Below are 57,671 nucleotides of genomic sequence, written 5' to 3'. Positions count from 1 at the left end.
GGGAAGGCAGCTGATAAACATGCGACCAGCCGCTGAGATTATTGTCGTTGATAAATTTTTTCCAGGCATCTTTTCCTCCATCAACCATTACGCCGTATACGGCAACGCCTTCATTCTTCCATTTGGCTTTAAAAATTGAATCAACCTTGGGAACAGTTTCTTTACAATGGCTGCAGGTAGGGTCCCAGAAACAGATCACGGTAAATTCACTGTTTATATTATACAGGGGCGTGGGCTTGTCGAGTGTATCAACCAGCTCCAGATTGGCTGCCGGTTGTCCTATAAGGTTAGCCATCATGCTGTAGGCCCGCTTGAACATAAAATCTTTATACTGCTTGGTAAAAAAATCTGCCTGCCCGGTATTTATATATTTCTCAAACAGGTGAACAAATACAGCATCCTGGCCCATGTATTCGGGGTTAACGTATTTCTGCACAAAATGAACCAGCAGGAATTTAAACATTTCAGTATTGCTTCTTGAATACAGCAACATATGATCTACTTCCAGCTTTATTGAATCGGGGTTGGGAACAACCAGCTCTTTATAATATTTTTCCAGTTTTGCTTCAAAGAAAGGCGTTCGTACCAGCCTGCCGTCGCTGAATGAAATGCCATCCCAGTAATGCGATTTAAAATACTGGTAGGCATACAGCGAATCGTACTTGCCACCCGGGTGTTTTGAACCTGGTGGTACCACCGGTTCCTTCATCGCCTGGAACAATACCGTTAAAAATGAGTTGGGATTTTTAGCGATCAAACTATCGCGGTATACCTGCATGCGATCGGTAAGCTGCTTTAACCGGTTCCGCAACCTTGCTGAATCCTTTGCATTTTTTGCATCCTTGAATTCAGTAGTTGTTTTGTTGATATCGTTGCCTATGTTGTTGGTGAACCTGGTATATAGCTGGAACAGGGAATTTTCGGTTGAACCCGTAAACTGTACATTATTGGGTAAAGTTGCCGAATCGGCTGCGATAGAGAATTGCTGTTGTTTATCGATCAGCACCTCGAACAGGATCTCCTTGCGGGGCGAAACTACAAAGTAAATGCCGCCCGGCAACGGTTCCTTCCCTGAAAATACGCCTTTACCATTGGCATCGAGTAATGCCGAATCGGCCAGGGCTTTTACCTTGGTTCCATAATAGTAACCCAGATAGATATAAGTATTCTTATAAGGTTTTAGCGTAATAGGAATATTATAGCCAGATTGCGCCTCAGTTAACATACAGCTTATCAACAGTATAGCCAGCGATAAAAATCTTTTCATAGTGTTGCAATAACAGAAAAATCCCTGAATTATTGAAAATAAAAACGGTTAAGTTGTTAATTCCTTGTAAAAGTAACGCTATATACATGTTAACATGGTTGAAAAGTTACATGTAAAAAGCCAGATAAGGCAACATTAGCGGGCAGCCGTTAAAAGATTATAGAGTTTATTAATTTTACAGCGCATTGCAAGCCATCCTAGCTCAGCTGGCAGAGCAGTTGATTCGTAATTAACAGGTCGGGGGTTCGACTCCCCTGGATGGCTCAGTTGCCCAATGGGTGAGCCTGTCAAAAATGCCCATCGCCATTGATTATACCTCCTTTTTGTTTACGATAATTTAATTTTGTATCAGGGGAATAGCGGCTCGCCCGGTGAGGCGGGTTCGGCCATAAAAAACACCTAATATTTACAGATGAAACTTAGCCATCTTGCAGAAACATTGATTGGATCGGAAATAGTAAAACTGGGCGGTGAAATACGCGATAAGATCCGGGCGGGAGAAAAGATCTACAACTTTACGGTGGGCGATTTTGACCCGGCCATTTTTCCTATTCCCAAAGGCCTGGAAGAAGAGATCATAACGGCATACCGGAACCATTTTACCAATTACCCCGCCGCAGAGGGTAACCTTGACCTGCGGGAGGCCATTGCGTATTTTTTAAAAGAGCGGGAACAGTTGAACTATACCCCCGCTGAGATATTGGTATCCTGCGGCGGCCGGCCATTGATCTATTCGTTATACCGCGCCATTTGCGATAAAGAAGACAAAGTGATCTATGCAGTTCCTTCGTGGAACAATAACCATTATACGCATTTTGTAGGGGCCGAACATATAGTGGTAGAAGCACGGGCCGAAAATAACTTTATGCCCATTGCAAAAGATATTAAACCGCATTTAAAAGGCGCTACCCTGCTGGCACTGTGCTCGCCACAAAACCCTACCGGTACCACGTTCACCAAACACGATCTGGAAGCCATTTGCGATATGGTGCTGGAAGAAAACAACCGCCGCGGCGACCATGAGAAGAAATTATACGTGATGTATGATCAAATGTACTGGCAGCTTACATTTGGTGATATAGAACATTACAACCCGGTTTCATTGCGCCCTGCCATGAAACCATTTACCATTTTCATTGACGCCATCAGTAAAGCATTTGCTGCTACCGGCGTGCGGGTGGGCTGGGCATTTGGTCCGCAGTTGATCCTCGATAAAATGAAAGCGATCATGAGCCATGTTGGGTCCTGGGCGCCTATGGCCGAACAAAAAGCCGTTGCCCGTTTCCTGTATAACAAAGAAGCGATAGATAGTTACCTGCAACAATTCAGAGGCGAGGTAGAAGTTCGGCTACGTGATATATACAATGGCTTGCAGCAATTGAAGAGCGAAGGTTTTTCAGTAGATGCCATTGCGCCGCAGGCCGCTATTTATTTGACCATAAAAATTGACCTGGTTGGTAAAAAAACAGCCGGTGGCAACCAGTTATTGCAACAAAGCGATGTAACTGCATATTTGCTGAATGAGGCCAAACTGGCGGTGGTTCCTTTTTATGCGTTTGGGGCCGACAAGTCCTCACCCTGGTACCGCTTAAGTGTTGGCACCTGTAAAAAAGAAGAGATCAGCGCCATGATCGATCAACTCAGGAATGCGTTAAAGCAATTAAGCTAAAACGGTCATAAATGAAAAAAGAGATAAAGGGAGTATTCTCTTTATCTCTTTTTTTATGCTTAAGACAGACAGGTTAATTCTTGTTGCAAATAAAAACAAAAGGCTTTAAAGTTTCCTTTTCAATGATCTTCTGTAATTGTGATTTCTTTTTCAGTACCCGGTACTTTTGAATATCGAATACTTCATGCGCTATGCAAAAACTATCCAGTGTTTCGAAGTTTACGAGTAACAGGTTCAACTGTTGAAGCTCAAATTGCATAGCTTCCTTATTTGTATAGGCATCCTTCACGAGGACAAGCAGATCACGATTAGAGTTTTTCATTGTCTGGTTCGGCTTTAATAACCTACAAATCCCCTGTTTAAACCACAGCCGCATTTTTTGGATGAACCGCCACCACTGATGCGATTACCTGAACTGCAACTGGCAATAACCAGGCTGATAATTAACAAAACGATCACGGAATAACTTACTTTCTTCATATACTTGGTTCTTACTAAATTAAACTATTTTACGAACAAATTAGTATTTCATATTGGCCGAAAGCAACAAATTTAACAACACACCGGAAAAACCCGTCGTATTGCTATCGCCGTTGGATTGGGGATTGGGGCATACTACGCGTTGTATTCCCATCATCCTCGAATTACTACATCAGGGTTGCAACGTTATTATAGCCTGTAATTCAACGCAAAAAGCTTTATTGATCAAGGAGTTTCCTGAGCTTGTTTACGTGCATTTAGCAGGGTATAATTTGAAATACGGTAAAAACAGGTGGGGTACAATTGTGCGGCTCATCCTCCAGACGCCAAAAATATTGATCAAAATCAATAACGAAAATACCTGGTTAAATATTTTCCTGAAGTCGAAACAAGTCCATTGCATTATTTCCGACAACCGGTTCGGCCTTTATGCACCCGGCGTTCATTCGGTTTTTATAACCCACCAGCTATATATTAAAACCGGGTTGGGCCGCCTTACCAACCGCCTGGTGCAATGGTTCAATTATCGCCGCATTCAACGGTTTTCAACCTGTTGGGTACCCGATCAAAAAGGCTCCCCAACACTGGCTGGTGAACTGTCTAATCCATCGAAATTACCGGCGATACCTGTTCAGTATATCGGCGCCCTAAGCCGGTTCACCCCCTGTAAAGCAGAAAAATGCGCTATAAATTTATTGATCATTCTTTCGGGGCCCGAACCGCAACGTACTATTTTTGAAAACCTGTTACTGCCATTCCTGAAACAACAGCCGGGTAAAACCGTATTGGTAAGGGCATTGCCGGCAGAAAACTCCGGTGCCAGGGTGGAAGGTAACCTTACCATATACAATCATGCGCCAGCCAGCCTGTTGAATCAATTGATATGTGATTCGGAATTCGTGATTAGCCGGTCGGGCTATACCACGGTTATGGACCTGTTGAAGCTTGGCAAAAAAAGCATTCTGGTAGCCACGCCCGGGCAGGCAGAACAGGAATATTTAGCCACGCATCTGTTTACACAACAGCTGGCCTATACTGTTCCACAGAACCAATTTGCCCTGTCAAAAGCACTGGAAGCCGTAAAGACGTTTCCTTACAGGCAATCAGCATTTGATATGGAAGTATATAAAAAGGTTATTGGTGACCTGGTTGACCAGATCAAAAAATAAATGCATTAAACCGCAGGCACCTGCCAGGTGATCTCATCGCTCCCAATCATCCCAGCGCTACTTCGCTTTTGGATAATCAAAAAACCAGTATTGTTTTTCCGCGTCTTTAAACGCTGACCAATCCTGAATATCGGCTTTAACGGCAAAAATGGCGCAGGTAGGCATATCATCAATGCGCACTTCGGTAAGTTCATTGGCAAAGTCAGTAATGCCGGGGTTGTGGCTAAAGAGCGCAATGGTATTGGCTTTGGCAGGCGCATTGGCAATGGCATTATAAAATGCTTCAGGGCCTGCCAGGTATAACTCAGGTACTAAAATAATTTCCTCTTTTTCGCCGCCGAATTCTTTTATGAACAGGGCTGCAGTTTTGCGGGCCCGTTTAGCTGAGCTTGAAATAAAAGCATCGATTGTTACATTTCGTTCTTGCAGTCTTTTAGCCATTTTGGGCGCATCTTCTTTACCGCGATCATTCAGGGGGCGATCAAAGTCATCAACTCCCATGTTATCCCAACTGCTTTTCGCGTGCCTTATGATTATTACTGATTTCATAAGACAATATTAATTGTTTTTTGGTCAGATGCCCTGCCTGGCAAGCCGGCACCGGAAGGGAAGGAATGTTTTTTAAAAAAATAATAGGGGGATAAATCCCCCTATAAATAATGAGTTCGATCAAAGGAATCAGAAATTTAACAGGCCTGTTATTAAAATTGGTTCCCCATAGGAAGCTAAACGGTCGGCAAGTGCATTTGCCGCAAATACTTTGCCAAACGCACTTATTCCCCGGGAAAAATACGTATAATTTAAGTGTATTATGAACAGTAAAAAGAGGAGAATTACAGTCCGCTCGAGTTGATATAATTGATCAGCGAAGCTGTATTTTTTACTTTTAGTTTCTTTAGAATATTATGGCGGTGTACTTCCACTGTTTTGATTGATATGGCTAACTTATCGGCTATTTCTTTCGACGACAGCCCATTCCGTATAAGATTAATCACTTCAATTTCACGTTCAGAAAGCTGATTCAACCCATCACCACCTTCTTCTTCATTCATCATTTGTTCCGACAGAATGTTCTTCACCTCCTGGCATATGTAAACATTGCCGGCGCACACCTGGTGAATGGCATCCAGCATTTCTTTACGGGGCGAATTTTTGGTTACGTAACCTCTTGCACCCAGCCGCAGCATCTTCTTGGCATAGGCCGGCTGCGAGTGCATTGACACGGCAATAACTTTTGACCCGGGTGATAGCTTACGGATCATTTTCAATATGTCGAATCCATTCAATGGTGACATGTTGATGTCGAGCAATACGATGTTAGGGCGTTTATCCCGTGCAATTTCAATGGCGCGTTGACCATCCCCTAGTTCTGCAATAACTTCCAGATCTTCATTCCTTCCCAACAAATATGACCAGGTTTCGCGGATCAAGGTGTGATCATCAACAATCATGATGGTAATTTTACTCATACGAAATTTTTTTTCAGTAGTGTGTGAATGAGCTTATTATCTGCACAACGGCACGCAAAACAGCATAAGGCTGTCTTAGACCTTTTGTACAACTACTAATGGATGAGTCTTATACCGTTGTTTTCTGTGGGGTATCGAAGTGGTTACATATAATCCCGTACTTGATATTAAGCATTTTTTCTGATATATGCAAACTTCATTTTAAAAATGCATTAATAACCGTATAATTTTCAATATGATAGGCTTATTAATTAATAACCCCTCACATTTTTACCTTCCATATAGTTAATAAACGCTTTATTTACCACCCGGTTGCCTCCGGGGGTCGGGTAATTTCCGGTAAAATACCAGTCGCCTGTATTGGTTGGACACGCTTTATGAAGGGATTCAATTGTCTGAAATATTACCTGTACCGGCAAGTTAAGCCCTTTGGGGGTAATCAATTCAGCAATTTTATCTGAGATCTGTTCGGTTGTGAATGGTTTATAAACGTGTTTAACCACGTTTTCCGTATGTAGCTGGCCTAAACGTTGCAATTCTTTACACCTTTCGTACAGCTCCTTCAGGCAATCTTCCTTGCCATGCTCTTTCATTAACTCAGTGGCCGCTCTGAATGCAATAAAATCGCCCAGTTTGCTCATGTCAATTCCATAGCAATCGGGATAGCGGATCTGCGGCGCTGAGGAAACAATTATGATCTTTTTCGGTTCAAGCCGGGCCAGCATTCGCACAATGCTTTCTTTAAGGGTAGTACCCCTAACGATAGAATCATCGATCACCACCAAAGAATCAACGCCCTTTTCTACCGTACCATATGTTACATCATATACGTGCTGCACCATTTCGTTACGGCTTATATCTTCCGTAATAAAGGTGCGCATTTTAACGTCTTTGATCGCGACCTTTTCAATCCGTATTTTACGGTTGATCATTTCGGCCAGCATCTCTTCTGTGAAATCCTTGCCCCACGATAAAATACGTTGAATTTTTACCTGTTTCAGGTAATCATCCAATCCTTTCCATAACCCGTAAAAAGCCACTTCGGCCGTATTGGGTATAAAGGAAAAGATAGTATGCTTAAGATCATTATCAACTGCATTCAGGATCTGCGGGCTCAGGTTGTAACCCAGGGCAATACGTTCGCGATAGATCTTTTCATCACTGCCCCGTGAAAAATAAATGCGCTCAAAGCTGCAGGCTTTGCGTTCTTTTGGTTCAGTTATTTTGTCGATGGTGATATCGCCACTGGCCTTTACGATCAACCCCATACCTGGCATCAGTTCCTTCACTTCATTTTCGCCAACATTGAAAACCGTGCGTATGGCCGACCGCTCAGAAGCAGCAACAACCACATCTTCATCAATATAATAATAAGCAGGGCGAATGCCATGGGCATCCCTGAACACAAATGAATCGCCATTACCCAGCAAACCGCCAACAGTAAAACCGCCATCGAAAAGGGGTACTGCCTTGCGTAAGACTTGCAGCACATCCGTATCAATGGGCGATTGCTCATCACCCTTCACCAGAAAATGGTGAATTACTTCCATCATGGCCGCCAGGTCGCTTTGTTTCTGGAACTCACCGGGTTCAATATTGATGAGGTCGAACAGCTCGTCGGTATTAACGAGGTTAAAATTGCCTGCCAGCGCCATATTACGGGCCGGAATGGTATGACGCTTTATAAATGGATGACAGAATTCTGCATTATTCTTTCCCTGGGTGCCATAGCGCAAATGTCCCAACAGCAATTCGCCCAGGTATGAAATATGCCCCTTCATTAAACCGGGGTGTTTCATTACATCGGGCTGGTATTTTTCCAGCTCTTTTACTTCCTGACTTATTTTACTGAAAATATCCGCTATGGGTTGATTGGCACTGCTGCGGATACGCTGCAAAAAGGGATAACCAGGTTCCACGTTCAGTTTCACGGCAGCCAAACCGGCGCCATCCTGGCCACGATTGTGTTGCTTTTCCATGAGCAGGTACAGCTTGTTCAGGCCCCACATTACTGTACCGTATTGTTGCAAATAATAGGAGAACGGCTTTCTTAAACGGATGAATGCTAAACCGCATTCATGTTTTATTGCATCACTCATGAATTACTCCCGGTTGAAAAAAGAAAGCGCAAAGTTACAAGGAATAAATGAAAGGAAGAAACAATGGAAAGTTAAGGTGGGGACCAAAAAATAAAAAAAACCCCCAGTCTTCATAGGTATGGGGGTTGTTTCTCGTTAGGACATTGGATCAATATCTGCGCCGGTTTGTTTTTAATTTAAACGGGCATTGGACGGTTCGGTTTTCGTTAGGATCTGGATTACGGACGTTGGATTTTTACTTCGTTTTCTATAGATATTGGTAGTGCTAAATTCATACATTTTCCGAAAGAAATCATAAATTATTCAATGTCTTTTAAACACTTAATGAATTTTTTCAGCCGGATATAAAGGTTTACCCCTAGGTGCGTGTTACTGATCCCCCAAATTGGTTATTAAATGTCCCCTACATTTCTAATAATTAAATATTAGATGTATCCTATATAAGTAATTGTGTACATCACAGCCAGTACCCATTACATACTGGTAGCTACATTATTTATGAAATTCACCAGCGAGGCTGAATTTTTAAGCTTTAATTTTTTCAGAATATTATGGCGATGCACCTCCACTGTTTTTAACGAAATATTCAGGCTCATGGCAATCTCTTTCGATGATTGTCCCTCTTTTATGAGGTTAATGATCTGAATTTCCCGTTCGGTCAATGCATTTACATTGGGCACATCCCTGTTTTCCTCGAGCACCAGCTCCGAAATATTATTCTTTATTTCATCGCAGATGTATTTGTTTCCGCTATGCACTTCCATAATGGCATTTATCATTTCTTCCTTGGAAGAATTTTTGGTTACATAGCCGCGTGCGCCTATCTGCAACATTTTTTTGGCATAAGCTGGCTGCGAGTGCATGGAAATGCCAATAATGCGGGAAGCCGGCGATACCTTTCTGATCTTTTCGGTGGCCTCAAAACCTGAAATAGGCAGCATATTGATATCCATGAGCACGATCTGGGGCTTTTTGCTCTTGGCCATTTCCACCGCCTGTTCTGAATCGCCGCATTCGGCTACCACATTGAAACGGGGATCGTTGTTCAGGATAAAACTCCAGGTTTCCCGTATCAACTTGTGGTCATCTGCAATTAAGACACTAATTTTTTCCATAATCAATAAGGGGGTTTAGATATTTGAAATAGGGACATTTATTTTTAGTTTACATCCTTCGCCTAAACCTGTTACTATATGCACACTGCCATTGAATAACTGAGCGCGGCTGGCGATATTCGATAGCCCCACGCCTTTTTTCGATCGCACTTTATCCAACTCAAATCCTTTACCGTCATCACTGATCGTTAGGTCAACGGCATGGCCTTCACTGTCGGCAATAAGTTCGATCACCAGGTTTTTGGCCGAAGCATGTTTCAATACATTGTTCACCTGTTCCTGAATGATGCGGAACAGCATCAGCTTCCTTTTTTCATCCAGTATATTATCCAGGGTTCCTGAATAGTAAAACTCTACGTGTAATTTTCTGGTGGCTTTTATGTTTTCAACAAGGTCCTGTACCGAATCAATAAGGCCCAGGTCGCCAATACTTGGGGGAACCAGGGAGCGCGAAATGGTTCGGATCTCATTAATGGCATCAGAAATATTTTTGGTGCTGCGATTGATGAGCTCGAGCCGGCTATTGTCGTCTGTTTGTGCCAGTTCAAGATATAATTTGGCAGTTGACAATATCTGGTTCACATTATCATGTAACTCCTTACCAATTTCAGCCCTTTCTTTTTCCTGGGCATTTACCACCGCCTGGGCAATGAGTTTTTGTTTATCGAGTTCCTGTTTTAATAATTTCTTTTCCAGTTCTTTTTTATCGGTGATATCCTGCATTGACCCAACCATGCGGGCAATTTTACCTGAATGATCGAAGATCAAAAAGCCACGGTCAAACACCAGCGCGTATTCTCCATCGGGTTTTATAAAGCGGTATTCATCTTCCCAGATCTTTGAGGTGCCGTCTTTCAGGAACCCGTTCAACCCATTCACCACACGGTCGCGATCATCGGGGTGAATACAGTTTTCCCAGAAATTGTCTGAATTATCAATATAACCAGGCTTAAAACCAAACAGGGTGTAAATGCCTTCGCCCCAATACAGCGTGTTGGTATTTACATCCCAATCCCAAATGGCATCGTTGGTGGCTTTTGTCACCAGCAAATACCGTTCATTGCTCAACCTGATCTTTAATTCGGCATTCTTATTTTCAATAATGATCCGCAGGAGGCTGTTCACGCGTTCAAATAAACTGAGTTCGGCTTCGGTGGGTATTGCAGGCTGCCGGTGATATACAGCAATAGTGGCCAGCACATCGTTGCCGGCATTTAAAATAGGGAACGACCAACATGACCTTAGATCGAATTGCCGGGCCATATGCCGGTAATCATCCCACAGCGGATCAGTTTCCACATCTATTGTGATCACTTTTTCCTTTCTGAAAATGGCAGTGCCGCAGGAAGCCACGGCCGGACCGATCTTTATACCATTTACCATGTGGGTATATTCTTCGGGCAGGCTGGGACCCGATAAATGCTGAATGGTTTGCTTGTCATCATTCAGCATGATCACCGAACAGATCTTATTCGGGAAGGTCTTTTCGAGCCCTGCCAGGAAATAATCGATGGTTGTTTTCAGCGAAGCCGCAGGCTGTGCATTTATTTCAAGCACTTCTTTTTCGAGCTCTAATAACCGTTCCTGCTTTTTGCGGTCGGTTATATCCCTGAAGTAGATGAATGCGCCTTGTGAAAACGGATATACACTTGTTTCGAGCCAGCGATTGAATGCCGGCAGAAAATGTTCAAAGTTTGAAGAATTGCCTTTATTGATGGCCTCAATATACTGGTGGTATTCAGTGGTACCGGCAAAATTGGGGAAGATCTTTTCAACCCCCAGGCCGATCACATGTTTTGCATCCAAACCGGTTATATGTTCCACGGCATGGTTCCATAAGAATATGTTCAGGTTCTTATCAACGGCAATAAAACCATCGGTTATACTGGCCAGTATGTTTGTTATACGTTCAGAATATTCCCTGAGCTGCTGCTGGCTGCGCTTCAATTCTATTTCGGCAGCTTTTTTCTGGGTAATGTCAACAAATGATGACACCACTGCATCGGGGTGCACCCGTTGTTCGGTGTAATACACCGGCTCGGTGTTGATGCTGATCCATACCAATGTACCATCGCCCCGTTGAATACCCATGATCACATTCTGCAGCGACTGGCCTGTTTTCAACGTGATCCATGATGGGTGTTGCTCTGCCGGGAATGGCTTTCCATCTTCATATATGCATGTACTTTCGGTGCCCGATGTACTTCTTCCTATTAAATGGCTGCGCGAAACGTTCAATATCATTTCAGCGCTGTGATTGCAGGCGATAATAATTCCGTTCTTATCGTGCATCAGAATGCCTTCACCCAGCGCATCCACTACCGATCGGTACCTCTCTTCATTGATACGCAGGTTTTCCTGCGATTGACGCGCCTCGGTAATATCGCGGTAAATTCCGGCAAAACCTATGCGGGTTCCCCGTTCGTTCTTTACAAATGATAAAGCACAATTCAGGTATATGCGCTTGCCATCATGGCGATTAAAATAGGCCTGCCCTTCCCAGCTGCCTTTTTCATGCAATTGATGCAAGGCCTGCTCCCAGGTAATTGACAGGTAGGAAAGGTTAATGAAATCGTTCAGGCGCTTCCCTACCATATCATTTGAAGGTATACCATAGATATTTTCAGCTGCCTTATTAAACGAGATGATATTAAACTCAAGATCGGTTGAAATAATGCCTTCCGAAACATCCTGCATTACCTGTACCTGAAAGCGGATCTTTTCTTCGGCCAGCTTACGATCGTGTATATCAACAATGGAACCTATATAACCTACAAAAGTGCCATCTTCCAGAAAGCGGGGCACGCCATGATCGAGCACCCAGCGAAACTCGTTGTCTTTCGTTTTCAGCCGGTATTCCAGCACTACCGGTTCGCGATACTTGAAATACCTTTTGTACTTTTCTATTGCTACGGGCAAATCGGCCGGGAAAACAATATTTTTCCAGCCTTCCACTTCCTGCAATGTTATTCCGGTAAACTGCTCAAAACATTTATTTACGTAGATGGTATTATCCTGTTCATCGGCTACCCAAATGATTACCGGCGCGGCATCGGCAAATTGCCTGAACCGTTCTTCTCCTTCGCGGATCGCCTGCTCGGCCTGTTTGCGTTCGGTAATATCTTTATTGATGGCAATGATATCAGTGATCTGTCCTTTATTATTTTTCAGTAAGGAGATCGTTGCCCAGATAACTATTTTTTTACCGTCTGATGGTCTTATAAAAGAGATCTCTCCATTCCAGGCGCCTGTTGCATACAGCGCCTGCAACAACTTTTCGTGGGTGGTATCATGATAATTCAGGTCAATGAACTCATGAATAGGGTGACCCAATATATCGGCAGCCTTTATGCCATATAATTTTTCAGCAGCCTGGTTCCAGCTTTTTACCAGCAGGTTCTGGTCACTTGACATCACAGCATCAAAAACATTCTCCAGCACCTGGGCCTGATAGCGATTGGCCTTTTCGGCCATCCGCAGCTGGGTTATTTCGTTCTGGGTGGTCCAAACGCGTAATAATTTTTCCCCTTCTACCACACCCACCAGGTTATTCAGGAAATACCGTTGATTGCCATGGTGGTCAATATGCATTGATAAGCGGCGGTATATCTTATAACCCTGCTGTATAAATTCTTTCACCACCTGATACGTAACCGGTTCGTTGGGGTCAAAAAAAACCGAAACCTTTTTACCAATTACACCGGCTGTATTTACATACCCATAAAAATGCGCCATCTGGTCGTTGCATTCGGCCAAATTACCGTCGAATAATTGAAGGATCTGCTTTTCTTCGGGGTCGTTGATATTGATGGGGGTCTCTAATTCGCAACGCCAGATGATCTCTGAACTTTGCTGCACAAATGCTTTATAGCGTTCTGTAACTTCTTTCAGCTCATTACGCACGGCTATTAATTCAGCTGCACTTGTATCGGGTTGTTCAGTAATAGCAGCGATTACAGGTTCCTGTACAGCCTCCCAGGCAATTACATCTCCTGTTGTGCGATTGTTTTTTTGACAGGTAGCAGTAAAACCAATATGACGAACACCTGCTTTTCCTTTCAGCGCTAATTGTATTATGAGGCCGGTATCAACACCGGCATTAAGAATGGCCTGTAGTTTGGGTTTATCGGCCGAATCAATGATCTTTTTGAAGGAGATGCCTATGAGTTCTTCCTTATGCTTACCAGTAAAAGAAAGCAGGTCAGCTGAAGCCGATAAGATGACACCCGCCGTATCAGTTTGAAGGCTAAGGGCGGTATGATCAGGACTAACTTCAGGAATAGATTTCTTTGACTGTTTTAGCATACAGCATTTTGCAACAATACATGTTAAGCTTTAATGTACTATTTACATGTAAATACTTATACAAAATACTTAAAAGGTTGTTTATGCCAACAGTAACGAATGCGTTTCTAACCCATTTAAGGGTTTACACCTACGCTTAAATGACTATTTATTACAATGAATAATGCATTAGGGCAAAAGCATATAAGAAAAGGGAACCACAAAATTGTCAGGCCCAACTACCCAAAAACCTGTATAAAAAGCAACACCCCGGACTATTCGCCGGGGTGTTATCTTATTTATATTTCTAATTTTTTACTGCTTATTATTATTTGCCGCCGCATATTGCATCCAGTTATGCAGGGTTCCGCAGCCCTTGAAATCATCATCGATCATTATGTAATAGGAGGGGATCTTTGATGCAAACCAGGCTTCCAGTGCCTTTTGTTTTTTTACTTCCAATGCGTCTTTTGCCAGGCGGTCATAATCATCTTTAAGATTTTCACGGTGTGGCGTGGTGCGGGCTTTCAAATAAACGATGCGTACACCTTTTTTACCTCTTTCATCGGAGTAGGGTGTAGGTTTTGAATATTCACCGGGTTTCAGATCGGTCTTCGACAGCAACTCAACCAACTCTTTATCCAACTGACCTAATTCCAGATAGGTTGAACCGTTCTGGCCCTGTCTTATACCACCGGTAAATTTGGAATTTTCATCCTCGCTATAACGGGCAACAGCTTCACCAAAGGTGATAGTTCCGGCGATCAGTTTAGAGCGTACTGAATCCAGTTTTTTGATGGCCTCATTTATTTCATCATCGGTTATTGATGGTATGCGCAATATATGACGAACGATGGCGTCATCACCGGCGCGGCTAACCATCTGTATAATGTGATAGCCGAATTTTGATTTAAATACCGGGGAAACCTGTCCTTCTTTAAGCCGGAAAGCATTGTTGAGGAAAGCCGGGTCCCAGGTCTTTTCTGTACGGTTAATAGAATACTGCCCGCCATTTTCCTTACTGCCCGGGTCTTGTGTATATAATTTGGCTAGGATCTCGAATTTTTGCGTGCCCGACTCTACCTGCTTTTTAAAATCGTTCAATTCATCAATGGTGAGCTTTTCGAGATCGCGGCTTGCTTTGGGGTTCACTGTAATTTCCCCGATCACTACTTCCGATTCGTAAAAGGGTAAATTGTTTTGATCTTTCTTCAGGAAGAACTCTTTTACTTCCTGCGGAGTGATCTTGATATTTTCCACGATCTTATCGCGCATGCGCTCAGCCAGCTTTCTTTCTTTAAAAGTTTGGCGAAAATCTTCTTTGATCTGGTATACGGTACGGCCGGCAATTTCTTCCAGCGCTTCCTTTGACCCATACATTTGAACAAACCCGCGGATCTGGTTGTCGAGCAGGGCGTCTATTTCATCGTCACCAACCTGAATGGAATCTTTTTCTGCCTGCAATACCAGGGCTTTCAGCGTCAGGATCTGTTCCATAATTGCGCAGTTGGCGTTTTCGGGAACCTGTTCTCCCCGGCGCTGGCGGTCGAGAATATCGTTATAAACATCAGATTTAAGGATGATCTTATCGCCCACAATGCCTACAATTTTGTCGGCAGTTACTTTACGTGTAGCCTGGGCCATCACGATCGTAGTCAGGAACAGGGCGGAAATGAATGTAAAAACAGATTTCATCTGAATTAATAATTTGAAGGGACAGGGCCAAATTTACTGGTTACCTCTCCATTTACTGAGTGGCAAAGGTTATTTAACAAAAGTTTCGGGACAAATGGCACAAGCCTGAAGAAAATAAGGCACAAGTAGGATTTCCCGCTTGTGCCTTGATTCTTTTATGCCTGAGCTTTTATAATGTTCTTTTTACTTCTTCCAGTTCAAACGCTTCGATAATATCACCTACTTTAATACCGCTGAAGTTTTTAACGGTTAAACCGCACTCCATGCCTGAAGGCACTTCCTTCACGTCGTCTTTAAAGCGTTTCAGCGATTGTAGTTCTGCGCTTTGTCCTTCACCTTTAGGATATTCTACGATGCCATCGCGAATAACCCGGATCTTGGAGTTACGCAGGATCTTTCCATCGAGTACATAACAACCAGCCACCGTTGCTTTGTCGAACACGAATACGTTCCGTACTTCTACGTTGGCAACGATCTTCTCGGTGATCTTCGGCTCCAACATACCCTCCATCGCGCTCTTAACTTCTTCAATGGCGTTATAGATGATAGAGTAGAGCTTGATTTCCACTCCTTCGCTTTCGGCCAGGCGGTTGGCCTGGGTAGAAGGACGAACGTTGAAACCTACCACAATGGCATCAGATGCAGTTGCGAGCATTACGTCACTTTCACTGATGGCACCTACCGCTTTATGTACTACTGATACAACGATCTCTTCGGTTGATAATTTCTGTAATGAATCGCTCAGGGCTTCTACCGAACCATCCACGTCACCTTTCAGGATCAGGTTCAGTTGTTTAAAGTTACCCAGCGCCAAACGACGGCCAATTTCATCGAGCGTAATGTGTTTCTTGGTTCTGATACCCTGTTCACGCAGGATCTGTGCACGGCGGTTAGCTACTTCTTTGGCTTCACCTTCATCTTCATATACTTTGAACTTCTCACCGGCCTGGGGCGCACCATTCAATCCAAGGATCAATACCGGGGTAGATGGTGGCGCTTCGTCAACGCGTTTGTTACGTTCGTTGAACATGGCTTTAACACGGCCATAGAACTGACCCGATACAACCAGGTCGCCATGCTTTAAGGTTCCGTTTTGAACAAGTACCGTAGCTACATAACCGCGACCTTTATCGAGGGTAGCTTCAATGATGGTACCGGTTGCTTCACGATCGGGGTTGGCTTTCAGTTCCAGCAATTCTGCTTCGAGCAGGATCTTTTCCAGGAGCTTGTCTACGTTCAATCCTTTCTTGGCACTCAGTTCCTGGCTTTGGTATTTACCACCCCATTCTTCAACCAGCAGGTTCATACCGGCCAGTTGTTCGTATATTTTTTGTGCGTTAGCACCATCTTTATCGATCTTGTTGATGGCAAAGATCATAGGTACACCGGCAGCCTGTGCGTGGCTGATGGCTTCCTTGGTTTGCGGCATCACCGCATCGTCTGCTGCTACTACAATAACTGCAATATCGGTTACTTTGGCACCACGGGCACGCATCGCAGTAAACGCTTCGTGACCTGGTGTATCAAGGAAACTGATCTTTTTACCGTTGGCCAATGTTACCTCGTAGGCGCCAATGTGCTGGGTAATACCACCCGCCTCACCGGCTACTACATTGGCACTGCGGATATAGTCGAGCAACGAAGTTTTACCGTGGTCAACGTGACCCATGATAGTAACGATGGGAGCGCGGTGTTGCAGATCTTCTGCATTATCCACTTCTTCTTCTTCTTCCAGTTCAAGCTGCTTTTCCATATCAATGAACTCGGCTTCATAACCAAATTCACCGGCTACCAGCTCAATTACCTCGGCATCGAGACGTTGGTTGATAGACACCATCAGCCCCAGGCTCATACACTTGCTGATCACTTCGGCAAAGCTTACATCCATGAGGTTAGCCAGCTCGCTTACGCTGATGAACTCGGTTACCTGCAGCTTGTTGTCCTGTCCGTCAACACCTTCCCGCTCAGCCATGCTCTGGCGTTTGTCGTGACGGCGTTTGGCTTTTATGCCCTTGCCGCCCTTATTACCAGAGAGCTTGGCTTGTGTTTCACGTATTTTATCCTGGATCTCTTTTTCGTTGATCTCTTTGGGCTCGCGCGATACATGGCGATTTCCACCTCCCTGGTGACGGTTTTGACCGGGACGGTTATTACCACCGCCTCTGAAGTTTCCGCCGCCGCCCTGGTGCTGACCACCACCTTGCCGGTGCTGTCCGCCGCCTTGCTGGCCGCCCTGTCCACCATGATGACCATGTTGCCCGCCGCCGCCATGATGGCCACCCTGTCCGCCACGCTGATCGCCTGGTTCTCTTTTCTTGAACAGGTGTTGAGCTCTTTCCTGAGCCGACTGTTGTTGCTGGTCCTTTTTTTCGATGGGAATGCGCTTGCGCTTCCTCTTTTCCTCGTTGGGCTTCGGTTTGGTGCGGGCTTCGTCGCCAACCGGTAATTCAATTTTGCCCAGAATTTTCGGTCCCGTAAGTTTATCTGCTTTAATATTTTCAATAACCGGGGGTTGTGCTTCTGCTTTCTCTTCTTCTTTTGGCACTTCCTTTACCGGTTCCTGTACCTTTTTCTTTTCTATCTGTTTTGCCGGCTGTTGTGGTTGTTGCGGCTGCTGTTTTTGAACAACTTCCTCTTTTGGCTTTTTCGGCTTTTCCTCAGCCACCACAGGCGTAACAGTAGCAGTTTCTTCTTTTGGCTCCTGTACTTCTTCTTTGGGAGTCTTTGCTTCTTCTATCACCGGTGGCGTTTCTTCCTTCGCTTTTACCGGTGGCTCGTCCTGTTCCTTTTTCTTAACAACAACAGGTGTTTTCTTCGGTCTTGTTGAAGAATCTATTGCTGAAAGATCGATCTTATCAAGTACTTTAGGCCCTTCAATACCGGGCGCTTCAACTTTTGTAATTTCTGGTTGTTTTTCCTCCACCTTTGGCTCTTCTATCACTTCTTTCTTTTCCTCTACAGGCGGGGTTTCCACTTTTTCAACGACAACTGGTGGTTCAGGAATAACTACAGGCGGAACTTCTTCTACCTTTTCTGGCTTCTCGGCTTTTTCAGTCTTCTCAACTTTTTCTACCTTCTCTACTTTCTCAACCTTCTCTACTTTTTCTTCTTTTTTCTCTTCCACAACCGGAGCTGGTTCCTGCTTTTTGACCACCTCTTTTTTCACAGCCGCAGCATCGTCTTCCTTCTTCTTCTTCGCTTCCAGACTTCCCTTCGGCAGATCAATCTGGTCGCTTTTTAACTTGGCCACTTTATCACTCTGGAATTCCTGTTGCAAAGCACGATACATTTCCTCCGTCAGTTTTGACGTAGGTTTGAGATCGTCATTGTTAAATCCCTTTCCTACCAAAAAGTCTACCAGCGTTTCCTTGCCGATGTTAAACTCTTTGGCTGCGGCCATTAATCTTATTGTTGTTGTTTCTGCCATTCGTTATTGTAAGACAATTTTTTGTTTTGTTCGCTGTTTGGATCAGCAAATTACTGGGAAAAAGTCAAACGGAAGTTAAAATGCTCATATAAGTCAAATTAATAATATCGATTAAGTTCTTTGACTTATATGAAATTCTTTAACTATTCCCGCTTCTTTGACCTTTTAACCAGTTCCTACTATCCTTTTTCAAATTCTTCATTCAGAATACGGCGAACTTCATTGATAGTCTCTCTTTCGAGGTCGGTTCTTCTTTCCAGTTCCTCGGCGGTGAGATCGAGCACGCTGCGGGCTGTATCGCAACCAACGCGTTTGAGCTCGTCAATGATCCAGGTTTCAATTTCATCGCTGAATTCTTCCAGATCGATATCGAATTCCTGTGGTTCGCCTTCTGTATCGCGATAAACGTCGATGCTATACCCTGTTAATTCCTGTGCCAGCTTGATATTCACCCCTTTTTTACCGATCGCCAGCGACACCTGGTCGGGCTTCAGGTACACATTTGCCTGTTTCTTATCATTGTCAAGATCCTGCGTGGTGATCTTGGCCGGGGTAAGCGAGCGCTGGATCAGCAGCTGGATGTTGTTGGTCCAGTTAATAACATCAATGTTCTCATTTTTCAATTCCCGTACGATCCCATGGATACGGCTACCTTTCATCCCTACGCAGGCACCAACCGGGTCAATACGGTCGTCGTACGACTCTACGGCCACTTTGGCCCTTTCGCCGGGTTCACGTACGATCTTTTTGATAACAATTAAACCATCAAATATTTCAGGCACCTCAATTTCAAGCAGTTTTGCCAGGAAAGAGGGAGAGGTACGGGACAAAATAATGACCGGAGAATTGTTTTTTAGTTCTACTTTTTTTACAACGGCGCGGATATTTTCACCTTTCTTGAAATAGTCCTGCGGAATTTGCTCAGACTTAGGCAATATTAACTCATTCCCTTCTTCATCGAGCAATAAAATTTCTTTTTTCCAAACCTGGTATACCTCGGCGCTGATAATTTCGCCGATGCGGTCGCCGTATTTCTTTACCAACACGTTCTTTTTCAGGTCACTAATACGGCTTGCCAGGGTTTGTTTGGCGGCCAGGATGGCCCGGCGGCCAAAATCGAGGATATTTATTTCCTCATATAATTCTTCACCCACTTCAAAGTCGGGTTCAATTTTAACGGCATCACTATAAGCAATTTCAGCCAGAGGGTCCATAACAGCCCCGTCCTCTACAATAGTACGGCGGCGCATAATTTCCAGGTCACCTTTCTCTGCATTCACAATTACGTCAAAATTCTCGTCACTGCCATATTTTTTACGCAGCAGGGTTTTGAAAACATCTTCTACCACTTTCATCATGGTAGGGCGGTCTATATTTTCTGCGTCCTTAAAGTCTGCGAAGGCCTCTATCAGGTTTATGCTTGCCATATACTACAATTTTTTCCCTCCCGACAAACCGTCGGGAAGATCAATTAAAATACGGTTTGAATTGTTGTTGATTTTATTTGATCAAATTGAAATTGGTGGTTTAACACCTCTTTCTTTTTATTTTTTCCTTTTGTTTCCTCAATCATTATGCCTTCTTCGCTTACCTCCAACATTTTGCCGGTAACTTTAATACCGTCTTTAAGGATCACCTCAACGGTGCGGCCCAGGTTTTTTTTGTATTGTCGCAACAATTTTAAGGGTTCATCAACGCCGGGTGAGGATACCTCAAGCGAAAAGTCTCCATTCGGGAACAGATTTTCTTCTTCGATCTTTTTGTATAAAGCCCGGTTCCAGGAGATACATTTCTCAATGGTCACTCCCTGGTCGCCATCCAAAAATAGTTTGACGTTATTGGTGGGTTTTACTTTGATCTCAACCAGGAAATAAGCCGGATCATTGATCAGCATATCCTGTATCATTTTTTCAATTGCCTGTACTGGTGTTTCCATGCTCTTACGGGAAATAAAGAAGGGAACGATTCCGTTCCCTTTCTAATCATCTTTTGCCTTGGCAAAGGTAAGGTAATTAGATAATTAAATCCAAAAACCCGTTTGTTAATTTTGAATAAACGCACTTTCAAACACCTGACGGCCGTCATTTTACCAGGAAAGAAAAGCTAAAAATCAGGTTTTATGAACATTCAAAAGTCTAAACTTGTTGATTTGGTATAATTTTGCCAGTTCCCATTTTTTTGCGATAAGGTCTGTTTTCGCAGCGAAGGGGAATTTTGTTTGATCCAACTTAACAGTTTGTTAGGTGCTGTATTTATACCTTTAGTTTTTTTAATATGAATATTGCGCGCGTCTTATTATACATATTGCTGGCCGTTTTTTTATACAAGTTTGTATTTGGCCTGCTGGTGCCCATTGTAAAAATGACCTGGCGTGTACGCCGCCAGGTTAAGGAATTCCAACGCCAGCATCAGGAGCAACATGACACACCCCACAACGGTACTTCGGCCACCCATGCCTCAACGGCCGGTAATGGCGCCACCGCTTCACAGTCAAAAGCGGGCGATTACATTGATTTTGAGGAGGTAAAAGAGTAGTTGCCAGGGTCAATGGTGAATTGCTCCCGTCCATTGAAATTAATAACTAATCTTGCGCCACCGGAAGTTCATTGCCGATTGCCGATTTCATCCGCCAGCTGGCGGATTACCTTTTCACGATTCTTCAAAGTCCCAGATCCAGTATCGTTTTGCCACCGGTTAAATGAACCGCCTGCAAGCCGGCCAGCCGCGCCCCTTCCACATTTACCAGCGCATCGTCAATGAACAGGGTTTCTTCTGCTTCCAGCTTGCTGTCGTTTATTACATATTGAAAGGCCGCCACATCGGGCTTGCGCTGGTTGATGAGGTGCGAATAATAAGCTCTTTCAAAAAGATCGTCCATGGCAGCGCCATATACATCCTGGTAAGTTTTGTGAAACGACAGCAGGTGTATTGCATTGGTATTGCTGAATAAAAATAAGCGGTATTTGTTTTTCAGCTGGTTCAGCAGTTGCACCCGTTCTACCGGAAAATCGAGCAGCATAACATTCCAGGCCGCAATAACCTGGTCGCTGGTAGTACCGGGTAGCGACAGTTGCTGCGCTTTTTCTACAAATTCTTCATCTGAAATAGTGCCTACTTCATAATCCTTGAAAAAGGATTCCGCATGCCCTATGCGAAACAACTCGTCTATTTGATTAAGTCCCAGTTTTATAAATGCATCGCGGGTTTGCGCCACATCCAGGTTCAATAAAACCCCGCCCAAATCAAAAATTATATTTTTCACCCGTGTCATTGATTGCTGATTTGGGCGCAAGTTACGGCTCAAAATTATTTTACCAACCTGAAAGCGGCTTCCTTTACATCGCGGCTGTTGGTACCAATGTATAATTTGAAATCGCCCGGTTCCGCCACATATTTCAGCTCGCTGTTATAGAACTTCAGGTCGTTTACAGTAATGGTGAAATCTACTTTTTTAACGTCCCCGGCTTTCAGGTAAATTTTCTGAAACCCTTTCAATTCCTTTACGGGGCGGGTTACCGAACCCACCAGGTCCTGGATATACAACTGTACCGTTTCTTCCCCCGCCACATCGCCTTTATTGGAAACCATGACGGAAGCGGTTATCGACTGGCCCTCGTGCAAGGTGTTCTGGTTAAGAGTAACGGTATCATATACAAACGTGGAATAGCTGAGCCCATACCCAAACGGATACAATGGTTCATTCACCACATCGAGGTAATCTGATTTGAATTTCGGATTGCCGCCTTCATAGGGCCGGCCCGTGTTCTTGCGATTATAATAAATGGGTATTTGGCCCACATTGCGTGGAAAGGAGGTCGTGAGCTTACCCGATGGGTTGTAATTGCCAAACAGCACATCGGCAATGGCGTTACCGGCTTCTGTACCGGCAAACCAGGCTTCCACAATGGCCGGCGCCTGTTCGGGAAGCCAGGGAAGGGCCAGGGGGCGGCCGTTCAATAGAACCACCACCAATGGTTTTCCGGTCTTTGCCAGGGCCTCAATCAGTTTTCGCTGGCTGCCGGGCAGGTCGAGATCGCTTCGGCTGGCCGATTCGCCCGACATTTCAGCCGCTTCGCCTACTACGGCAACCACTGCATCGGCCTTACCGGCTGCGTCAACCGCTTCCTGAATGAGGGACTCCGGTGTTCGTGGATCTATCTCGGTTGGTTTGTTAAACGGACTAATGCGTTTGGCAAAAGCGGTGTCATCGGTAATATTGGCGCCTTTTGCATACGTTATCTGCACACTGTTACCGGCTACATTTTGCATGCCTTCCTGAATGGTTATGCTTTTGCTGTTATCGCCCGAAACGGCCCAGGTGCCCAGCATTTCTGTATGGTTATTGGCCAACGGACCCACCAGCACAATGGTACCGGCTTTTTTCAGCGGCAATATTTTATTATCATTCTTTAACAGCACCAGGGAGCGGGCAGCTATTTCGCGGGCGGCCTTCCGGTTCTCTGGTGTCAATATTTCTTTATCGGGGCGGGCGTTATTTACATACCGGTAGGGGTCCTGAAACAAACCCAGTTTGTATTTTGCTTCCAGTATGCGGCGACAGGCATCATCGATCTGTTTAAGGGTTACCGTTCCGGCTTTCAGTGATTTTTGCAGGGTGGTTAAAAATCCCTCGCCCACCATGTCCATATCAAGACCGGCATTGAGGGCCCTTGCAGAAACCGCCTGCAAATCGCCCATGCCATGCGCTATCATTTCATTGACCGAGGTATAATCTGATACTACAAAGCCTTTAAAGCCCCACTGATCGCGTAATAAGTTGGTCAGCAGCCACCGGTTGCCCGTAGCTGGCACCCCATCAATTTCATTGAATGAGCTCATAACACTGCCAACACCGGCATCTACCGCCGCTTTGTAAGGCGGCAGGTACTCATTGTACATCCTGATACGGCTCATATCTGTAGTATTGTAATCGCGGCCGGCTTCGGCTGCACCGTATAAGGCGAAATGTTTTACGCAGGCCATCACGGTATTGTCTTTCGACAGATCGTTGCCCTGATAGCCTTTAACCATGGCACGCGCAATCTTTGAACCGAGGTAAGGATCTTCGCCGGCCCCTTCCGCAATGCGGCCCCAGCGGGGGTCACGGGCAATATCAACCATGGGCGAGTAAACCCAGCACAAGCCATCGGCCGAAGCTTCGGTGGCGGCTATGCGGGCGCTACGCTCTATGAGGGCCGTGTCCCAGGAACAGGAGAGCCCCAGGGGAATGGGAAAAATTGTTTTATGGCCGTGTATTACATCGAGGCCAAAGAGGAGGGGGATGTGTAAGCGGCTTTCGTTTACAGCCAGGGCCTGCGCCTGGCGAATTTTATCGGGGCCAAAGATGCCGAATAACCCGCCAACGTTCCCTTTGCGGATGTTATCTTCAACACCTTTACTTACCACTGAACCGGTTGGCACACCCCAGCCGGGTGTTACCAGGTTCAACTGACCGATCTTTTCTTCGAGGGTCATTTTGGTCATGAGGTTAGCCACAAAGGCTTTCATTTTGGCTTCGGGCGTTTGTGCCAGTACGCGAAACAGGGAGGATAAGGCAACAATCGTTAGAAATGTCCTGCGCATAAATATATATTTTAGTCTGAAGGTTGGCCGCCCGCCAACCGGCAGGCAACTCCTCTTAAATAAATGCTACTCAACTTTCATTACTTTACTTCTTGCCGATACCCCGTTTTCATTGACTGCTTCAATGCAGAAATAGTAAGGTTGCTGGTTATCCATGGCTTTGCAGTAATATTCATTGCTGCTGTACACCATTACACAATTGTATAATTTATCAGGAGCTATGCCCATGTAAATATTATACGCATAGGCATTGCCCACCGGCGACCATTTGAGCCAGGCACTGCGTTTATCCTTTTCGGTTCGTAATACAATGAACTGTTTCACACTATCGGGCTTACTGCCGTTACCAGTACCAAATACGCGCAACCCGCTGATGGCAAATTTTCCGCCGGGCATATGCCCGTTTTCGAGTTTTATATACCGGGTTTGAACCGGATTGCCGAGTTCGATATAATCGTGGGGAACATCAGTGCGGTTGTTGCTTTTATCAACCAGCAACTTCCATTTTTTACCATCGGCGCTTTGATAGATCTTATATTGATGATAAATGCCCTGTTGCTTGCCCAGGAAATTCACATCCTGATCGGCATAATTGATCTGAATGGCCCTTACGGTACTTATATTACCCAGATCGGTTTGTATCCATTCGCCTTTGTCGCCGGTGGCGGCGCTCCAGTAGGTTTTGATGTTCTCGTCCACGGCAAAATTAGGATAATAACTGGCAAGGGTAGATGAAACGGTTACGGGTTTATTGTAGTTGAGCAGCATCCAGCCAGTAAAGAAGGCTTCGCTATCTTTAGCCTCCCGCCGGCCCGCCCCACCGTTTTGCCCCGGCAAATAATGTGGGTAATCGCCAAACGCAGCATCCATGTAAAGGACATCGTCTTTATCAAAACCGGCCGGCCAGATGCCGAGGCGCCGTTCGAAATTATTTTTCACCGAAATGGCAATGGTTGAAACATGCCACCAGTTGTTGTAATTGTCTTTAAAGGTAGCGCCATGACCGGCGCCGCGGGCAAAGCCGCCAGGTTTATAACTGAAGGGGAGCGATTGGGGTATAAATGGCCCCAAAGGATGTTCCCCTACCACAACCCCATCGGCATAACCGCTGAATTCGGTGCCGGGTGCGCCGTACTGCAGGTAATATTTACCGTTGTATTTCGTCATCCAGGCGCCTTCAATAAATGGGTCCAGGAAGGTATTATCGAGGTATTCGCCAAAGCGCTGCCAGCCATAACGCCACGGTTCTAGCAAATACATTTCCCTGCGCGTGCCTGCAGGCAAAAAAGTTTTTCGGTCAATTTCTATCCCATATAACGGATACCGGTTGCTGCTGCCATTGTACATATACAGCCTGCCATCATCATCGAGGAAGAAATCAGGGTCCCAGCCGCCGATGGCAAAGGAATCTACGGCTTCCTTCCAGGTATTTGCTTTGGGATCGGTGCTCATCCAAATGGGAAAATTGGTAGAATAGGTTGAACCGAACACCAGCAGGGTATCGCCCTGCACCCACACTGCCGGTGCACAAAGATCATCATATACCTTGTGCCAGGGCTTCAGGAACGAGCGGGATATAAAGTGCCAGTTACACATGTCATTGCTCCACCAATAGCCCCATTGGTTGGTGCTGAATAAATAATAATCGCCTTTATATACCACAATCACCGGGTCGGCGGTAGCCCGGTGCTTACCCCATTCGGTAAAATTGGGAATGGGCGTATAGCCGTAATCGATATTTATGGGGTTGCAAAAGGTGTGTGCAGTAACGATAGGATTGGGGGTGAGCCTCCTGTTTGTAAGAGACCCACCCTTTTCATCCTTGCTTTGAGGGAAAACCTGCGGAACTATAGCCGCTATTAAAAAACAGGTATAGATCAGTTTTGTAAACATGCAGCAGTTATTTTATGAGCACCCCGGCACTTCTATCCTTCGACTCCGCTCAGGGCGCAGAGGACACTCAGTGCGCTCAGGGCATCTGGCCTGGTCCTACGACCCTTCGATCCTTCTATCCTTCAACTGCGCTCAGGACGCCCAAGCGCTCCGGGCTACTTAAAATACGGACTTGTAAACCCTAACCTTTTCAATCCTGCTTTTACTTCGGGGCAACTCATAAACAACTTCCATAAAAAACCACTGCGATAGTTTTCCATCATTACAACAATCGGGCCCTGATCTATCGCGAGGTAGCGTTGCGGGTACCAGTTGGCGGTTTGGCTAAACGCATCATAAAAACCATAAGGCCCCCACAGCTTATCTTTCATGTCGTTGTACCAATGCCGCATAGCCTGCATGGATAGTTGTGGCGTATAGGGAAAGGATGACAAGGCTGCTGTAGGTGATATTACACCCAGGTCAGCATCCTTTCCCGGCGCATGAGCGGCATATCCTTTTACAGAATAGCTGGCCGTTAGGCCCCAGTTATCGGGACCATAGCCCTGAAAGTATTTGGGATTTTTTATGCACCAGGCATAATTGATGAGCGTTTGGTTTTTATTTTCCATCCAGTAATCGGCGTATCGATCTCTTAATCCATGCGGATCGAGCCCCAGGAACGAATAATGTGCCCAGAACAACGGACCGCCATACGGCGAATCGCCCTGGTGATACAATTGCAACGGATAATCAAATACGGTCCAGGGTGAAACAATTTTGCCATTCTGTGCCCACCCTTCGTGGTATACTTCAGCCGGAACACCATGGGTAGGCGATGAGGCCGCCAGTACGTACATAATGAGGCACTCATTATAACCCCGAACCGGGAAATTCATTTCCCAATTGTAATGGGGACTCCAGTGCCAGTACAACACATTTTCATTATGGCGGTACCAATCGTATTCCACCCCCTGCCATAAAGTATCGATGTTTGCAGAAAGCACCCTTTCAGTTGAATCGCCGTTTATAAAGAATTGCCGCACACAAAGCAGTCCCTGCATCAGAAAAGAAGTTTCAACCAGATCGCCCCCATCATCTTTACGGCCGAAGGGTTTTACCTTACCGGTTTTACCATAAAACCAATGTGGCCAGGCTCCGTGAAAGCGATCGGCTGTTTTCAGGAACTGCACTATTTTTTCGAGCCGTTCCCGGCCCTCATTGCGGGTAATAAAACCACGGTGTATGCCAGCCAGTAACGCCATTACACCAAAGCCACTTCCACCACTGGTAACAACGTTTTGATCTTTTTCGGGATAAACATTGTCGACATGAATTCGTTCTCTTGCCATTCCGCTATTCGGTTCCGCCCCATCCCAGAAATATTGAAATGTCTGGTGCTGAACAGCGGTGAACAACTCTTCATCATCCGGAGTGAACCTGGCTTCCGAATTCGTTGGTTTCAGGGTATTGGTGCAACGGATCAATAAAAAAGAAATTACAACTGTTATTACGGATAACCTGCAACGTATCATTATGGGCGTAGCGTTTGATTTTGGTACTGGGGGGTACGGGCTACAAATTCGGATTAAGATCTTTTTGTGCGGTTGGAACCGGAACGTATTCCTTACCTGCGGCAAAACCCTGGGGAGCCAGTACGGTAGCGGCCTGACCTGTTCGTATTAGATCATTATACCGTTCGCCCCACCATTCGCAGGCAAATTCGGCCCGGCGTTCATCGAGTACCTGTTGCAGGGTTACGCCTGTAACAGCACTTAATTTTGCCCGCTGGTGAACCAGGTTGAAAGGCACATCGCCATTCTGTCCCTTACGCACTTTTGCTTCGGCATTTAATAACAACGCATCGGCATAGCGCAGCATTCGCACATTGTTATTGGATCCATAATCAGTCCTTCCCGGAGTCATTTGGTTACTGGGCAGGTAAGCCTTACCCATAAACCGGGTTTGTCCATTCGAATTGCCATATATTTTATCACCACTGGGCGTGGTTACAAAGGTTGATCCATCAGCACCGGCAAACAATATGCTCGTTTTTAAACGAACCGAATCGTTGCGGCTGTTCAGGAAAGTTACAATATTATCAGTTGGCTGCATAAAACCCCAGCCGGCGATCTTGCTTCCGTGTTGATCACCGTTTGGTCCCTGAAATATAAAAAACACGCCGGGTGAAACTGCGGTACCACTGCTGGTGCCAAAATCAGAGAACTGCAATTCGTATAACGATTCATCACTCAGTTTACCGGGTAATTTCCAGAGTTGATAAAAGTCGGGATACAGGGAGAATTTATTGCTGTTAATGATGTCATTGGTGGCAGCCAGCACCTGATCCCAATATGGACTTCCATTATCATTTCCCGCTGCATCTGCAGCGGCTTTTGCCTTCAATAAAAGAGCTGTATATTTTGTTACCGCCCCTTTATGGGTTGCCTGGTTGGGGCGGGCATCTTCGAGGTAACCAACGGCAGAATCCATTTCAGAAATGATCCACTGCCGTACTTCGAGCACCGTGCTCTTTTTTACCTGCGCCAAATTAATATTGTCTTTAAGAATAGGAACATCGCCAAACACACGGGAGATCAGTAAATGAGCTATTGCCCTGATGACCCTTATTTCGAACCTGTACTGATTATACAATGCAAGATTACTGCCATCCCCATCAGGAATGTTTGCACGATACTTGTCAAGGTCGTTCAATGCCTCATTACAATACAACACCAGCCCGTAATGATCGTTCCAGTAGTTATTGGTGCCCCAGAAAGAAACCACACCGGGATTGCTGTTCTGAAAATTCTTGATATCAGTCAACGTAGCCTGGTCGTTGGTACTGGAACCTTTCGATACATCATCGCCCCTGACAGCACGTACTCCAAGATCCATCCAGTGAACCAGGCCGGGATTTTCGCCGCTTGCAGTTCTGTAAACACCTGAAACCGGTGAATACATGCCGCCTAATAGGGTATAATCAATGGAAGTACCTCTGGGCCTGTCTTCCAGATCGCGATCGAGAAACTTCTTACATCCCGTTGCGGCAAGCACGAGTAAAGGAAGTATAATATATTTAAGCTTGTTCATAACCTTCGTAATTAAGATTAATAAGTTATTCTAACACCTACGGAGTATACGGCCGTTGTTGGATACACATTACTGTCGTACCCATAATTTGAGGTAAATGTCGCTGGCGTATTAGATGGACCGGCTGCCCGGTCTTTTGGTAATTGCGCCGGCGCTGCTACTTCAGGCGTTATACCTGTGTATCTTGTCCAAATAAGTGGCCGGTCGGCTGTAGCATAGATCCTGAACGAGGCAGCATTTGTTTTTCCCACCCTGAAATTGTAACCAAGCTGTATATTCTGCAGGCGTAAATAAGCGCCGTTCTCAACATAAAATGAGCTGGCGTAATTATTCCAGCTTTGCGTGGTAGCAATAGCCGAAGGATATTTATTGGTAGAACCTTCACCCGTCCACAAGCTGGTAACAAATTTTTCATCACCATTCATGTCCGGAAATTTTTGCCGGGTAGAACGGTTATAGTTCAGAATTGAATTGCCACCCACACCCTGGAAGAAGAAGTTGAGGTCAATATTTTTATAATCAAAACCAATATTAAAACCATAGGTAACTTTTGGTATATAACTTCCCAGGTTTACCCGGTCAAGATCATCCTGCACTTTATCTCCATTCGCATCCAGATATTTGAAGTAACCGGGTTTTACGTTATTGGCCACAGCAATGGGATCCGCATTTATTTCTGCCTGGTTTTGATAAATGCCTGCCACCTGGTATCCGTAGAAGAAATTAAATGGGTCGCCTACACGCGATAAGGTCGGGAATTCTGCAATACCGCCGGGCAGGTTTTTCAAACCCAGCAGGTCAACCACTTCGTTCTTGATAGTTGTGAGATTACCGCCTAACTGATAGCCAAAGTCGCCTATCTTATCGGCCCAGTTCAGCATTACTTCAAAACCGCTGTTATTTAATTTACCCCAGTTCCCATATTGCTTTATACTGCTGATAAACGGGATGTTCCTTTCAAAAGCCAGCTTGTCGGTTTGCCGGTGGTAATAATCCACTGATCCTTTCAATCTTTTATTCAACAGCGAAAAATCGATACCACCGTCCCATTCTGTTACCACTTCCCAAACCACAGTTCCAAATACCGGATCAATACGGTAGCCGGTAACGGGTGTGCCATAAGTAGAACCAGTGCTTCCAAATATGCCTGAGTAATCATTTCCGCTGTATACAACCGCATAGCCGGTACTTGGGTTTACGTTATCGTTACCCAGCTTGCCCCAGGAACCACGAACCTTTAACAGGTCGAACAATTTTTGGCCCTTCATAAAGCTTTCATCAGAGATCACCCAGCCCAAACCAACAGAGGGGAAATAACCCCATTTATCCTGGTATTTCGAGGTACCATCGGCCCTGAAAGTAGCGGTGAGTAAATACCTGCCGGCATAATCATAACTCAGCCTTCCAAAAAAAGAGGCAGAGCCATTTCTATAGCCGGTTTCGTTGTAACCATTGGTGCGTCGCACACCCTGATCGGCATACCAGAATTCCTGCTGGCTGGGCACACTGTCGGCTATTACCTGGGTACTGCGGTACCGTTCTTCCCGTACCGACTGGCCCAGCAGCACCGTCCAATGATGACTGTCTTTACTTCCTTTATAGGTGAGCAAATTGTCGAGGATATAATTCTCGAGCCGGTCTTCGGTTGTTGTCAATGCCGACTTGGCCAACTGCTGGTTGTTATCAACATAATACGCCGGTAAATAATTCTGGTTCAGGTTTGAAGCGTACCGCTGACTGAGTTGGGAGCGGAAGGAGAGTTTATTTTTCATGAGATCGGCTTCCCCATATATGGTAGGTAAGATCTGAAAACCTTTTGTTCTGTCGTACCAATAATCTGCAGCAGCTACCGGGTTATTGAATACCCCATTTGAAAATCCCAGGGAAGTGGAGGTGGCGTATTTTTTAGGAGTGGCCAATGTGTTGGTATTATCAAATACCGGGTACAAAGGCGAAGCTTTATAGGCCAGCGTTACCGCATCATTATTGGGATTTCTTTGTACCGAATTACTGTATATGCTGGTGATGCCTAGCTTTAACCAATCGTATGGTTTGGCTTCCATTTGAAAGCGCACGTTATACCTGGCGTAATTGTTCTCTGCATCGAGAATGCCATCCTGAAAAAGGTAATTTAACCCAACAGTATAGTTTACTTTATTTGAACCGCCGGCTAAATCAATGCTGTGATTGTGCATGAGTGCGGATGGTTGAAATATTTCGTCGTACCAGTCGGTATTGGTTGAAGGATTTAATCCGGAACCGCCAAATTTTGAAACTGATAATTTTACCCTGGCCGAATCGGAAGCTGTTTGTTTGGCCAGTTCCATGGCCGAATACTGGGAGGCGTTCGCCAGCTTGAACTTACCGGTTGGCACCTGCACGCCGAAGTAACCATTGTAGGTTACCCGGGTCTTCATATTATATTTTCCTTTTTTGGTAGTGATGATCACCACGCCGTTGGCTGCCCGAACACCGTAGATGGCAGCGGCAGAGGCATCTTTCAGGATCGACATTTCACCAATATCGTTGGTATTGAGGAAGTCGATGTTATCGACAAACATGCCATCGACCACATACAATGGATTTGTATTATTAAAAGAACCAACGCCCCTGATGCGCACCGTTGGTGTACCGCCTGGCGCTCCGGTAGTAACTACCTGCACACCCGTGGCACTACCCTGTAGCGCCTGCATGGGACTGGCCGTTGTTCGTTTATTAAGGTCTTCAGGATTCACGACGCCAATAGGTGCCGTGAGGTCTTTTCGGGTGCTGGTACCATACCCGATCACTACTACCTGTTGCAGCGAAGCAGCTTCTGCAGCCTTCAGGCTAACATTAATAGATGCCCGGCCATTGACTGGTATTTCCTGGGTTTCGAAACCCAGTGATGAGAACACCAGGATGGCACTGTCGGGCACCGTCAATGCATAATTTCCGGCGCCATCGGTTGTAGTGCCGATGCTGGTATTTCGAACCAACACCGAAACGCCGGCAACGGGTTCGCCACTGGTACTGGTTACCCGGCCCGATACCTTTATATCCTGCCTCACAGCCATACCTGTTTTCAGGATGATGAGGTTATTAGCCATTAATTGAAACGATAATCCGGTATTGTCAAGCACACGTTGCAATACATCTGTTACTTCAGCATTAACCATAGTTAAAGTAATGCGGGGTGCATTGGTTACCAGGCTTTCGTTATACAGGAACCGGAAATTGCTTTTCTTTTCAATTAATACCAATGCCCGTTTTAATTGTGTTGATTGAAAATCGACACTTATCCTGTTCTGGGAGAAGCCACCGGCAGCAACATGAAGACAACCAAGCAGTATTATAGCGAATGAAAGCTTCATAATGCGGAGGAACTTTTGCAAAAGCGGGTCCCTGCCGAAACTCAGCAGAATTCCGTTTTTTTTCATACTTTGTTAATTGGAAGGTTAAATAATAGGTGTTTCCTGTGCCTTAAACAGGAAATCGCATTTCAGCCTGTATTTACCTGGCGGAATCTCACTGCAATGAGGTTCCGCTTTTGTTTAAGGTTTAAGAACTATTGTTATCAATCATTGGCAATCGTTTTGATTAAAAAATCAACTCCCTATAATTATTTTATTACCCTGCATGGAATAATGACAAGGCCCTATCACGCTCAGGTAATCCAGGACCTGTTGTATAGTTTCGTTCTCAAACTTTCCTGAGAAATGGACCTCCTTTATTTTGGCATCGCTGAACGTTATTTCTACATTATACCAGCGTTCCATTTTAAGGGCCGCATCCTCAAAAGATTCATTATCGAAGACGAGCTTGTTTTGCACCCAGGCAGTTTCAACCACCAGACTATCGGCTTTGGCATAGGTTAATTTGCTATATGAAACAAAGGGTTCATTATTCGCTGCGCTTTTTTTGTTGGTTACCGGTGCGCTTTCCTCATCATTCATTACAACCAGTTTTTCATTGGGGCGCAGCGTGAACTTTTGTTCGGGACGGTCATGGATCAGCACTTCTACCTTGCCATGAACCAGGCTGGTTTCGGTTTGTTTATCGCCGGGGTACGATTTTACATTAAAGGCTGTGCCCAGCACCCGCACATCAATATGTTGGGTATGGATGATGAATGGGATCTTTTGTGCGGTTGCAGGCGAAACAGCCGGCATTACTTCAAAAAAGGCCTCGCCACTGAGGTCTACTTCCCGTATTTCGCCGCCAAAATCTTTATTATAGGTAAGCACGCTGCCGGCATTCAGCCAAACTTTTGACCCATCGGGCAGGATGATCTTTGATTTGGAACCATTGCGGGTACTCACTTCATTTTTTTCGGCGGTATGAGCGGCTACAAAAGGGCGGGATGCCGTTGTACGTTTGGTTACAGAATTATACCAGTATATGCTGGTGGCCATGAGCACGGCTGCAGCTATACTGATGATCACTAATGATTTTCGGGAACGTTTTTGAGTATTTGTAAAGTCGGGTTGTAATTCGTTGTCCTCGGGTTGGTCCCAGTTTACACCAGCTGCTTTCAACCGGTTGAGATGACGGTCAAATGCATCCTCCGTCTCATTGTTAACAGGCGGTGCATGCAGGTTCCATAAGTCAGTTATGTTTTGAAGGGCATAATGCATATCAGGATCGCTACGCAACAGTCCTTCCAATTCATTCAATTCTTCAGCGCTTGCCTCACCAGCCAGTTTTTTACCAATTAAAAACCAGGTTCTCTCCTTGCTCATGGGTATATAAATAGTATATACTCATAAGGACACTACTTTAAAAAGCATACCCCCAAAGGAATCCAGAATTTTTTTGAATTAACCAGTTATCAAATGGTATGGGACCTCACGTCTCATTCGCCCGTTGGTGAACCCTGCTTCCCCACCACGGCGTGTAGCTTAGGATGACAGGGTGGTACGAATATCGAAATGAATGGCCTGCCCAATTTTTCGGATGGCAATAGTCATTTGATTTTCAACAGTTTTCAGGGACACTTGCAGTAATTCGGCCACTTCGCGGTACTTCAGGCCATCTTCTTTTATCAGTTTGAAAATAAGCTGGCAGCGGGGTGGCAGGTCATTGATGGCTTTTTGCACCCGGTTCATCATTTCAGCGGTAAGCATCAGTTTTTCGGGATTGAAATAAATGCTTTGCAGCTGAACAAGGTATTGCTCGGGTTGCAGGAAAACTTTCTTTTGCGTACGGAGGTAATTAAGGGCGCCGTTCTTGGTGCTGATAAAAAGGTATAGTTTAAGGTTATGGATACGGTTCAGCCCAGCCCTTTTTTTCCACACTTTTATAAATACGTCAGAAACGATCTCTTCGGCCACTTCGGGCGAGCGCACAAATGAAATGGCAAATTGCTGAAGCGACTTATAGAAAAGGGCATACAATTCCTTATAGGCGGACTGGTCGTCATATAGCGCAATTCGCTGTTGCAGATCCTGAATATGAGGGCTGGCAAGCATAATAAAAAAACGCTAATCGTCAGGTTAAAAGACCAAAATGGTGACCCGAAAGCTGCTGCACCAGGTAATTTAAAAAATTAAATGAGATTTCTGCCGGGTACTGAATGAATTTTTCTAATTTTGCTGCTCTTTGAAACGAAAAGCTCTTTAATTCAAGATATTTGTCCCCGACGAAAGTCGCGGATTGGACCCTTAGCTCAGACGGTTAGAGCATCTGACTCATAATCAGAGGGTCGCTGGTTCGATCCCAGCAGGGTCCACACACAGTTCTTATTTCATCGTTGGCTTTCTCTCCAAAATAATTATCGGGAGGGGTTAGGGTGTTCCTTACACAAGTCGCCGGATTACTGGTCGATTTAAACAGGGCCTCTGTAGTGCATATTTCCTTATTTGACGTATTGTTTCCCGATATCCCGATAGCTATCGGGAGGGGCAAGTTTGCAAAAAAGTCAACCATTACTTCATTATGCCCATGGCAGTGCTATGGGCTTTTTTGTAACCTTAACCTTTCATTAACCCTGTGAAAGATACTTTTGACAATCATTTGAGAACAGTATGAAAAAATTGATTACGCTTTCCCTCGCATTGGCATCTGTACTTCCATTATTTGCACAGGACTCTTCTATAGTAAAACCAGCAGCACCAGCTCCTGCACCTGCCCCTACAACAAAGAAAAGGGATTGGAGCAAGGTCAACCTCGCCAACCGGCCTAATGACCACTTCATGATGCAATTGGGGTACAATGGATGGGCATCTATACCAGATACTATTAACACCAAGGGTATTCCCCGCAGTTTTAATATGTATTTTATGTTCGACTTCCCCTTCAAAACCAATCCCCGGTTTAGTGTGGGCATTGGTGCGGGTTTGGGAACCGACAATTTCTACCTCGATAAACAGACCATAGATATTGCCGGTAAAAATTCGAACACACTGTCCTTTAAAAAAGATTCTACCTACTTCAAAAAATACAAGATCGCTACCACTTACCTGGAAATCCCTGTTGAACTCCGGTTTGCGGCTGATCCTGAAAACACCAATAAAAGCTGGAAAGCGGCCATTGGTGCAAAAGTGGGAACCATGTTAAGCGCCATGACAAAAGGTAAGAACCTGATGAACAGTAAAGGCGGAACCATTCTCACGTATACTGAAAAAACAAAATCAAAACGCTACTTTAATACTACCCGCCTGGCAGTTACCGCCCGCATTAGTAAAGGTGTGTTTGGCATTTACGGTATGTACCAGGTGAACCAGTTGTTTAAAGATGGCGCAGCCCCTACCAGCTCAGGCTTACAGAATATACGACCATTCCAGATAGGTATAACTATCAGCGGCCTGTAGATCGGGCAGCGGTTCCAGCCAGCCCGTATTAGAACATAATTTCAAAATATTCGATCCGGAAGAAGATCCCGCACAGGCGGGAAATTCTTCCGGATTTTTTTTGCCCGGTATTTCCGGATAAACGTGGGCTGAAGGCTTTCACCCAAGGTAGTGGCGTCTTTGGCAGGGTATCAAACAAAGACCAACCAAAGACATAACAAAGACCAAACAAAGACTTGATAAGAACATTCCCTTTATCAGGTCTTTGTTCAACCTTTATTACGTGTTTTTCAGCTCCTTGTCTAAATATACCTCCACCTTTCCCCAACCAGATCCCAACCAAGTGGACGAGAACCGGCAATCCCTGCGCTCATTTCCGGTTTTGCGGCCGCCACCGGGCACCAGATTCTAAACAAAGCACCATAACCGGTACCCCCATTTCCGGCTTTGCAGCCGCCTACCGGGCGAACCAAATCCCCAGCCAAAGACCGGAACCGTTAAACGCTGCCCCCATTTCCGGTTTTTCAGCTTACTTTTGCACGGAAAACTGAAGGAATTGTTAGACAAGAAGAATATCATTCAAAAAGAAGAGAAGGCTGTACTGGTAGGACTGGTACATAAATTACAGACCGAAGAACAGGTTACTGAATACCTGAACGAGTTGGCATTTCTGGCAGAAACCGCCGGCGCCAAAGCCGTAAAACGGTTCGCCCAAAAACTGCCCCACCCCGATAGCCGCACTTTTGTGGGCAAGGGAAAGCTGGAAGAGATCAAAAACTACATCGAAGGACGCGATATCAACATTGTAATTTTCGATGATGAGCTTAGCGGGTCGCAGATCACCAATATTGAAAAAGTGTTGGAAGTGAAGACCATCGACCGCAGTGACCTTATTCTGGACATTTTTGCCCGCCGGGCAAAAACCGCCCAGGCCAAAACACAGGTTGAGTTGGCCCAATACCAGTACCTGATGCCGCGCCTGCGAGGTATGTGGAAGCACCTGGAACGGTTAGGAGGCGGTATTGGAACCAGGGGACCCGGTGAAACGGAAATTGAGACCGACCGCCGTATCGTGCGCGAAAAGATAGCGCTGTTGCGTAAACGCCTGAGCGAAATTGACAAGCAGGCATCTACCCAGCGGAAAGACCGCGGAGAATTTATTCGGGTAGCCCTGGTAGGTTATACCAACGTGGGCAAAAGCACCATCATGAACCTGCTGGCAAAGAGTGAAGTGTTTGCCGAGAATAAATTGTTTGCCACGCTTGATACCACTACCCGCAAAGTAGTGTTTGAGACTACGCCGTTTTTATTAAGTGATACGGTGGGGTTCATTCGCAAATTGCCGCACCACCTGGTAGAAAGTTTTAAAAGCACGCTCGATGAAGTGCGCGAAGCAGATATTCTGCTGCATGTGGCCGACACCTCGCATGTACAATATGAAGACCAGATAGGAGTGGTAAATAAAACCCTGCAGGAATTGAATGTGATCGACAAGCCGGTGATCACCATTTTCAATAAAATGGACCAGTACGAAAAGAACACGTTTGATCCCTGGCTGGAAGAAGAAGTGCGATCTGAAATCCTGGTAGACCTCAAAGAACGCTGGGAAAACCAGTTACAGGGTAATTGCGTTTTTATTTCGGCCACTGAAAGAACGAACATTGAGGAACTGCGAAACACCATTTTAAATAAGGTTAAAGAATTATACGCCATCCGGTACCCGTACAGAACGGGCTTTTTATAATGGCGGTTCCCCCAGAACCTACCTGCATGACGGAAAAAAAGTACCAGTACCATCAAATAGCGGAGCATTCATCTGAACTGTTGTTCAACGGGCAGGGCATTGCCGTGGTGGAAGTAAAAGGTAAAAAGCTTTGCCTTGCACGCCACCAGTCGGCGTGGTATGCCTTTGCTTATAAATGTCCGCATGCGAGTGGTATTATGTCGGAAGGGTATATTGATGCCGTTGGCAATGTGGTATGCCCGGTGCACCGGTATAAGTTCAGTTTGAAAAATGGCCGCAATACGAGTGGGGAGGGATATTATTTGAAGACGTATCCGGTTGAGGTGCGGGGAGAGGCGATTTTTGTGGGTATGCCTGATGGCGGGTTGTTTGGGTGGTTGTGATTTTTGAGAAAAGGCTTGGAAAAAGCCAACAAGGTGATTAAAAGATCAATAGGAAATATGGGCGGCTCTCTTTGAAGAAATTTTTTTAAATTAATTCCCCGATTTTCTTTGACCAGGTGTTTTTTAAAATGAGAAATTCCTTATTTTTGCTGCCCATTTCGGAAGAGAGGTAGTAAATAACTGCCGGTTTTTCAATTAGTTCTGAAATGGAACACATATTCCTCCTTAGCTCAGTTGGTTAGAGCATCTGACTGTTAATCAGAGGGTCTCAGGTTCAAGTCCTGAAGGGGGAGCAAGAGAATCAAGCAGTTACAATCATTTGGATGTAGCTGCTTTTTTATTTGCACCAAAATTTGCACCATAAAATTGTAGCCCCTGCAATCGGTTATCTGAAAATGATTTTTGTGAACAGTACTAAATAAAGAAGCTTTATCTCACCCGATAGACGAAGCGATACAACGAAAAAAATCACCCAAAGTTTATTCGGTAGCACTACCAGAGAACCGTTTGGCCGGGTAATGGCAACATAATGGTTAAATCTACAAGTGCTTTTAAATAAGGGGGCTATTGTCTAATAAAACCGGCCTTGGTAAGTTTAAACATTTAAATTCTAATTCTTCTGTATGCTGTTCATTTGTTCGTTGGCCAAGTCGTTCCCAGCATCATCCAAAATTTTCAATTGATCACTAACGTATATTTCATATTGCTGATATGCAAGTAAGGTAGCTGTCAGATAATCATAGGGTGATGAGGTTTGTTTATCCGAAGTATATATTCTTTTTTTGTGATAACCTTCCTTACTATCATTATTCATAAAATAAATATAATCTCTATCTGTGTCCCCTTTGATATAATATTCACAAAACTCTTTATGTTCATTGAAAAAATGCTTAATCTTGGTTAACTCTCTTTGCCAAAATTGAATTTTTTCTTCTTTGTTATCTTGTGGCAGGAATAATATAGCCTGGCAACGTTGCATATAGTATTCAATCAACCCGGTAAATTTAGGTTTACAATTTTTGAAAAAATCTATTTTTCTATTTTCAATTATGTGATTATTTACCCTTATCCATGCTTTTAATTGGTCCCAATAATTTATACAAATCCGGCAACAACATTCTAATTGTTCAATCTCAGGCAATGGTAGTTGTAAACAACGGTTAATACCTTTCTGCATTTCTATGTATAACAGGTTACATTTATCTTTCATAATTCACTAAGCTATTTTAAGAAGGTTCCAATTAAAAAGAAATGCTTTATTTTGAATGACTGGGATATAGTAGAAATTCAACTCTTTAATAACGTGAGGCAATCAATACTTCAATTCCATCATTTGAAAATTCAGCCCAATCAATTAATATCTGACTGTTGATTGGCTCATATATGTCCTTCTTCCTTATATCTTCCGGTATATCTTTAATTGGCACCAACAGAATAAAGCGGTGGTGCCATATAGTCTAAGCGCCTACCTGAGTTAAACCTTTCACCTGTACATATTTAAAACCTTCATTTTTTAACTTTTGCAGGATCGATAGCGTTAACCTGGAAGTAGAATCAACATTTTGTCGTATTTCATTTTTCATTATTAATAAAGTTAGTTAGCCCTTTTAAGAATTATTGGGGCTTCGTGCCCATTTTTTTTCTATTAGTGGTTATCGAAACTTTTTTCAGCATATCTTATCGCATCATCAATCGAACAGAAAACAAAGTCCTTTCCAATCTTTTGTAGGAGGTTATATGTATTTAACTGCCGTTCAAGATTTATATCTACATCTGATAAACAAATTTTAATCTTTCCTACATACAGATTAGTTATTACTTTGCTGAGTATATCAGCGTCATTGGAATGAATATGCCAGATTCGGTTAAGACGTATAATAAGGATACTTGGTCGTATGGTCATCATTTTCAATACCTCTACATATTTGTATAGAATTTCGAAAGTTGCTGAATTGCTAATTTCGAATACCTCAACTCTTGGCGGAACGGTTAATTCATTTCCCTTATTTAAAATTCTATATCCATTAATGTGCCCTGGATTTAAATTTTTTATTGTCCTTCGCATCAAAAGGATCGAGGCGACTATCGCTCCAACAAATAAAGCTGTAGAAAATCCAATAAAAATGAAAGGAATGGCTATCAAAATAGCTATGAGAATATCTTGTATTATTCCGGTTATTTTTTCAGTATGATTGCCAACATTGTTCATTTTTTCTTTCTTATAAGTTCAAGCACTCCATTTATAAATGTCAGAGGATGTATAGGATTGCCGGGTACATACAAATCAATTTTATATTTCGACAAAAAACTTCTGTTTAACGCAAGACTGCCTTCAAATATGCCTCCGCTTATAGCATCAATTCCTGCAAGTATGATGATTTTGGGGGCAGGTATTGCATCATAACAAATCTGTAATGACTGGGCCATATTTTCTGTTATAGGCCCTGTAATTACAATTCCATCTGCGTGACGTGGCGAGGCTACAAATTCAATACCGAACCTTCCCATATCAAAATTTACATTTCCACAGGCATTCAATTCCAATTCGCAGCTATTATCGCCACCTGCTGATACCTGTCGTAATTTTAAAGAGCCACTGAAATATTTAGAAATTTCCTTTCTTATCAGTTCTGGATTCAACTCAACGGGTTTATCACTTCCTTCCATTATCACAAGCCTCCCACGGTCATTGGTAGCGATTCTATAATCTGTTGTAAATTTTATTTTACCTGGAAACGCAAAGGCACACTCTCCACAAAAGGTACATTTTCCCAAGTCAATGCAAACAGGGGCTGTCGAGATAGCGTTTGTTGGGCAAATTTCTGCCAGCTCAGCTTCATTAATTATTTCAGAACTGATTACCGGTCTGCCTTTGAATATACCTGGAACTTGTGCAGCGGTCACATCAGGAATGTATTGTCTGCCCTGATGAAACAGTATTTTAAGATTATCTAACATTTTTGCCTGTTTTAGTTTTATAGATCATGACCACAATAAGACAGATCAAAGCTTTTGTTGCAAATAGGGAAATCAGAGATTTCATTATTCCGAACGGCCAATGCTGTTGCCAGCCAATTATGAAACGATGGATCTTTTATTTTATAATGCACCAATTCACCTATTTCATCTGTAACAGCACAATGGCAAATTTCACCTCTCCAGCCTTCTACTAATGAAATAGCGAATGAATCTGGTGCAGGATATCCAGAAAGACCAATTCTATGCTTGCCCATCGGTATGTCTTGGATTAGCTCTCTTACATATTCAATAGATTGATTGATTTCTTTCTTCCGCATCCGTGCTCTAGAGTAAACATCGCCTTGCTTCTTAATTACCGGCTGATGTTGTAACTCATAATATAAATCATGAGGATGTGAAGAACGGATATCCCTTTTAATCCCACTCATTCTAGCCGACATGCCAACCGTTCCAATCATAGCTGCTTGCTCTGCCGTTACAACTCCTGTTTTTTCAAAGCGAGCTAATACACTTGGCAAACTAAATTGCTCTTCAGCGATTTCTTCGAAATCTTTTTCATAGTCGTCCAGTAGTTGAGTAAGCTCCCCCATTAATGCTTCAGTAAGCGGGTAATTATTTTTACCAGCGCGGATCAATCCTTTCGCCAAACGGTTGCCACACCATTTTTGAAAATAGTTAATAACCGGTGTTCTCAATCTGCCAAATACTGCGCTGCCGAGTTGATAACCGACATCGGTACACATTGCGCTTAAATCACCGGTGTGAATAGCAATTCGTTCTAATTCCAGAGCAATGGTTCTGGCCAATTGCAAATCCCTGTCTGCATGATAGTTGCATAAACTTTCCCAAAGGTTTACAAAGGCAACCCCATGCGACGCTACGGAATCACCTGCAATATTTTCAGCCAAAGTCGTACGTTGCAGCAATTTTTTTCTTTCAAGGAATAATCGCTCAATTCCCCTGTGCTGGTAACCTAATTGTATCTCCAGGTGAAGAATCTGTTCGCCATTGCAGATAAAACGGAAATGGCCCGGCTCAATAATACCCGCATGTATGGGGCCCACACCCACTTCGTGTAATTCCTCGCTCTCAATTTTGAAAAAAGGATAGTCTGCTACTCTCAGGCTTTTGTTAAACCGGTTGAAGGGAAATCGTACGGGTTTTAACCAGGGATGGTCTACATATTGTGTTCCAAAATTTTCATGAATTTCCCTTTCATATTTTTCGAATGCAAGATTATGCTTTGTAAAAGAAGGAAGCTGAGCCTGGCTATCCACTATACTTGATGAAATATTTATTGTATGTAAGTCGTCATTCGCGATACAGCAGATTAATTTGATCTTACCTTTGTAAGGATATCCAAAATAATTTACACAATGAGAACTATTTGCTTTTATCATCGAGGATACATTGAACTCCAGGAATGAGGAATAAGATAATTCCGGGATAGCGGAGATACGAATAGTTTCATTATTTCCTATACTTATATAACTCATATTAATGCGGTATATTTTTTATAGTTTCCTGAATTAATGTTACAAACTGTTGCGGCGGAATTAATCCCAGGTAAACAACCAGCCCAAGTAAAATGAATTGAGAAAGAGATTCAAACGGGTTTATTTTTTTAACGCCTTCTTCCTTAAAATCAACAGCAGGTGTGAAAAGAAGTTTAAATATATTTTTACCAAAAGACCAAATGATAATTGTCAACAGGAACATTACAACAATTAGTATCCACAAATAATTTGATTCAAACAAGGAGCGAAAAATCATAAACTCGCTAATGAATAAACCCGACGGCGGCATGGCTGTTGCAAAAAAGAAAGCCAGCAGCATAACAATTGACCCCGTAACATTATATTTAAAATAGTTGCCTGCATCATAGATGCTCTTGCTTTGATAAATGCGATAGATCTGACCTTGCTGGAAGAAAAGGCTTGACTTAATGAAAGAATGTAATACAATATGCAGTATAGCTGCATAATTCCCTACTCCTCCTGCTGCAAGACCTAGCATAATTATGCCTGCATGTTCAATACTGGAATAGGCAAACATTCTTTTAATATTTTTGACCTTTGTCATGTAAACGGTTGCTACAAAAATGGAAAGCAGGGCCGCGATGATTATCACATGACTCGCCCATTGGTGAATAGAGGAATTTACAGTCACTATATAAGAACGAAAAATACCAACGAAACCGACATTCATCAAAACACTGGAGAGTAATGCACCGGCAGGAGACGGGGCCTTATCCTTTGCATCTATGCCAGCAGTGTACATAGGAACCAACCCTAACTTGGCAGTGAATCCTGTAAAGATGAAAATGAAAGCCAATCTAAGCCAGAATGCATTTAGTTCCCGAGCTTTATTCAAAAGGTTCGAAAAAGAAAGATCATCAGTACCTGCCTTCGGTAAAGAAAAACTTAAAAACAATATGCCAATGAAAACAAGCGTAATACTGATGGCACAAACAAAAACGTATTTCCAGGTACCTTCCAGGGAACGGTTATTCCTGCGGTGATAAATTAGTGCAGAGGCACTTAGCGTGGTTAATTCAACAAAAATCCAGGTAACGGCGATATGGTTGGAAAGATAAGCAGCGCTTATTGAAGTTAATAAGGCAATCATCGCAGCAAAATAGATAGCAGTATGTTTGGGGTTATCCTGCTTTGTTCCCAAATAAACATAACTGTGGTAAAAAGCCGGGATGCTGATAATGCACAATGTTATAAGAAGGAGCACCCCCAATGAGTCAGCCGTGAAATAAGTTAATTCAATTGTATTGATATGCAGATATTCATAAATTGTAAACCCAATCTGCAATAGTACAAACGCTATTACGAGCATATTTTTTAACGCCCGGTTCCTGTTAAAAAGCAATAATCCACTTATTAAAAATGCACATGATAAATATATTCCGGTCATACTTTGATATTAATCTTTCAGATTTTTTAATTGGTCAACATCAACATCTTTCAGTACATCACCAATCCTGTTCGCAAAAACTCCCAGTAAAAAAATGCTGGCGAAAATGTCAAGCAAAATACCCAGGTTTACCAGCACAGGCATTTCATTTCCCAGAGCCACCGATAAAATAAACACTCCGTTTTCGATGACGAGATACCCTATGATGTGAGTGATTATTTTACTTCTTGTAACAATAATATATAATCCTGCAAATAGCGTTGAAAGAGCTACCACAAAATATATTTTACTAATGCGGGTATCAGTGATAGAATTGGATAAAACGAAAGTAGCAATGATAATAAGTGTAATGATGATTAGCGATACAAAGTTGGGAACAAAAGGTTCTGCATCACGGGTTATTCTATTCCTTTTCATGGTATAGTTCATAAATAAAGGAATAACAATTGCCTTTACTGCAATTGTTTCAAAAAGTACAAAAGTGAGGTTGATTGCATTAATTTCGATTAACTCAATAAAAGCGATACCAAAAAGCAATACGCCCTGAAATGCGAGGATTTTTATGTAAGTAATCAATCGATGGGCTATACTTAGGTATAACAGTGAAATGGTAAATATTATCAGTAATACGTTTGTCATTATTATTATTGACTTGTTATTTTGGTTGTTAGCTGAATTGACCTAAAATCAATAGTACCCCTAAGAAAATCAATAGGGAAACCGATGATAGTGCCAGTATATATTGGGCATTATGATTCATCCGGAATCTTGCCGTAAAAGACTCAAGTAATCCGATAGCTATTGCAAAAAGCATCTGCATTCCGAAAAATATGGGTATAGTAAGATACAAAGGAAAAGTACCCATAAACAAGTTTGCAATTAAAGCGCCGTACATGGCAAATTTCAAGTTAGTAGCATATAAAATCATTCCCAGGTCGAAACCACTATTATCAAGTATCATTACTTCATGGATCATTGTAAGTTCAAGGTGAGTTGTAGGGTCGTCAATCGGCATACGACTGTTTTCCACCATTGTAATCATGACCAGTACAAAGGTGGCTAAAACGCCGAGAATGTAGGATATATAAGAACCAAAATGCAGTGAAGCAAATATTTGTTGAAAGGAAGTATGACCTGTGAGAAGGGTTAAGGAACCCATCAATATAAAAAAAGCAGGTTCTGCAAACATAGAAAATAATGCTTCCCTGCTTGCCCCCATTCCTTCAAAGCTACTGCCAGTATCTAATGCAGAGATAATATTGAAAAACTTACCTACCCCCAACACATAAGCAAAAAATACAAAATCTCCTTTAAACGATATTATTCCTTTGTATCCGCCGAAAGGAATGATCATGATAGCCATGATAACAGAGGTAATATATATGCTGGGTGCAATCTGAAAAATAAAACTGGTGGTTTTGCTATACACAGAGCCTTTTTTTAACAGACGAATTATATCTTTTATCGGTTGGAAAATACCAGGGCCTTTACGACCGGAAGTAATACTTTTTGTCCGAATAATGATTCCACCGAAGAACAGGCTTGTGATAATTATTAAAATAAAACTTATCATCCTTCAGAGCTTGTTTAAAAATTGAAATAACGCTTTTAAATATTCAACCAAAAAAGGAATTCCCAGCATCAACGTGATAAAAACAACACCGTATAATATGTAAAACTGTAGATTGCCATTTTGCAAAAAAATAAATTTATTAAAGAATCCCTTTAACACCCGCAAGGGATAATCAATCAACCATTCTTCTGCTTTGTCATAGGGATGTGTTTCTTGCTGCCCATTCTGAGGAAATACACCTTCTATTTCTTTTTTCTTTTTATAAATGGAAAAAAGTGGCTCTGCCAATTTGCGGTAAGCACGAACAAAGGAACCGGCTGTATACTGCATTTTTTCAGTTGAACCAACATACCCGCAACCCCAGGTTGCATTGAATTCAACCGATCTATTTGCTGTCATTCTTTTCCTTATCAAATATATCAGTCCAGCCAATAAAATGAAAGCTGCTGAACATAAACCAATTATTGACAGGGCATCCCCTGCAGGTAGATGGCTTGACGGAAAATGATTGACAGCAAATAAAGAAACCGGTTTAGAAAAAGCAGTAATAATAAATTTAGGGAACAAGCCAATTGCTATTATTAACAAAACTATGCCATACATTGGGATCAATTTCCCTATAACAGCTTCTTTGGGAGTTTGGTGAAAATGGTGGCGGGCCGTACCTAAAAAGACCGAACCGAAAGCTTTTGTAAAACATAACATGGCTAATCCACCGATTAATGCCAATCCAAAAAGTCCGCATACTATCCATGAAAGTAAAACTTTGTCGGAACCACGCAGTCCGGTAAACAGACCATTGTAAATTAGAAATTCAGAAACAAATCCATTGAAAGGGGGTAGTCCACAGATAGCAAGAGAAGCAATTAAAAATAAAAAGGTAGTATGAGACATTTGTTTACCCATACCGCCCAACTTTTCAATATCCATAGTGTGAGCAGCCTGGTATACATTACCAGCGCAATAAAATAAAAGTGATTTAAAAAGAGAGTGGTTTAACGTATGCAGCAATGCACCCGTAAATCCAACGATGGATAAGATATTATTTCCTTTTCCTATTCCTATACATCCCAGACTTATTCCTATTCCAATGATACCGATATTTTCAATACTGCTATAAGCAAGTAACCGTTTTAAGTTGTGTTGAATGATGGCAAGCATCACTCCATAAATTCCAGTGAGGAGTGAAATAAACAGAATTATATAGCCGATTACCAGGTAATCGCTTTTTATTTGTAATAGCATTCTCAAAATTCCATAGATGCCAATTTTAATAATCACTCCCGACATTACACCCGATACATGAGAAGGGGCTGCCGGATGCGCATAGGGCAGCCAGGTATGGAAAGGAACAAATCCTGCTTTTATGGCAAATCCGATGAAGAAACAAAAGAATAAAACAACACCGGCGAGTAACGGATTATTTGTGGAGTAAACGGTAATAGCTCTGAAATCAAATGAATCCATTTTTAACGCTACCCATATAAAACCAAGCATCAAAAACATAATGCAGATATGCGACTGGATTAAAAAGTTTATTCCTGCATTTAACGTCTCCCTTTTATTATGCTCAAAAATGATCAACATAAAAGATGATAAAGCCATTATTTCCCAGGCAATAAGAAATACAATAGTGTTTTGTAATGAACAAATGCTGTTAAGACTTGCCTGAAGAAGTATAAAGCTGATACAATGAAGTGAGAGATTGGCTTTCTGATCCCGGTAAACTTTCATATACTGCAAGCCATATAAAGCGCCCGTGAGAAAAGTGAAATTGATAATCAGGATAAAGAAACCTGACAAAGCATCAGCCCTCAAAGGAATTTTTCCGGTAACTGATGAGCCCCTAAAGAAATATTCAATTTGTTTTCCATGCATTGCCTCAATCGCTATAATACTACTTAAAATAGCGAGTAAAACTACAGTCATTACAGTAACTAAACCCTTCCATCTGACATTTATAAATGGAACAAGCAGGATGCTTAACAAGGTAGTTAATATGAACGCTGTAATAATTTCCATTAGATAATATTAAAAATCGTTCCTAAAAACACAAGAACAATAAAAAAAATACCATACAGGATATATGATTGGATCTTTCCGTTTTGAATGAACTGAAAATAATCCAGAAAGTACAGAAGCTGGCTAACGGTGCGGTTGAAGATTCTTGTCATAAAAAAATCGTTGTAATTTGATGAGTATTTTCTTTCTGCAGGAAATATTTCATTTACCTGAATTTTTTTATACTTTTTCTTTTCTATTACAACAAAGCTAAGCAGTTTTCCAAGAGAATTTGAATAGGATTTACCTGAGTACTGCATCCTTGGGGAAGGCGCAGTATATCCGCAGCGCCAGGTTGAATCTACGGAAACAGGATGGCTTCGCGTAACCCTTGTTCTTATAAAATATATTAAAATCAATAACAAAATGAATAACAAGGTAAACTTTCCAATAGCCGATATACTACCAAGTAATGATGCTGGCATTACTTCATTTATTGAAGTAACTGATGGTGTAAAACTTGAAACGATTCCCTGTACAATTGATAAATATAATTGTGGCAACAATCCTATTGAAAGCATAATTGCTAAAATGAAGTACTGTGGTAACCGCATAATCCAACCGGCCTCCCTGGGACGCTGATGAAAATAAGTACGAGGAACACCTAGAAATATTGTTCCAAAACTTTTTGTGAAAGTAAGCATGGAGATTCCACCGATAATTGCCAACCCTGTCAAAGAAGATACCATCAGGATCACGTAAGTATTGCCGATGGAATTAATTCCTGTTATAAGGCTACTGTATAAAAGAAATTCTGATACAAACCCGTTGAAAGGAGGAAGGCCGCTAATGGCTAGTGCCCCCATTAAGAATAACATGGCTGATTGTGGCATAGTATGAATCAATCCACCGAGTTTCTCCATATCCGTTGTCTGCGTCTGCTGATGAACGAAACCTGCATTAAAAAAAAGCAATGATTTAAAAAGCGAATGATTCAGTGTATGTAAAAGTGCCGCTGTAAACCCTAAGATTTGTAACAGCATATTCCCATTACCCATTCCTATCAATCCAAGCCCGATGCCAATACCAATAATACCTATGTTTTCAATAGTACAATAAGCAAGCATTCTCTTATAATCCCGAAGTACTGCTGCATTTAAAACCCCATAAAGGCCGGTAAGCACTGAAATAACAATAACAATTTCTCCAATGATCGTAAAATCCTGCCTTAGCAAAAGCACAATCCTGAATATTCCATAAATCCCCAACTTAACTATAACCCCTGACATAACACCAGAGATATGCGAAGGGGCTGCGGGGTGTGCTTGTGGCAACCATGAATGTAAGGGAATAAATTCTGCTTTTATGCCAAAGCCAATAAAGAATAAAAGGAACAGCCCAAGGTTTGAATGAGATGAAAAGAAGTTTTTAATGGAACTAAATTCAAAAGAGCCTTCCGAAAAATAAACCCAAATAAAAGCAGTCGTCAGGAAAAGCACACCGATGTGCATTTGTACAAGGTAATTTATTCCTGCCTTGAGTGTAGATTTATTCTGATGTTCAAAGATGACAAGCAAAAAGGATGACAGGGACATTAATTCCCAAACGATCAGAAATGCTAACCCATTCTGCGCCATGCATACCCAAAGCATTGAAGACTGAAACAATAAATATAACATCCAATGCATGGAAAGATTTGATCGTTGCTGATGATACGGCTGCATGTATCCTATACCGTAAAACGCACCATTAATGCACGTTAAATTGATGATAAGAATAAACCATGAAGACAGCCTGTCTAAATGAAAAATAATATTACCAAATACATTGGTTTTACAAGTGATAATATCAATACAATCTCCCGAAAGTACCTTCACCGCAGGAACGCAAGAGGCGATGGCTATTAAGAAAACAAAAATAAAATTAACTCTTGCTCTCAGGTAATGTGGCAATAACGGAATAGAAATAATCCCAGCCACCAGCAATAAAATGGATATAAAAAACAATGATTCAGTCATAGATATCGATACAAAAAGTTTTATTTGCCGGCATTCTCATATCGAGGATAGATTAAATTCGGGTATCATTCGGATTAAAAACGGGCGTATAATTCATTATTTGGCAGTAACATTGATTTGTTGCCTGATGTAATCAAATTGTTTCCTTGCCAATTTAATATTAGTCCATTGCTGCGCATTATGATCTATTGGACTAAATTCTCCTAAATGATGAATTGTTTTTGTCACAAATCTGGTAATAATGTAGCCATTAACTTTGTGATCTTTCAGACTCTTCATAGCAACGTCTATAAAGCGTGTAACTTCATCCGGAGATTGGGCAAATAAAATTTTAGTAATAAGCTTACATCGGTATTCATCAATAGTAAGTGGCATAAGAATAATCTGTTTTTAAAATTAAAATTCAATGCTCCTTTTTTGTAAGCCTTCTAAACTTAAAGCCCAGTTGTCTTTACCCAGTTTTTGACGGATGGCATTTCCAAAAGGGTGTTTATAAAACCGTAAGCATACTTATAATTAGCGCCAATGAGTGTTCCTTTATTTGATTCAATTAATAAACCAAGATGTTTGATTAATTCTTTAAGGTAGGTTTCAAGGACTAATTCACTACACCCTTGCTCAAAATGCTTTCTGATATTGCTAACAACCACTGCTTCACAAGCTTTATTTCCTTCCGCCTTTTTGAGGTAATGCACAATTTGCTGCATTTCATAATAAAAGTTAATAGGCATATTTCTTTAACTTTTACATTCACATTTTTATCCAAAGTTTTAATAATCCATTGGCATGTGCTTCGACCTTTTGATAACCCGGTGGTATCTCATCATCCCAACTACAGTAGGTCGCCACTTTTGTGCCTGGAGGCATTGTATCCAATTGCTTATTTAAATAGATACTATAATAATGATACAATTCGGATGTATAAGCTATACTGTCATCAATTTTATCTGTACCTGGAAGATTTTCAAAAAAAGAATTATAAAAATAAAACCCCTCAAATTCTTTTAAATCCAGCTGCGTGAAGTTTCTGTATATAAATTCCACATTAGATATTCCTAACTTCTCCTTAGCTGATTGAGCTTGTTCTATTAAACTTTGCCTTTGTTCTACGCCATAAAAAAAAGCTAATGGATTATAATAAGCACCAGCTAAACAAAATTTTCCTGAACCACTTCCAATATCAAGTATTCTTGCCTGTTTTTTGTTTGAAAGAAATGTTACAGCTTTATAAATTATATTTAATGGTGACCAATGCTGTTTGTCGAGCTGTTGAATTGATTCTGGAAATAATTGGCAAAAACTTTGCTCGCTTTTGAAAATATGGTCAAGGTATCGAGAAGTAGGAACAAAAGGCATATTAATGTAGTTTACAATCTTTAATTAATCATTCACCTTTATTTCATCAATCTCGGGATCTTCAGGTTTTTCAGCTTCCCAATTTGTATTATAACGAACAAAAAATGACAGCCATATTGCTCTTGACAAGCGCATTAAATAAGGTTGAAGTACTATTAACAGAATTATATTAAACCCCAACCACCAAAAAAATCTATTGTCATTTACCGACATTCCTATTAATACCCACCAGGCAACAAAAGAGGTTACTGATAGAGCAACTGTTAGTGCATAACTCACATATGCGGTTCCATAATAAAATCCTACTTCTAATTCGAAAATCTGGTTACAAACAGGGCATTTATCATTCATTTTCATGAATTTCTTCAGATTGCAGGAATTATTTACCTGAAACATTCCGCCTTTTCTGCATCGCGAACACCTATGTGTTAACAAGCCCTGTACATAACTAGGTCGATTATATTTTTTATCTACATGCATAATTTTTGCTTCGAGTATGCTATTCATCTACTTTAAAATTTCAGATCATATAGTTTTATCCAGTTATTCCACTTGGGTGTTTTTAAAAGTTCGTTGATAAATCCGCTCGCATATTTAAAATTGATATAATCTATGTCGCCTTGTTTTGAAGCAATTACATCTTCCATATATGTGGAAGTTTGTTTTAGATATTGTTCTATATTCAATTCATCGCATCCCTTGTACAAATGCTTTTCTATGTTTCTAACAATTATCTTTTCGCAGGCTAAATAACCCTCCACTTTTTTCAGATGATTGGATATTTCACTAATTTCGTTTTCAAAGTTTATTGGCATTATTTGGTCGTTTGGTTAATCATATTTTCATCCAAAACTTTAATGAAGTATCGGCTTTTGCTTCTACTAAATGATAGCTAGACGGCACTTCACCATCCAGGCTATGAAAGGTTGCCAATCTTGTTCCAATTGGCAGTTGTTCAAGTTGATGCGGCTAAACTAAATTTTCCTACGCCACTTCCTAGATCCAGCACATTAACATCTTCTTCAGAGGTTAAAAATTCTACTACCATTTGGACAATATGCAAGGGAGTCCAGTGCTGCCCTGATAATAATTGAATACCCTGAGGGTATAGGTTATGAAATTGAGCGTCTGAGCTAAACCAGTTGTCTAAATACAGTCTTGAAGCAGCTTCAGAGTTCATAAAATGGTTTCCTTACTGAAAATAACGGGCATTAAATGCAAATGTTAGTAGATTCCTCCCTTCATATTTTTATCCAAAATTTTAATAGTTTGCCAACATACGCCTCAACTACCTGATAGCTCGATGGTATTTCGCCTTCAAGGCTATGAAAAGTTGCCAGCCTTGTTCCTGCAGGCATTTCTTCCAGTTTTTTATAAAGTTGTTTATTATAATAATCGTACAATTGTGGCGAGCATGTTATCGTGTTGTCAATTTTTTCTGTATCCGCCAGATTCTCGTAAAATGAGTTATAAAAATAAAAATGGTCGTACTGTTTAAAATCGAGTTGAGTTAGATTCTGATTTAAAAAATATACATTCCCTAAGCCAAGAATATTCCTTGCCGTTTCAGCGTGAGCGACTAAATGCTTGCGCTGTTCAACTCCATAAAAAATTGCACCGGGTTTATAATAAGCTCCGGCCAAACAAAATTTTCCTACGCCACTGCCAATATCCAACACTTTTACACCCTCTTTCGGAACAAGAAATTGTGATACCAATTTGGCAATATGTAACGGCGTCCAATGCCTGACAGCCAATAATTGAATAGATTGCGGATATAAATGATGTATTTGGGTATCTGAGTTAAACCAGTGATCCAAAGTATCCGAATTTGAACTAGTATTTATTGTGAAATCCATGAATCTTTGCTTTAGAATTTTCTTTTAGTAAATATTCTGTACTGTTCGGGTTGCAATAATCCTTTTCTTTCATACGGCTGGCTTGGTACTATCAAAGCGACCCAGCCATTATTTTCGGGTTGAGTAAGTAACAAATTATTGCCCTCAGGGAGCAGGGCTTCATTGATACTGACAATTTTTCCATCAACCGGCATATGAATAGAAATCTTGTAATCCTCATAGTGAATAGTGGCTATAACCTCACCCTTTTTCATAACACCCAGCATTTCTGGAAAAAGCATTTGGTGAACCTGTTTTATACCTTTTAATTTGAATTCACAAATTCCAACGTATGCAACAGACCCTTGGTAATCAATCCATTCGTGATCATTTGTGTAATACAGATCACGTTTTACAAATTTAGATTTGCTCATAAAAGCAAAGTTATTTGTGAAACCGAAGAGTTACAATACCATTAAATCATTCTAAAAAATGACTTTTTTCAGTTTTTCGTTATGAAAAAGTAACTTTGGATATGAGTATCAGAGGATTATTTCCTATAGACAAATGGGATTTTAAAAGTGAATCCATCCTCATGAACCTGCCAGATGAGGACTTTGCCATTCTTTCTGCCAATCAAAGTGAACAGCCATATAGTAAAGGAGAGGTGATTTTTAGGGAAGGGGGATATCCAACCGGCATTTTTTATATCAAAGAGGGAAAAGTAAAAAAATACAAATTGATAGATGGAGGCGAACAAATCATATATGTAGCCAATTCTGGCGAATTGATAGGGTATCATGCCGTGTTGTCGGAGGAACGCTTTCCTGATTCTGCAGCTGCTTTAGAGGAAAGTGTTGTTGGATTCATCCCTAAAGAAGATTTTTTCGAAGTATTGCAACGCTCAAATATTTTAAGTCGTCGATTATTAAAGACACTTAGTCACGAATTTACAGTTTTGGCAAATGGTATGACTTTATTTGCACAACGTTCAGTACGAGAGCGTTTAGCTCTACAATTAATAGTGTTACGGGAAAAATATAAAACGAATTTTAAACCTGGGGAGCCTGTTGAGATAAATTTGTCACGTGAGGACCTGGCGAGCTTAGTTGGCACCGCCAAAGAAAACATAGTACGAATCCTTTCTGAATTTAAAGAAAAAGAGATACTGAAAACAAAAGGAAGAAAAATTGTTATATATGATGTAAAAAAATTAATAGAGATTGCAAATTATAAATAGATGTGTGAATCTAAGCTCGTAATATCAGGAGTGTGAATCGGTTTCATTTATAACATTTTGAATTCCCAATTAGTAGAACGAGCATAAAAAAAAGTTATTCAAATGAATAGATCCATACTATTATCGTCTCTTTGAAAAGTCGGATACTTAACCTGTAATATCCACTATTTAAATTGTTGTTGAGAAAATATTAAAGACCAATGGCTGAATCGCAGAAATAAACAGATAATGTATCGCTGAAATAATAGGTAATTACCTCAAAACGACCTCCCATTTCTGCCAATTTAGCTGAAAATGAACGGGAATGCTCTTTATAGATGTTTTATGATAGAGCGTATAGAATCTAATGGAATGACTGCCGCAAATTTTTTCCATAGATTCTCTCCGACTATACTAATCGCTGGAACCAACAATAATTTCTCTGCTGCTCTGTTCCAACATTCTACCGTCCATTGAGCATCTACTCTAAAAAATCCGTGGTGATTATTCCACGCAAAGGAGTATAAAATTTCCATGGGAAAGGAGTACAGAAATTCCACGCAAAGGATAATGTAAAATCCAAGATGGATCGGATTATACACTTTTCACTAAGATGACCGATATTTCAGTCATAATTAGCAAAGATGACCGAAATATCGGTCATTTTATATGAGTCGCTTATAACTACCATGTGCAATTACATTTAATATTTGTCAAACGGTTCAAGATTGCCCATGAACCTGGGCACATCCTCCTCCATCCTTCTTAAACGCCAACAACTTCTGCAAATACTCCGGCTCTCCCGAAAAAGTAACCTCTTTTATATTCCCATAATCATCATATCTATAGAGATGATTTAGAACAAACTATCCTGCTCCGTCCTGCCTGCATTTTTTACTTTATGTGTTGTAAAAACGATTATTTACTGGGATTATATGCTTATTTTTTAGATATTTATCGGAAATGTACCCCCAACCCCTAAAAACTTGTTTGAACATGTTCAAGATCAAACGCTTACTGCTCCTTTGCAGTTTGCAACTATGTATGTTCTTTGGAATAGCCCAAACCATTACAGTTATTAAAGGAATAGTACTTCACCCCGTAAATGATTTCATAATTGTTTCAGTAGACGGTTTGCTGGAAAACAGGAAAGATTCTGTACTCGTGAGCGATGCCGGCTACTTCAAACAGGAAATTACCTTAGAAAAGGGAAGCTACGTCACTATAAACTTTATAAACCAGGACTTGCGTTTTCCTGTGTTACCTGGAGACAGCATTGATCTAACACTTGACGAATCACTTTTAACCTATAACCTGACGGCCAGCAATCCACAACGAAAAAGGGAAATAACAGCGGTGATTGACAATTCCGCCTTATTCGAAGGCCGGCTTGAAGAAATTAATGCTGCTGCTGAAAAAAGATCAGACAGTTTACTGAATGTTATTTACAACCAGCAGTTAAAAGATTACCTGCAACGAATTCAACAGCCCTCTCCCAGTACTAAAGAAACAATGCTCGAAATATACTCCAGGCATCTGACGTATTGGCTCTTGTATAACCCGGTTTGCGCGCTAAAGGCTAATGAAAAAATAATCGGAAAAGAGCTATATAATAAATTCGCCTCCCTTCTACCTTCAGAAAAGGAATATCTTTCCCTGAACGAACCGCTGTTTTACGCTTCAGACTATTACCGTCGTTTTTTGCTAAATTTTAAGAACATAGATCCACTCCTTGCAAAAACTATAACATCAGACAGTACCAGCCTGAACAATACCGTTAATTATCAGGCACGTTACCAAACAATCAATGGAGATGTGCAAATTCCTGTTATCAGAGACTGGCTGATCATGAACCTCATTAAGAATACATACCGGGCCGGTTCTTATGCAGATGCCCTCCAGATCTCTGACGGCTACAAACCTCTTTGCCAAAATTCTGCCATTAAGGAAAGGATAAAAAATATGGACCTGGATTTTGCCAAACTTAAGAATGGCAACCAGGCTCCTGATTTCACCCTGGAAGATATAAACGGCAACCAGGTTTCCCTTTCTGACTTTAAAGGCAAATGGGTGTTTCTTAATTTCTGGTCAGTAACCTGCGGAGCCTGTACCAGGGATTTTATGAAGTACAGTCCCATCATCAATGAAAAGTATAAAGATAAAAACATCGTCTTCCTGAACATATGTTTTGAGGAAGATGCCAATAAATGGCGAAAAAAGGTGGACGAACTACAGATCAATGGCGTTAACGTAATAGCCAGGGGATGGTTCAACCTCAAAATATGCAAAGACTATCAGGCAGATTTCCTGCCACGGACGTTTGTGATCGATAAAGCAGGAAACATAAATGACAATCAACTTCCTTTAGTGAACCTGTCTCAGCTTGATGTGTCCGTTATAAACGAATGGCTACAATAACAGCAGGAGTGCCATCGCGATTGAATCGGGATGGTACTCCTCATTTCTACATTCTTCTCACGATTCCAGTTAAATTCAGCCGCTTCAAAGCCGCACCGGACGATCATATAATAGTTTTCTTTTATTAATGTTTTTACATTAAATTCAGATAGAAAATCTATTATATGCAATCAAAAAAGATAATCACCATATTCGGCGCCACCGGCGCCCAGGGCGGTGGACTCGCCCACGCTATTCTGCAAGATAAAAACAGTTCCTTCGGAGTAAGGGCAGTTACCCGCGACATCAATTCCGATAAAGCAAAAGAATTAGCCCAACTTGGAGCTGAGCTTGTTGTTGCGGATATAGATAATCGACAGTCTGTCGAAAATGCGCTCCGCGGTGCTTATGGTGCCTTTTTCGTTACTTTTTTCTGGGCGCATTTCTCGGCAGAAAAAGAAAAGGCGGAAGCAGCCATCTTTGTCGAGGCCGCAAAGCAGGCAGATCTGAAACATGTCATCTGGTCTACGTTAGAAGATACACGTGAATACGTTCCCCTCAATGATCAGCGAATGCCTACCATTCATGGTCAGTATAAAGTTCCCCATTTCGATGGCAAAGGAGAATCAGATAAATTGTTTACTGCAGCCGGCATACCCACAACCTTTTTGCTCGCGTCTTTTTACTGGGATAATTTTATCTACTTCGGCGCCGGACCCAAACGGGGTGAGGACGGCAGATTAGCGCTTACGCTTCCGATAGGCAATGCAAAGATGGCGGGCATTGCCGCCGAGGACATTGGCAAATGTGCATATGGCATTTTCAAAAAAGGAACTGAAATGGTGGGTAAAAGAATTGGCATAGCTGGTGAACATTTAACCGGAAACGAGTTGGCCGAAGGGTTGAGCAAGGCGTTGGGAGAGCAGGTCGTTTACAATAAAATTCCCGCAGATGTATACAGAGGTTTTGGCTTTCCCGGCGCTGATGACCTTGGAAATATGTTCCAGTTTTACGACGAGTTCGAAAAAGAATTAAATAAAACAAGAGACGTTAGTATGTCAAAGCAACTTAACCCAGACCTGCTGACCTTTGAGCAATGGCTTAAGAAATATGCGAGTAAAATCCCTGTTTGACATTATAATTTTCACATTGAAATTTCTTTAAAGCGATTAAACCCTGCACGAACCGGTTTGAAAATTGTTCAGTTAAGGGAGCACTATCGAGTAGGAAGTGAGAGATTAATCCC

General features: G+C 42.3%; 47 protein-coding genes and 3 tRNA genes (1 of these 50 running past the window's edge). 12 read left to right on the top strand and 38 right to left on the bottom strand.

Going from position 1 to position 57,671, the window contains the following annotated elements:
* A protein-coding gene (locus A3860_RS05745) for a redoxin domain-containing protein (RefSeq protein WP_081145597.1) crosses the window boundary here: on the bottom strand, positions 1-1,267 show its 5' portion. The gene continues 176 nt to the left of window position 1, outside the view; only the first 1,267 of its 1,443 coding nucleotides appear in the window; it begins with the start codon at positions 1,265-1,267; its stop codon lies beyond the left edge, outside the window.
* 191 nt (positions 1,268-1,458) lie between these two features.
* Between A3860_RS05745 and A3860_RS05740 the strand changes: the two genes are divergently transcribed.
* Positions 1,459-1,531 (top strand) — tRNA-Thr (locus A3860_RS05740).
* A gap of 148 nt (positions 1,532-1,679) precedes the next feature.
* The gene (locus tag A3860_RS05735) at positions 1,680-2,936 is read left to right on the top strand and encodes a pyridoxal phosphate-dependent aminotransferase (protein ID WP_081145596.1); all 1,257 of its coding nucleotides are present in this window, start codon (positions 1,680-1,682) and stop codon (positions 2,934-2,936) included.
* 73 nt (positions 2,937-3,009) lie between these two features.
* Here A3860_RS05735 and A3860_RS05730 read toward each other — a convergent pair whose 3' ends face one another.
* Both A3860_RS05730 and A3860_RS40945 read right to left on the bottom strand, forming a co-directional pair.
* Positions 3,010-3,258 (bottom strand): hypothetical protein, encoded by a 249-nt coding sequence (locus A3860_RS05730; protein ID WP_081145595.1) that lies wholly within the window; start codon positions 3,256-3,258, stop codon positions 3,010-3,012.
* 14 nt (positions 3,259-3,272) lie between these two features.
* Positions 3,273-3,416, bottom strand: a complete 144-nt coding sequence (locus A3860_RS40945) for a hypothetical protein (RefSeq protein ID WP_158085150.1) — start codon at positions 3,414-3,416, stop codon at positions 3,273-3,275.
* Between the two features lie 53 nt (positions 3,417-3,469).
* Between A3860_RS40945 and A3860_RS05725 the strand changes: the two genes are divergently transcribed.
* A complete protein-coding gene (locus A3860_RS05725) occupies positions 3,470-4,585 on the top strand; it encodes a glycosyltransferase (RefSeq protein WP_158085149.1) in 1,116 nt (371 codons plus the stop codon).
* Positions 4,586-4,642: 57 nt separating this feature from the next.
* Here the strand turns inward: A3860_RS05725 and A3860_RS05720 are convergent, their stop codons facing one another.
* The 9 genes from A3860_RS05720 to A3860_RS05680 form a co-directional block, all read right to left on the bottom strand.
* A complete protein-coding gene (locus A3860_RS05720) occupies positions 4,643-5,134 on the bottom strand; it encodes a SixA phosphatase family protein (RefSeq protein WP_081145593.1) in 492 nt (163 codons plus the stop codon).
* Positions 5,135-5,418: 284 nt separating this feature from the next.
* Complete coding sequence (locus A3860_RS05715; protein ID WP_081145592.1) at positions 5,419-6,054, bottom strand: response regulator; 636 nt, start codon at positions 6,052-6,054, stop codon at positions 5,419-5,421.
* 251 nt (positions 6,055-6,305) lie between these two features.
* Positions 6,306-8,153, bottom strand: coding sequence for an amidophosphoribosyltransferase (locus A3860_RS05710; RefSeq protein WP_081145591.1), 1,848 nt, complete (start codon positions 8,151-8,153; stop codon positions 6,306-6,308).
* Between the two features lie 473 nt (positions 8,154-8,626).
* Positions 8,627-9,268 carry a response regulator gene (locus A3860_RS05705; protein WP_081145590.1) on the bottom strand — a complete coding sequence of 214 codons (642 nt, stop codon included), beginning with the start codon at positions 9,266-9,268 and terminating at the stop codon, positions 8,627-8,629.
* 15 nt (positions 9,269-9,283) lie between these two features.
* Complete coding sequence (locus A3860_RS05700) at positions 9,284-13,573, bottom strand: PAS domain S-box protein (RefSeq protein WP_081145589.1); 4,290 nt, start codon at positions 13,571-13,573, stop codon at positions 9,284-9,286.
* Positions 13,574-13,867: 294 nt separating this feature from the next.
* Positions 13,868-15,247, bottom strand: coding sequence for a peptidylprolyl isomerase (locus A3860_RS05695; protein ID WP_081145588.1), 1,380 nt, complete (start codon positions 15,245-15,247; stop codon positions 13,868-13,870).
* A gap of 169 nt (positions 15,248-15,416) precedes the next feature.
* Positions 15,417-18,674, bottom strand: a complete 3,258-nt coding sequence (gene infB / locus A3860_RS05690) for a translation initiation factor IF-2 (RefSeq protein WP_173820178.1) — start codon at positions 18,672-18,674, stop codon at positions 15,417-15,419.
* A 179-nt stretch (positions 18,675-18,853) separates the two neighbouring features.
* On the bottom strand, positions 18,854-20,101 hold the full coding sequence (gene nusA / locus A3860_RS05685; RefSeq protein WP_081145586.1) for a transcription termination factor NusA: 1,248 nt from the start codon (positions 20,099-20,101) through the stop codon (positions 18,854-18,856).
* A 44-nt stretch (positions 20,102-20,145) separates the two neighbouring features.
* Positions 20,146-20,610 (bottom strand): LSm family protein, encoded by a 465-nt coding sequence (locus A3860_RS05680; protein ID WP_081145585.1) that lies wholly within the window; start codon positions 20,608-20,610, stop codon positions 20,146-20,148.
* Between the two features lie 338 nt (positions 20,611-20,948).
* On the opposite strand from A3860_RS05680, the gene A3860_RS05675 reads away from it, so the two are divergent.
* Positions 20,949-21,209: a DUF4834 family protein gene (locus A3860_RS05675; RefSeq protein WP_143773967.1), complete on the top strand. Its 261-nt coding sequence runs from the start codon at positions 20,949-20,951 to the stop codon at positions 21,207-21,209.
* A 124-nt stretch (positions 21,210-21,333) separates the two neighbouring features.
* Here the strand turns inward: A3860_RS05675 and A3860_RS05670 are convergent, their stop codons facing one another.
* The 8 genes from A3860_RS05670 to A3860_RS05635 form a co-directional block, all read right to left on the bottom strand.
* A complete protein-coding gene (locus tag A3860_RS05670) occupies positions 21,334-21,945 on the bottom strand; it encodes an HAD family hydrolase (RefSeq protein WP_081145583.1) in 612 nt (203 codons plus the stop codon).
* A 35-nt stretch (positions 21,946-21,980) separates the two neighbouring features.
* A complete protein-coding gene (gene bglX / locus A3860_RS05665) occupies positions 21,981-24,257 on the bottom strand; it encodes a beta-glucosidase BglX (protein WP_081145582.1) in 2,277 nt (758 codons plus the stop codon).
* A 66-nt stretch (positions 24,258-24,323) separates the two neighbouring features.
* Positions 24,324-26,150 (bottom strand): family 43 glycosylhydrolase, encoded by a 1,827-nt coding sequence (locus tag A3860_RS05660; RefSeq protein WP_081145581.1) that lies wholly within the window; start codon positions 26,148-26,150, stop codon positions 24,324-24,326.
* A gap of 155 nt (positions 26,151-26,305) precedes the next feature.
* A complete protein-coding gene (locus A3860_RS05655) occupies positions 26,306-27,664 on the bottom strand; it encodes a glucoamylase family protein (RefSeq protein WP_081145580.1) in 1,359 nt (452 codons plus the stop codon).
* Positions 27,665-27,704: 40 nt separating this feature from the next.
* The gene (locus A3860_RS05650; protein WP_081145579.1) at positions 27,705-29,222 is read right to left on the bottom strand and encodes a RagB/SusD family nutrient uptake outer membrane protein; all 1,518 of its coding nucleotides are present in this window, start codon (positions 29,220-29,222) and stop codon (positions 27,705-27,707) included.
* Between the two features lie 17 nt (positions 29,223-29,239).
* Complete coding sequence (locus A3860_RS05645) at positions 29,240-32,641, bottom strand: TonB-dependent receptor (protein WP_081145578.1); 3,402 nt, start codon at positions 32,639-32,641, stop codon at positions 29,240-29,242.
* Positions 32,642-32,809: 168 nt separating this feature from the next.
* Positions 32,810-33,943: a FecR family protein gene (locus tag A3860_RS05640; RefSeq protein WP_081145577.1), complete on the bottom strand. Its 1,134-nt coding sequence runs from the start codon at positions 33,941-33,943 to the stop codon at positions 32,810-32,812.
* Positions 33,944-34,102: 159 nt separating this feature from the next.
* Positions 34,103-34,672 carry an RNA polymerase sigma-70 factor gene (locus A3860_RS05635; protein WP_081145576.1) on the bottom strand — a complete coding sequence of 190 codons (570 nt, stop codon included), beginning with the start codon at positions 34,670-34,672 and terminating at the stop codon, positions 34,103-34,105.
* A 186-nt stretch (positions 34,673-34,858) separates the two neighbouring features.
* On the opposite strand from A3860_RS05635, the gene A3860_RS05630 reads away from it, so the two are divergent.
* The 5 genes from A3860_RS05630 (at position 34,859) to A3860_RS05605 (ending at position 38,412) form a co-directional block, all read left to right on the top strand.
* A tRNA-Ile gene (locus tag A3860_RS05630) sits at positions 34,859-34,932 on the top strand.
* A gap of 295 nt (positions 34,933-35,227) precedes the next feature.
* Positions 35,228-36,013, top strand: coding sequence for an outer membrane beta-barrel protein (locus tag A3860_RS05625; protein WP_081145575.1), 786 nt, complete (start codon positions 35,228-35,230; stop codon positions 36,011-36,013).
* Between the two features lie 535 nt (positions 36,014-36,548).
* The gene (gene hflX / locus A3860_RS05615; RefSeq protein ID WP_081145919.1) at positions 36,549-37,736 is read left to right on the top strand and encodes a GTPase HflX; all 1,188 of its coding nucleotides are present in this window, start codon (positions 36,549-36,551) and stop codon (positions 37,734-37,736) included.
* A gap of 26 nt (positions 37,737-37,762) precedes the next feature.
* Positions 37,763-38,119: a Rieske (2Fe-2S) protein gene (locus A3860_RS05610; RefSeq protein WP_081145573.1), complete on the top strand. Its 357-nt coding sequence runs from the start codon at positions 37,763-37,765 to the stop codon at positions 38,117-38,119.
* A 219-nt stretch (positions 38,120-38,338) separates the two neighbouring features.
* Positions 38,339-38,412, top strand: a tRNA-Asn gene (locus tag A3860_RS05605).
* Between the two features lie 317 nt (positions 38,413-38,729).
* Here A3860_RS05605 and A3860_RS05600 read toward each other — a convergent pair.
* The 18 genes from A3860_RS05600 to A3860_RS05520 all read right to left on the bottom strand — a co-directional run bounded on the left by A3860_RS05600 (position 38,730) and on the right by A3860_RS05520 (position 53,243).
* Positions 38,730-39,329, bottom strand: a complete 600-nt coding sequence (locus A3860_RS05600) for an RteC domain-containing protein (protein ID WP_081145572.1) — start codon at positions 39,327-39,329, stop codon at positions 38,730-38,732.
* A gap of 247 nt (positions 39,330-39,576) precedes the next feature.
* A complete protein-coding gene (locus tag A3860_RS42060; protein WP_262497283.1) occupies positions 39,577-39,702 on the bottom strand; it encodes a hypothetical protein in 126 nt (41 codons plus the stop codon).
* Positions 39,703-39,764: 62 nt separating this feature from the next.
* On the bottom strand, positions 39,765-40,328 hold the full coding sequence (locus A3860_RS05595; RefSeq protein WP_081145571.1) for a SulP family inorganic anion transporter: 564 nt from the start codon (positions 40,326-40,328) through the stop codon (positions 39,765-39,767).
* Positions 40,325-41,077 carry an NADH-quinone oxidoreductase subunit B family protein gene (locus tag A3860_RS05590; protein WP_081145570.1) on the bottom strand — a complete coding sequence of 251 codons (753 nt, stop codon included), beginning with the start codon at positions 41,075-41,077 and terminating at the stop codon, positions 40,325-40,327. The genes A3860_RS05595 and A3860_RS05590 overlap by 4 nt, the downstream gene beginning before the upstream one ends.
* Positions 41,078-41,094: 17 nt before the next feature.
* Positions 41,095-42,594: a hydrogenase large subunit gene (locus A3860_RS05585; protein WP_081145569.1), complete on the bottom strand. Its 1,500-nt coding sequence runs from the start codon at positions 42,592-42,594 to the stop codon at positions 41,095-41,097.
* 1 nt (position 42,595) lies between these two features.
* Positions 42,596-43,945 carry a complex I subunit 5 family protein gene (locus tag A3860_RS05580; protein ID WP_158085148.1) on the bottom strand — a complete coding sequence of 450 codons (1,350 nt, stop codon included), beginning with the start codon at positions 43,943-43,945 and terminating at the stop codon, positions 42,596-42,598.
* Positions 43,946-44,032: 87 nt separating this feature from the next.
* On the bottom strand, positions 44,033-44,662 hold the full coding sequence (locus A3860_RS05575) for a hypothetical protein (RefSeq protein WP_081145567.1): 630 nt from the start codon (positions 44,660-44,662) through the stop codon (positions 44,033-44,035).
* A 28-nt stretch (positions 44,663-44,690) separates the two neighbouring features.
* Entirely contained in the window at positions 44,691-45,596 is a 906-nt protein-coding gene (locus tag A3860_RS05570) for a respiratory chain complex I subunit 1 family protein (protein WP_081145566.1), read from the bottom strand.
* Between the two features lie 3 nt (positions 45,597-45,599).
* Positions 45,600-47,618 carry a proton-conducting transporter transmembrane domain-containing protein gene (locus A3860_RS05565; protein ID WP_081145565.1) on the bottom strand — a complete coding sequence of 673 codons (2,019 nt, stop codon included), beginning with the start codon at positions 47,616-47,618 and terminating at the stop codon, positions 45,600-45,602.
* Positions 47,618-49,615, bottom strand: a complete 1,998-nt coding sequence (locus A3860_RS05560) for a proton-conducting transporter transmembrane domain-containing protein (protein WP_081145564.1) — start codon at positions 49,613-49,615, stop codon at positions 47,618-47,620. Before A3860_RS05560 ends, A3860_RS05565 begins: the two co-directional genes overlap by 1 nt.
* A 96-nt stretch (positions 49,616-49,711) precedes the next feature.
* Positions 49,712-49,990: a hypothetical protein gene (locus tag A3860_RS05555; RefSeq protein WP_081145563.1), complete on the bottom strand. Its 279-nt coding sequence runs from the start codon at positions 49,988-49,990 to the stop codon at positions 49,712-49,714.
* A gap of 59 nt (positions 49,991-50,049) precedes the next feature.
* Complete coding sequence (locus tag A3860_RS05550; RefSeq protein ID WP_081145562.1) at positions 50,050-50,346, bottom strand: hypothetical protein; 297 nt, start codon at positions 50,344-50,346, stop codon at positions 50,050-50,052.
* A gap of 19 nt (positions 50,347-50,365) precedes the next feature.
* Positions 50,366-50,971, bottom strand: a complete 606-nt coding sequence (locus A3860_RS05545) for a methyltransferase domain-containing protein (RefSeq protein WP_081145561.1) — start codon at positions 50,969-50,971, stop codon at positions 50,366-50,368.
* A 24-nt stretch (positions 50,972-50,995) separates the two neighbouring features.
* Complete coding sequence (locus A3860_RS05540) at positions 50,996-51,328, bottom strand: DUF983 domain-containing protein (protein WP_317043481.1); 333 nt, start codon at positions 51,326-51,328, stop codon at positions 50,996-50,998.
* Positions 51,329-51,483: 155 nt separating this feature from the next.
* Positions 51,484-51,786, bottom strand: coding sequence for a hypothetical protein (locus tag A3860_RS05535; protein ID WP_081145560.1), 303 nt, complete (start codon positions 51,784-51,786; stop codon positions 51,484-51,486).
* Between the two features lie 140 nt (positions 51,787-51,926).
* A complete protein-coding gene (locus A3860_RS05530) occupies positions 51,927-52,151 on the bottom strand; it encodes a hypothetical protein (protein ID WP_081145559.1) in 225 nt (74 codons plus the stop codon).
* Between the two features lie 61 nt (positions 52,152-52,212).
* Positions 52,213-52,830 (bottom strand): class I SAM-dependent methyltransferase, encoded by a 618-nt coding sequence (locus A3860_RS05525; protein WP_081145558.1) that lies wholly within the window; start codon positions 52,828-52,830, stop codon positions 52,213-52,215.
* An 11-nt stretch (positions 52,831-52,841) separates the two neighbouring features.
* Positions 52,842-53,243 (bottom strand): hypothetical protein, encoded by a 402-nt coding sequence (locus A3860_RS05520; RefSeq protein ID WP_081145557.1) that lies wholly within the window; start codon positions 53,241-53,243, stop codon positions 52,842-52,844.
* Between the two features lie 101 nt (positions 53,244-53,344).
* On the opposite strand from A3860_RS05520, the gene A3860_RS05515 reads away from it, so the two are divergent.
* The 3 genes from A3860_RS05515 (at position 53,345) to A3860_RS05505 (ending at position 57,558) form a co-directional block, all read left to right on the top strand.
* A complete protein-coding gene (locus A3860_RS05515) occupies positions 53,345-54,049 on the top strand; it encodes a Crp/Fnr family transcriptional regulator (protein ID WP_081145556.1) in 705 nt (234 codons plus the stop codon).
* 975 nt (positions 54,050-55,024) lie between these two features.
* On the top strand, positions 55,025-56,446 hold the full coding sequence (locus A3860_RS05510; RefSeq protein ID WP_158085147.1) for a TlpA family protein disulfide reductase: 1,422 nt from the start codon (positions 55,025-55,027) through the stop codon (positions 56,444-56,446).
* Between the two features lie 164 nt (positions 56,447-56,610).
* On the top strand, positions 56,611-57,558 hold the full coding sequence (locus A3860_RS05505) for an NmrA/HSCARG family protein (RefSeq protein WP_081145554.1): 948 nt from the start codon (positions 56,611-56,613) through the stop codon (positions 57,556-57,558).
* The last annotated feature ends 113 nt before the right edge of the window (positions 57,559-57,671 follow it).

The sequence above is a fragment of the Niastella vici genome (genome assembly GCF_002077945.1).
GTDB lineage: Bacteria > Bacteroidota > Bacteroidia > Chitinophagales > Chitinophagaceae > Niastella > Niastella vici.
Note: the sequence above shows the minus strand (reverse complement) of the source record. Positions and strands in the feature narration are given on the sequence as shown.

Bases quoted from the DNA above. Each gene is read 5' to 3' on its own strand.
- A3860_RS05735 (WP_081145596.1), top strand. From the start codon at position 1,680: ATGAAACTTAGCCATCTTGCAGAAACATTGATTGGATCGGAAATAGTA.
- A3860_RS05730 (WP_081145595.1), bottom strand. From the start codon at position 3,258: ATGAAAAACTCTAATCGTGATCTGCTTGTCCTCGTGAAGGATGCCTAT.
- A3860_RS40945 (WP_158085150.1), bottom strand. From the start codon at position 3,416: ATGAAGAAAGTAAGTTATTCCGTGATCGTTTTGTTAATTATCAGCCTG.
- A3860_RS05720 (WP_081145593.1), bottom strand. From the start codon at position 5,134: ATGAAATCAGTAATAATCATAAGGCACGCGAAAAGCAGTTGGGATAAC.
- A3860_RS05715 (WP_081145592.1), bottom strand. From the start codon at position 6,054: ATGAGTAAAATTACCATCATGATTGTTGATGATCACACCTTGATCCGC.
- A3860_RS05710 (WP_081145591.1), bottom strand. From the start codon at position 8,153: ATGAGTGATGCAATAAAACATGAATGCGGTTTAGCATTCATCCGTTTA.
- A3860_RS05705 (WP_081145590.1), bottom strand. From the start codon at position 9,268: ATGGAAAAAATTAGTGTCTTAATTGCAGATGACCACAAGTTGATACGG.
- A3860_RS05700 (WP_081145589.1), bottom strand. From the start codon at position 13,573: ATGCTAAAACAGTCAAAGAAATCTATTCCTGAAGTTAGTCCTGATCAT.
- A3860_RS05695 (WP_081145588.1), bottom strand. From the start codon at position 15,247: ATGAAATCTGTTTTTACATTCATTTCCGCCCTGTTCCTGACTACGATC.
- infB (WP_173820178.1), bottom strand. From the start codon at position 18,674: ATGGCAGAAACAACAACAATAAGATTAATGGCCGCAGCCAAAGAGTTT.
- nusA (WP_081145586.1), bottom strand. From the start codon at position 20,101: ATGGCAAGCATAAACCTGATAGAGGCCTTCGCAGACTTTAAGGACGCA.
- A3860_RS05680 (WP_081145585.1), bottom strand. From the start codon at position 20,610: ATGGAAACACCAGTACAGGCAATTGAAAAAATGATACAGGATATGCTG.
- A3860_RS05675 (WP_143773967.1), top strand. From the start codon at position 20,949: ATGAATATTGCGCGCGTCTTATTATACATATTGCTGGCCGTTTTTTTA.
- A3860_RS05670 (WP_081145583.1), bottom strand. From the start codon at position 21,945: ATGACACGGGTGAAAAATATAATTTTTGATTTGGGCGGGGTTTTATTG.
- bglX (WP_081145582.1), bottom strand. From the start codon at position 24,257: ATGCGCAGGACATTTCTAACGATTGTTGCCTTATCCTCCCTGTTTCGC.
- A3860_RS05660 (WP_081145581.1), bottom strand. From the start codon at position 26,150: ATGTTTACAAAACTGATCTATACCTGTTTTTTAATAGCGGCTATAGTT.
- A3860_RS05655 (WP_081145580.1), bottom strand. From the start codon at position 27,664: ATGATACGTTGCAGGTTATCCGTAATAACAGTTGTAATTTCTTTTTTA.
- A3860_RS05650 (WP_081145579.1), bottom strand. From the start codon at position 29,222: ATGAACAAGCTTAAATATATTATACTTCCTTTACTCGTGCTTGCCGCA.
- A3860_RS05645 (WP_081145578.1), bottom strand. From the start codon at position 32,641: ATGAAAAAAAACGGAATTCTGCTGAGTTTCGGCAGGGACCCGCTTTTG.
- A3860_RS05640 (WP_081145577.1), bottom strand. From the start codon at position 33,943: ATGAGCAAGGAGAGAACCTGGTTTTTAATTGGTAAAAAACTGGCTGGT.
- A3860_RS05635 (WP_081145576.1), bottom strand. From the start codon at position 34,672: ATGCTTGCCAGCCCTCATATTCAGGATCTGCAACAGCGAATTGCGCTA.
- A3860_RS05625 (WP_081145575.1), top strand. From the start codon at position 35,228: ATGAAAAAATTGATTACGCTTTCCCTCGCATTGGCATCTGTACTTCCA.
- A3860_RS05610 (WP_081145573.1), top strand. From the start codon at position 37,763: ATGACGGAAAAAAAGTACCAGTACCATCAAATAGCGGAGCATTCATCT.
- A3860_RS05600 (WP_081145572.1), bottom strand. From the start codon at position 39,329: ATGAAAGATAAATGTAACCTGTTATACATAGAAATGCAGAAAGGTATT.
- A3860_RS42060 (WP_262497283.1), bottom strand. From the start codon at position 39,702: ATGAAAAATGAAATACGACAAAATGTTGATTCTACTTCCAGGTTAACG.
- A3860_RS05595 (WP_081145571.1), bottom strand. From the start codon at position 40,328: ATGAACAATGTTGGCAATCATACTGAAAAAATAACCGGAATAATACAA.
- A3860_RS05590 (WP_081145570.1), bottom strand. From the start codon at position 41,077: ATGTTAGATAATCTTAAAATACTGTTTCATCAGGGCAGACAATACATT.
- A3860_RS05585 (WP_081145569.1), bottom strand. From the start codon at position 42,594: ATGAGTTATATAAGTATAGGAAATAATGAAACTATTCGTATCTCCGCT.
- A3860_RS05580 (WP_158085148.1), bottom strand. From the start codon at position 43,945: ATGCTCGTAATAGCGTTTGTACTATTGCAGATTGGGTTTACAATTTAT.
- A3860_RS05575 (WP_081145567.1), bottom strand. From the start codon at position 44,662: ATGACAAACGTATTACTGATAATATTTACCATTTCACTGTTATACCTA.
- A3860_RS05570 (WP_081145566.1), bottom strand. From the start codon at position 45,596: ATGATAAGTTTTATTTTAATAATTATCACAAGCCTGTTCTTCGGTGGA.
- A3860_RS05565 (WP_081145565.1), bottom strand. From the start codon at position 47,618: ATGGAAATTATTACAGCGTTCATATTAACTACCTTGTTAAGCATCCTG.
- A3860_RS05560 (WP_081145564.1), bottom strand. From the start codon at position 49,615: ATGACTGAATCATTGTTTTTTATATCCATTTTATTGCTGGTGGCTGGG.
- A3860_RS05555 (WP_081145563.1), bottom strand. From the start codon at position 49,990: ATGCCACTTACTATTGATGAATACCGATGTAAGCTTATTACTAAAATT.
- A3860_RS05550 (WP_081145562.1), bottom strand. From the start codon at position 50,346: ATGCCTATTAACTTTTATTATGAAATGCAGCAAATTGTGCATTACCTC.
- A3860_RS05545 (WP_081145561.1), bottom strand. From the start codon at position 50,971: ATGCCTTTTGTTCCTACTTCTCGATACCTTGACCATATTTTCAAAAGC.
- A3860_RS05540 (WP_317043481.1), bottom strand. From the start codon at position 51,328: ATGAAAATGAATGATAAATGCCCTGTTTGTAACCAGATTTTCGAATTA.
- A3860_RS05535 (WP_081145560.1), bottom strand. From the start codon at position 51,786: ATGCCAATAAACTTTGAAAACGAAATTAGTGAAATATCCAATCATCTG.
- A3860_RS05530 (WP_081145559.1), bottom strand. From the start codon at position 52,151: ATGAACTCTGAAGCTGCTTCAAGACTGTATTTAGACAACTGGTTTAGC.
- A3860_RS05525 (WP_081145558.1), bottom strand. From the start codon at position 52,830: ATGGATTTCACAATAAATACTAGTTCAAATTCGGATACTTTGGATCAC.
- A3860_RS05520 (WP_081145557.1), bottom strand. From the start codon at position 53,243: ATGAGCAAATCTAAATTTGTAAAACGTGATCTGTATTACACAAATGAT.
- A3860_RS05515 (WP_081145556.1), top strand. From the start codon at position 53,345: ATGAGTATCAGAGGATTATTTCCTATAGACAAATGGGATTTTAAAAGT.
- A3860_RS05510 (WP_158085147.1), top strand. From the start codon at position 55,025: ATGTTCAAGATCAAACGCTTACTGCTCCTTTGCAGTTTGCAACTATGT.
- A3860_RS05505 (WP_081145554.1), top strand. From the start codon at position 56,611: ATGCAATCAAAAAAGATAATCACCATATTCGGCGCCACCGGCGCCCAG.